This is a genomic window from Streptomyces sp. NPDC020489, from assembly GCF_044386545.1.
Classification (GTDB): domain Bacteria; phylum Actinomycetota; class Actinomycetes; order Streptomycetales; family Streptomycetaceae; genus Streptomyces.
Genome location: NZ_JBIRUZ010000003.1, coordinates 334,255 through 377,615, shown reverse-complemented (window position 1 = coordinate 377,615; position 43,361 = coordinate 334,255). Strand labels below are relative to the sequence as shown.

Below are 43,361 nucleotides of genomic sequence, written 5' to 3'. Positions count from 1 at the left end.
CGGCCCGGCAGGGCACGCCCGGCACGACAGGGCATGGCCCAGCAAGGCACAGCCCGGCACCGCCCGGCTACCTCCGGCACCGCTCGCCTCCGAGTCGCGCGTTGCCGACCGCCCGTAGCGGGGCCCGTGGGGGTCAGCCGTCCGTCTCCTCGGCCAGCCGCACCAGGTCCGCCACCGGCAGCGATCCCGCCGCCCGGTGCTCCCGGGCGAAGGTGTTGGCGAGGCGCTGGAGGAGGTCGTTCAGCGGGGTGGGGACGCCGTGCAGGCGGCCGAGGAGGGCGATCTCGCCGTTGAGGTAGTCGGCCTCGATGGTGCCGGTGCCGCGGGCGAGGGACTGCCAGGAGGAGCCGCCGCCGCGTGGGGTGCCGGCGAGGGTCAGGAGGGTGACCTTGTCGCCGCGGGCCGCGCTCTGCTCCTCGGCGCTCGCCCAGGTGATGCCGGCGGCGTCGAGCACCGCCTCGCCCTCCGCGCGCACCCGCTTCAGCAGCGCCAGCGCCTGCGCGCTCTCCACCGGTCCGGTGACCGCCTCCAGCGCGTTGCCGAGGTTGGACAGCAGCTTGGCGTACTGCCAGCGCGTCACGTCCGGTACGACCGGTGCCTCGAAGTGCGACGTCTCCAGGTCGGCGGCGACCAGCCGGGCGGTCTCGTCGGTGCCGTGCGGGTAGCGGCCGAGGTGGAGGATGCCGGTGAGCGGGCTGCCTGCCGCGCTGACGACCCCAGGTTCCACGTGGGCGCAGGGCAGCCAGACGCAGACGCCGTACACGTTCCGGAAGGCCCGCAGGGCCAGGCGCTGGCTCTCCACGCCGTTCTGGGCGCACAGCAGCGGCAGCCGCCCGGCCGCGGTTCCCCCGCCGGCGACCGGTACCGGACCCCAGGTCCGGAGGGCGGCGGCGCTGTCCTGGGTCTTCACGGCGAGGACGAGTACGTCGTCGGCGCGCAGTACGCCGAGTCCGGCGGGCCCCTCGACGACCGGCAGCCGGTGGGTCTGCTCCCCCTCCGGCACCCTGAGCCGCAGCCCGCCGTCCTGAAGGGCCGCGCGATGGGCGCCGCGCGCGACCAGGACGACCTCGTGTCCCGAGCCCGCGAGCCGCCCGCCGATCGTGCCGCCGACCGCTCCCGCTCCGATGATGATGTAGCGCATGGGACGAGCCTCGCACGCTTGACCTTGTCCCTGGGCAAAGGCTGAGACTCCCGGCCATGGACCACTACCTGAAGCAGACGGTGTTCAGCGACCCGGGCGCCCTGGACGTCGAACGGTTGCCGCACGATCCGGCCGAACTCGCCCGTCTGACCCGTGATCTGATCATCCATCGGGGTGAGGGTGAGCGGCTGGGGTACGCCGTTCCCCAGCAACGGCTGCACGAGGACGCGGAGTCGCGGTACGTCGGCGAGATCCTGCGCGTCCTCCGGGAACGCGGCGACGGACCGCTCACCGAGGCGCGGCCCCCGGAGGGCCGGTTCGTGGGCACCTGCCGGGACTTCGCCCTGCTGCACTGCTCGCTGCTGCGGGCCACGGGGACGCCCGCACGGATCCGCGGCGGCTTCGCCGACTACTTCGTGGCGGGCTTCCACGAGTGCCACTGGGTGACCGAGTACGGCCTGCCGGACGGGAGTTGGCGGCTGACGGACCCGCAGGTCCTGCACCCGTCCTACGAGCCGCCCTTCGACCCGCTCGACGTGCCCCGGGACCGGTTCCTCGTCGCGGCGGACGCCTGGCGGGCCTGCCGTGAGGGCCGGATCGACCCTCGCTGTTGCGGCTTCAGCCAGGTCGGGCACCTCAGGGGCCTGTGGTACGTGCGGGCTCGCCTCCTGCAAGACCTGGCGGCCCGCAACGGGGTGGAGCCGTTGCCCTGGGACGCCTGGGGCCGGCAGGTCATGACCGACGCGGACCTCACGGACGACGACCTCGCCCTGATGGACGCGGTCGCCGCGGGCGAGGTGGGGTACGACGATCCGCGGCTGGCGGTGCCGGACACGATCACCTCGTACACCGCCTACGCCGGCGTACGGCAGGTCACCCTGCGCCGGTCATCTCCACCAGCTTGACGACCGTGTTCCAGTTGCGGGTGGTGGCGATCAGCCCCTTGTTGACGCGCGGCTTGGCCAGCTGCTCGGCCAGCTTGGAGCGGCCGAGGCCGTCCGGCGCGTACAGGTACAGGGCACGGTCGCCGAGCCTGAACTCCTCGGGGAGGAAGGCGGCTTGGTCGATCCCGGCGAAGCGTTCGGCGTCGACCGGTGCCGAGAAGTACGTGACGTGGAGCTGCTTGCCCTCCAGCTCGGCCGCGGGGAAGGGGCAGTGGTCGGCGATCGCGGCGAGGTAGGCGTGGTCGCGGACGATCACGGAGACGGAGAAGCCGAAGCGCTCCTCGATCGCCGCGGTGAGTTCGGCGGCGAGGGACTCCGCGTCACCGTGGCCGGAGGTGAAGACGGCCTGGCCGCTCTGGAGGTAGGTGCGCACGTCGGCGTGGCCGAGTCCCTCCATCAGCGCGCGCAGCTCGGCCATCGGCACCTTCTTGGCGCCGCCCACGTTGATCCCCCGCAGCAGCGCCGCGTACGTCGTCGTCATGCGCCCACCCTAGGACGGCCGTCCCGTAGATCAACGGTTAGGTGTAAGGGTCACACTCCTCCTCAGTGAGGAGGGTCGAGGGGGTCCGAGGGGACGATCTGGTCCACCGCACTTCAGCAGGCCGGACGACGAGATGGCTTTATCCGCCCCATACCTTCGAACTGAACGGTGTGCGGCAGGGGGTCGCCACCTCACTCAAGGGGGCAACCCGTCATGGGGAACGGAGAAACACGCGTGCGGGGCTTCGCGGCCCGGGCCGGCGGTTGGAGCGCCCGGCATCGCTGGGCGGCGGTCGGCATCTGGGTGCTGTTCGTGGTCCTGGCGATGGGACTCGGTTCGGCGACGGGCCGGGTCGACGTCGACGAGAGCGAAGGTCTGAAGGGCGAGACACACACCGCCGCGACGATCATCAAGGACGCCGACATCGACGAGCCCGCCGGTGAGACGGTGCTCGTCCAGGCGAAGGGCGCCGGGCTGAAGGCCACGGACACCGAGTTCCGGGCCGCCGTGGACGCGGTCGTCAAGGCCGTCGACGCGACCGGGAAGGTCACCGACGTCCGGTCGCCGTACACCACCGACACGATCTCGAAGGACGGCCGCAGCGCGCTGGTCCAGTTCGACATGCGCGGCGACGCGGAGACCGCGGCCGAGCGGGTCGAGCCGGTGCTGAACGCGGTCGACACGGTCCAGCAGGACCACTCCTCGGTGCGGATCGAGGAGATCGGCAGCGCCAGCATGCAGAAGACGTTCGACGACGCGTTCGGGGACGACTTCAAGAAGGCCGAGTACTCGGCCGTGCCGGTGGCCCTGGGCATTCTGCTGATCGCCTTCGGCGCGCTGGTCGCGGCCCTGCTGCCGGTGGCCCTGGCGCTCACCGCGATCATGGCGACGATGGGTCTGATGGGCATCGTCAGCCATGTCATGCCGATGGGTGACGTCGCCAACTCGGTGATGCTGCTGGTCGGTCTGGCCGTCGGTGTCGACTACTGCCTGTTCTATCTGCGCCGGGAGCGCGAGGAGCGCGAGGCCGGTCGGGACGCCCAGACGGCGCTGCGGATCGCCGCCGCCACCAGTGGCCGCGCGATCGTGGTCTCCGGTGTGACGGTGTGCGTGGCGATGGCCGGCATGCTCTTCACCGGGATCGCCGACTTCGAGGCGATGGGACTCGCCTCGCTGATGGTCGTCGCCGTCGCCATGGTCGGCTCGGTCACCGTGCTGCCGGCCGTGCTGTCGCTGCTGGGCCACCGGGTGGAGAAGGGCAAGATCCCCTTCCTGCACCCGGAGAGCCGCCTGCGCCGCAACCGGGGCCGCGTCAACCGGGAGAGCCGTTTCTGGACGGCCGTGCTGGGCGGGGTGCTGAAGCGCCCCATGGTCTCGACGGTCGTGGCGGCCGGTGTGCTGCTCGCGATCGCGGCGCCCGCGCTCGGCATGAAGACCCAGAACCTCACGCTGGACCAGGAGTTCGGTGACTCGCTGCCCATCGTGCAGACCTACGAGCGGGTCAACGAGGCCTTCCCCGGCGGTTCCGATCCCGCCGAGGTGATCGTGAAGGCCGACGACATCAACGCGCCCGAGGTCACGAGCGCCCTCGCCGCCTTCAAGCAGAAGGCCATCGCCTCGGGCGCCTCGCGCGGCCCGGTGGAGATCAAGCTGCACGACGAGCAGAACCTCGCCTTCGTGTACGTGCCCCTGGTCGGCGGCTCGGACCTCGACAAGGCCGGCGAGAGCCTGGTGAAGCTGCGGGACGAGGTGCGGCCCGCCACGCTCGGCAAGGTGGACGGTCTCCAGGCGCCGATCACCGGTCAGGTCGCCGGGTCGAAGGACTTCAACGACCAGCTGACCGGCGCGGTCGTCCCGGTCTTCGCGTTCGTCGTGGTCTTCGCCTTCCTGCTGATGCTGCTGTCGTTCCGCTCGCTGACGATCGCCATCACCTCGATCGTGCTGAACCTGCTGTCGGTGGGCGCCGCCTACGGCATCCTGGTCGCCGTCTTCCAGCACGGCTGGGGCGCGTCCCTGGTGGGCGCGGAGGGGGTCGGCGCGATCATCAGCTGGCTGCCGCTGTTCCTCTTCGTGATCCTGTTCGGCCTGTCGATGGACTACCACGTGTTCGTGGTCTCCCGGATCCGTGAGGCGCGGCTGCGCGGCCGGACGACGAAGGACGCGATCCAGCACGGTGTGGTCACCACCGCCGGTGTCGTCACCAGCGCCGCGGTCATCATGGTCGCCGTGTTCGCGATCTTCGGCACGCTGTCCATGCAGTCCATGAAGCAGATGGGTGTGGGCCTCGCGGCCGCGGTGCTCATCGACGCCACGATCATCCGGGGCGTGCTCCTCCCCGCGGTCATGGCCCTGCTCGGTGAGCGCAACTGGTACCTGCCGACGTGGCTGAACCGACTGCCGGACCTCACCCATGACGAGGCGCCCGAGGCCGTCGTGCGGTCGGTGCGGGACGACGAGGGCGACCGCGTCCCTGTCTGATTCCGCCCCCTCACGCACAGGGCCCGTCGGTCACCGGGGAACCGACGGGCCCTGTGTCTCATCCAGTCGGACAGGACAGCTCAGGTCGGCTGACCACAACGGGTCGGGTCACGGGGGAAGGACCACCACATGGACAGGCGGAGTCTGTTGAAGGGCCTGGCGGCGGGGGCGGTGGCCGCTCCGGCCGCCGGGATGCTGTCGGCCGCGCCGGCGAGCGCCGCACCGGCGCAGTTCAACGTCCTGGTAGGGGACGTGAGTTCGGGGAAAATCTTCCTCTTCGACCGCAACAAGCCGTTCACCGACGCCCACATCAAGTGGTCGCTGAACCCGGCCGGTTCGGGCCACCCCATGGAGCACCGGTTCCGCGACACGGACGGTGACGGCAGGATCCTGTTGGCCGTGACGGGCACGCCCACGAGTGGCACGGCGAGCATCTACCGCCGCTCGGACAAGGCCAAGCTGTGGCAGGCGGACGTCCCGAACTACCCGCACGCCATCGAACGGGCCCGTGGCACCGGTGTGGTGGTGGTCGCGGGCCGCAGCCACGGCAGCGGCGGCGGCGCCGCGACCGGTGGCAGCCTGCATGTCTTCCGGCCGAGGAACAACCGCGTCGGCTCGCTGGTGCGAGCGGGCAGCCCGATCCCGTTCCACCAGGCGCACGGCCTGCTGTGGGACCCGAGGCTGGAGCGGATGTGGGTGACGGGCGGCAAGCGGCTGACGGCGTACCGGATCGTGACGACGGGCGGCACGGCCAAGCTGGTCGAGGACACCGACCGCAGGCTGGACGCCTTCACCCGCGCCCACGACCTCCAGCCGGACCACCAGAACCCCGGCCGCCTCCTGGTCACGGACACCTACGGGGTGTACGCCGTCGACAAGGCGACCATGCGCAAGAGCGCCCCGCTGCACAGCCGCCGACTGGTGAAGTCCTACGTGCACCACGCGTCCGGCGAGCAGATGTGGACGGGGGCGGTGCAGGGTGGCAACGCCTTCGGCACCAAGTACGTCCACTTCAACGTGAGCGGGGTCGCTCGCGCGCGCAACGGGGCGATCCTCTACAAGGCGCGTCTGGAGACCCCGGACTACCTCTGACGAGCGGGCAGTTCGGCCTCGATGAGGTCGGCGGCCCGCCTGGTGCCGCCCTCGTGGGCCATCTCGGCCTGGACGTCCTTCAGCTTCTGGGCGACCTCGGGGTCGTCCACGAGGGCGAGGGCGGTCGCGCGCAGGGTGTCGGCGGTGGCCTCCTCGGTGGGGACGTGCCGGGCGACGCCGAGCGCCTGGAGCATGTCGGCGTTGCCGAACTGGTCCACGGCCTGCGGTACGGCGATCATCGGCGTGGCGGTGGCCAGACCTTCCTGGCTGCCGCCGGCCCCGGCGTGGGTGACGAACAGGTCGGCCTGCCTGAGTATGGCCAACTGCGGTACCCAGGAGTGCACTTCGACGTTCTCGGGCAGCTCCCCCAGTTCGGCGGGGTCCACGCTGCGCCCGATCTGGAGCACCAGGTGCCAGCCGGGCAGGTCGCCGAAGGCCCGCACGCACTCCCGGTAGAAGCCCGGCTGCTTGGTGAAAGCCGACCCGAGGGACACGAGCACCACCTTCTCGGCGCCCGCGGGCCGCTGCCACTGCCCCTCCTCGCTCCGGTCGCCCTGACAGGCGCCGACGAATCGGTACGTGCTCTCGTCGACACGATCGGCGTTCGGCTGGAGCACCTTGGGGATCAGGACGATCGACCGGGCAGGCCGGCCCACGAAGTCGTCGGGGTGCTGGGTGATGCCGTTCTCCTCCAGCCAGGCGTGGAAGCGGGCGTAGTACGCCTGTCCCCGTTCGGTCTTCCTGGGTTCGGCCCACATCGGCGCGGCGACCTCCTCCTCGTAGCCCTCCCAGGCGACGAGGTTCGGGGAGAGGGAGACGGCGGGCACGCCCCAGCGGTGGGCGAGGACCCGCGCCGGGTACGAGGTGATGTCGTGGACGACGAGGTCGGGTTCGTCCCCGTCGTACGCCTCGATCAGCTGGGGCAGCGCCTGGATCGCGTCGTCGAGGAACGGTTCGACGTTGTCCAGCAGGGTGCTGCCCCAGTCCTCCGGGTCGGCGCCGGGGCCGGGCAGGGTGGAGTTCCAGAGTCGGGGTTCGGCGCCGGTGGCGGCGACCTTGTCCGCGAACACCGGCGGGATGGCGTACGTGACGCGATGGCCGCGGGCGACGAGTTCCCGGATCACCTCGAGGCTCGGGTTCACATGGCCGTGGGCGGCGATGGAGAACATGGCGATGTGCGCGGGGGTGGTCATGTCGTCGACAGTAAACGAGACGAGACGTCTCGTGCAACAGGAATACGGGAGGGCCTCGGCCCCCGATACGAGGGCCCCGGTCCTCGCCTCACCGCTGATAGCGGGCGAGCACCAGGTTGCCGTCCTCCTCCAGCCGTTCGCGCAGTTCACCGAGACCGATCGCCCCGCTGTAGTACTCCTGGAAGGCGGGGGTGGCGACCTTGTCCTTCCACTCGGGGTAGCCGCGCACGGACTGCGCGGGCGCCGAGCGCAGATGCCCGGCGAGCGCGGTGCCGGTCGCCCAGTCGTCCTTGGCCGTGCGCAGGGCCGGGTCCTTGAGCGCCTCGGTGCCGGTGGGCAGCATCCAGTCCCCGAGGGCCAGGCGGACCATGTTCTTCGGCCGGAGCAGGAAGTCCAGGAACCGGGCGGCCTCCTTCTTGTGGGGGCTGTCCTCGGCCACGGACAGGGTCTGCGGGCTGACGCCCTGGCTGAGTCCGCCGGCGCCGGCCGGGGCGGGCAGGACCTGCCAGTCGAAGCCCTCGGGCGCCTGCTGCGCGATCTGCTGACGGTAGGAGAAGCCGAGCGGGACCATCGCGTACTTGCCGCCGAAGAAGCCGGGCAGGGTGTCCGAGCCGCCGCTCCCCAGGGTGGTGGGCGAGGCGCTGCGGTCGGTGGTGGCCTGGTCGTGGATGGTGCGCGGCACGACCTCGTCGCCCTTCTCGAAGCGGATCGTCACCTTGCCGTCGCCGTCCCGGTGGAAGAGCTGTCCGCCGGCCGACAGGGAGAGGTTGAGGGTGGCCGAGACGGGCTCCTTGAGCGGCCAGGCGACACCGTACTTGCCGTCGCCGCTCAGCTCGTCGGTGATCCGGCGGAACTCCTCCCAGCTCCAGGGGTCTTCGGGGGTGGGGATGCGGACGCCGGACTCCTTCAGCCAGGTGGCGTTGGCGATGAGCACGCGCGGCTCCTGGAGGAACGGCACTCCGTACACACCGTCGCCGAAGGTGGTCGTCTCCCAACTGCGGTGCGGGATGTCGGACGTGAGCCGCTCGGGCAGCAGGTCGCTCAGGTCGGCGAGGTAGCCGCCGTACGCGAAGTCCGCCAGGTCGTCGGAGGCGTCATGGATGATGTCCGGCGCCTCACCGCCCTCGAAGGCGGTCAGGAGCTGGTCGTGGACGCTGTCCCAACTGCCCTGGACGTACTCGACCTTGATGTCCGGATGGGTCGCGTTCCACTCGTTCACCAGCTGCTTGTTCACCTCGACGGACTCCTCCTGCCAGGCGAGGGACTGGAAGCGGAGGGTGACCGTGCCGTCGTCCGCGCTGTCGCCGCCACCGCCGGTGCAGGCGGCGAGGACCAGCGTCAGACACAGGGCGAGGATCCACCGGGTGCGCATCAGCTCTTCACCGCCCCGGCCAGCATGCCGCCGGTGATCCGCCGCTGGATGATCGCGAAGACGACCAGGGACGGCAGGGTGGCCAGGAACGCGGCGGCGGCCAGTGGCCCGAGGTCGGCGACGCCCTCCGCGCCGATGAAGTGGGTGAGGACCACGGGCAGGGTCTGCTTCTCCGGCGTCTTCAGCAGGACCAGCGCGAAGAAGAACTCGTTCCACGCCGTGATGAAGGCGAACAGCGCCGTCGCCACGATGCCGGGGGCGAGCAGCGGCGCGATCACCGACACCAGCGTCCGCAGCCGGCCGGCGCCGTCGACGGCCGCCGCCTCCTCCAGTTCGGCGGGTACCGCGCGGACGTATCCGACGAGCATCCACAACGCGAACGGCAGCGCCCACACCACGTACACCAGCACCAGCCCGAACAGCGAGTTGATCAGGTGGAGGTTCTTCAGCACCAGGAACAGCGGGATGATCACCAGCACCAGCGGGAACGCCTGGCTGACCACCACCCAGCCGGTCCCCGCCCGTGCGAGCAGGGAGCGGTGCCGGGCCATGACGTAGGCCAGCGGGGTCGCGATCGTCACGGCGATCAGGGCGGCCCCGAGCGCGGCGAGCAGGGAGTTGCCCGCGGCGCGCAGCAGCGGCTGTTCGTCGAAGGCCTGCCGGAAGTTGCCGAGGGTGGGGTCCTCGGGAATCCAGGTGGGGTGCAAACTGCCCAGTTCCCGCGGCGACTTGAAGGCGGTGGAGACCAGCCAGAGGAACGGGAAGGCGAGGAAGACGAGATAGCCGAGCAGGGCGAGGTACTGCCCGACGCGGCCCGCGGTGCTGGTCCTCATGACTCCTCGCCTCCCCTGAGCCGGCCGACCAGGAAGACGGCGAGGAGCACCGAGATCAGGGCGACCATCACACATCCCATCGCCGCCGCGTACCCGAACTGCCCGTAGCGGAAGGCCTCTTCGTAGGCGAAGAGCATGGGCAGCCGGGTGCGGCCGCCGGGTCCGCCGCTGGTGAGGACGTAGACCAGGGCGAAGGAGTTGAAGTTCCAGATCAGGTTGAGCGCGATCATGGCGAGCGCGACGGGCCTGAGGGCGGGCCAGGTGACCGTCCAGAAGCGCCGCCAGGCACCGGCTCCGTCGACGGCCGCGGCCTCGTGCAGTTCCCGCGGGGTGTTCTGCAACCCGGCGAGCAGGGCGACCGTCGTGGTGGGCATGCCGGCCCAGACGCCGACGACGATCACGGCGGGCAGCGCGGTGCCCAGGCCGCTGAGCCAGTCGCGGCCGTCACCGAGGCCGAGGTCGCGCAGCGTCTCGTTGAGGACACCGGCGTCCGGGGTGTAGACGAGCCGCCACATCACACCGACGACCACCTCGGGCATGGCCCACGGGACGACCGCCAGCGCCCGGGCCAGCCAGCGCAGCCGCAGGTCCTGGTCGAGCAGCAGGGCGAGGCCGAGCGCGAGCAGGAACTGCGGCACGGTCACCCCGACGGCCCACACCAGGCCGATCCGGAACGACTCCCAGAACAACGTGTCGTGCAGCAGGTCCTGGAAGTTCAGGGTGCCGATCCACTGGGTGGCGCGGGTCCGGCCGGACTGGGAGTCCGTGAAGGCCAGGAGGATGCCGTACAGCAGCGGGCCGACGCTGAGGACCAGGATCGGGATCAGCGCGGGCAGCACCAGGAACCAGGCCCCGCGGTCCCCCGCCCGCCCGCTCCCGGCGGCGCGCGGCGCCCCTCGCGTCGACCGCTTCGTCGCGGTCACCGTCGTCACGTGATCGGCTCCTTCGCGCGGCTCGGGACCCTGCGGCCCCCGGTGGGCCTCCGTCATGGTCGTGAAGGGGTCATGGGTCGTCAAGGCACCGCGCATACGCCCCGACCTGTACGAATGCGAGACTGGCCGCTGGATGGCGGGAAGTCGACGCCGGGTGCGCGAGCGCATCGGCACATCCGGGACATCCGGCACGGGCAGGGACGAGGACACGGAGGCGGACGATGGACGAGGCACGGGCGCGGGAGGTACTGGCCGCGGCGGGGGTGCTGCCCGGGCCGGCCGACGGGGCGCGGCTGCTCGCGCTGGGCGAGAACGCCGTGTTCGCCGCCGGTGACCTCGCCGTCAAGGTGGGCCGTGACGCCGAACTGCTGGACCGGGCGCGCCGGGAGCTGGCCATCGCGGCGTGGCTCGCCGAGGCGGGCGTACCGGCGGTGCGGCCGGCCGAGCCCGAGGCGCTGCTCGTCGAGGGGCACCCGGTGACGGTGTGGCACCGGCTGCCCGATCCCGTACGACCCGCCGAGCCCCGCGATTTGGCCGAACTCCTACGGGTGGTCCACGCCCTTCCCGCGCCTCCTTTCCCGCTGCCGCCCCGAGAGCTGCTGGGCGGCGTGGAACGCTGGCTGCGACTCGCGGGCGCCGCGATCGACCCCGCCGACGCGGCGTATCTGCGCCGCCGCCGGGACGGTTTCGCGGCGGCCGCCGCCGCGCTCACCCCGCAGCTGCCGCCCGGTCCCATCCACGGCGACGCCCTCCCCCGCAACGTGCACATCGGTCCCGACGGCCCGGTCCTGGTCGATCTGGAGACCTTCTCCGCCGACCTCCGCGAACACGACCTGGTGGTCATGGCCCTGTCCCACGACCGCTACGGGCTGGAGGACGGGGCGTACGACTCCTTCACCGAGGCGTACGGCTGGGACGTGCGCGAGTGGGAGGGCTGCGCGGTGCTGCGCGGCGCCCGCGAGACGGCGAGCTGCGCCTGGGTGGCCCAGCACGCGCCGGGCAACCCGCGGGCGCTGGCCGAGTTCGAGCGGAGGGTGGCGTCGCTCAGGGACGGGGACGAGACGGTGCGGTGGTATCCGTTCTGAGGCGGATCCCCTTCGGGGGCAGCGGAGTCGGCGGGCCTTCAGGACGAGGTCGCGCCGGAGATGGCCGGTTCAGAGGGAGCGGGGGCGCCGCGTCGCTCACACCGTCTCGTCCGCCGGTTCCCTGAGCGGCCACGTCCCGTCCACCACCGCGTCGGTCTCCCCCTTGCGGCGCAGGAAGCTCTGGAAGTCCGCCGCCCAGTGCGCGTACCACTCGATCTGGCTGCGGTGCAGTTCCGCCGGGCCGAGGGCGGCGACCTTGGGGTGGCGGTCGGCTATCGCGCAGGCGAGCCGGGCCGCGGCGAGGGCGTCGGCCGAGGCGTCGTGGGCGGCGTCGAGCGCGACTCCGTACTCCGTGCAGACCGCTTCGAGGTTGCGCTTGCCGCGGCGGTAGCGGTCGACGGAGCGGTCGATCGTGTAGGGGTCGATGACCGGCGCCGGGTCGCGGCCGCCCAGCCGGTCGCGCAGCGAGGGCAGTCCGTACCGACGCAGCTCCGCGGTGAGGAGCGTGAGGTCGAAGGCCGCGTTGTAGGCGACGACCGGGACGCCCGTCTTCCAGTAGGTGGCGAGGACATCGGCGATGGCGTCGGCGACCTGGTCGGCGGGGCGGCCCTCGGTGGCCGCGCGTTCGTTGCTGATGCCGTGGACCGCCACCGCGTCCGCCGGGATCTCCACGCCCGGGTCCGCCAGCCACTCGCGGTGCCCTATGGGCTGCCCCGCCCTGACCTCGATCACGGCCCCCGTGACGATGCGCGCCTCGCGCGGATCGGTCCCGGTCGTCTCCAGGTCGAAGCCGATCAGCAGCTCCTGGTGCCAGCCCATGCGGCGGCCCCCCTTCTTGGTGGTGCTTTCCCCCAGTGGTCTCCACGATCGCATGCGCCACTGACAATCAGAGGACCGCGTGCGCCACCGGCACCACAGGACCGCGTTCCGCCGGCCTCCCGCGTCGGGTTCTTTCAGGACACCGGCCGCGAATCGGCCCAAGCCGTCTCGAACTCCTCGCGGTACGTCGGGAAAAGGCCACTCTCGTCGATCTCGCCCGGCTTGACCACTTTGTGCCCGTTGCGCAGCACCAGCACCGGAGCCTCCATGCCGCGTGAGCGCCGCAGGTACGACTGCACGACGGCGATCCCGTCGGTGCCGTCGCCGTCCACGAGGTAGGCGGTGAAGCGAGGTGTCTCGTCGTAGACCTGGATCTCGAAGGCGCCCGGGTCGCGCAGCCGGGACCGCACGCGGCGCGTGTGCAGGATGTTCATCTCCACGGCCCGGCTCAACTCGCCGCGTTTCATGCCGAGTTCGCGCTCGCGGCGTTTGACCGCGCTGGAGGCGGGGTTGAGGAACAGCAGCCGCACCCGGCAACCGGCCTCGGCGAGGCGCACCAGACGGCGTCCGGAGAAGTTCTGCACCAGGAGGTTGAGGCCGATGCCGACCGCGTCGAGCCGACGAGCGCCGCCGAAGATGTCCTCGGCCGGGAACTGGCGCAGCAGCCGCACCCGGTCGGAGTGCACGGCGACCACGTCGGCGTACCGGTCGCCGACCAGGTCCTCGACCGCGTCCACGGGCAGCCGCCGCGCGGACGGCACGTCACCGCCGGCGCCAAGTATCTCCAGCAGCCGTGCCGAGGCCCGCTCGGCCTGGCCGAGGACGGCCTCGGACAGGGCACGGTTGCGGGAGACGACGTTGCGGGTGACCTCCAGCTCGTCCAGGGCGAGTTCGACGTCCCGGCGCTCGTCGAGGTAGGGCTCGAAGCACGGCCAGTGCTGCACCATCAGCTCGCGCAGCTGCGGCAAGGTCAGGAAGCTGAGGACGTTGTCGTCGGCGGGGTCGAGCAAGTAGCCCTTGCGGCGGCTGACTTCGCGGACGGCGACCGCCCGCTGCACCCATTCCTGTCCGGCGGGGCCGGCCGCGGCGACGACCCAGTCGTCGCCGTGGACGGGTTCGTAGACGGGGCGCAGAACAGCGGCCACGACCGCGCGCAGCCGCTGTTCGACGAGGTTCAGCCAGATGTAGGCCCGCCCGGCCCGTTGGGCGCGCGTACGCACCTCGCGCCAGGCGTCGGCGTTCCAGGCCAGCTCCGGCCCGATGGAACCGGCCGCGTCCATGGGCCGTGCCAGCGACACCGTGCCGGCCGGGACGTCTGCGGAGTTCCCCTCGTGACCCTCGTCACCAGGGGGCAGCTCCAGCCCTCCCGAGCCCACCCACGCACCGCCTTCCGCTCCCCCGGGCACCCCCGGAGGTCTCACCCCACCAACGATCAAGGAAGGGTACTCCGGGAGCGGTCGGCGGTGCAGCCGGATGGACAGGGTCGTTGCTCAACTACCGCCGTTCCAGTTGCCGTTCTGCCCGGCGAGCGCGGCCGGAGTGAGCGGATTCATAGCCGTGACGTCCCGCGGGGCGATGGAGAAGCCCTGCCAGTGGACGGGCATCGGCTGCTGGTCCTCGTCCCGGGCGATGTGGTGGAAGCCGATGTTCATCCAGACCACGGGCTGGGTGAGGGCCTGTCCGTTGACGAACTTGTCGACGGAGGCGCCCGATCCGGTGGCGCAGCCCGGCTGGTTCTCGCTGGCGTACTTCTCGCACGCCTTGTACTGGGTGAAGTACACGTCGTGCTTGGTGAAGGGGCGGCCGACGTACTTGCTGGTGGGGCCGGGGACGAGCTCGTAGGAGCGCGGGTGGCCGTCCTTGTTCTTGCCCACCGAGCTCACCACGCGCCACCAGCGCATGTTCTTGAGGTCGCCCGCGAGTTCCTTGGTCACCTTGGTGCGGGTGGTCTTGGCGGTCGGGCCGTTGCCGGTGCCCGCCGGGGCGCTGACCGTCGAGTCGTACTGCTCGACGTTCGCCTTGGAGGCACCGTCGAGGGCGAAGTCCAGCTTCCAGAAGACGTTGTGGCTGTGGCTGTCCGCCTTGCCCGCGGCGCCCTTGCCGATCGGCCAGCTGCGGCCGTCACCGGCGTCGTAGTCGTAGGGCGAGAGGCTGCCGGTCGCGCCGACGTTCATGTGGACGGTGCCGTCGTCCTGGAAGCGCCACTCAGTGATGTACTCGTACCAGTCGACCTTGTTGACCGTGTAGACGAGCAGGTCCTTGCCCTGGGCCTGGTAGACCTTGTTGCCCTGCTCGTAGTTCATGAGGCGGTAGGCGTGACCACGGGACTTCGTGGTGGTGCACAGACCCTTGATGTTCGGGTCCTCGTAGTACGACGTGTTCTTGACCTTGACCGTCTTGATCGTGCCGCCGGGGCACTCCGCGGCGGTCATGTTCATCAGGCCGTCGCCGAAGTTGTACCGCGTCAGGTCGTTGTACTCGGCCCTGCCGTCGTCGTACGGCACATGGATCTGGGCGAGCCGGGCCGCGTTGAGGACCTTGATCGGCTTGGTCTCGCCGGGCGGCTGGTAGGAGATGTCCTCCAGGACGACCCCGGCCTTGCTCTCGAAGCGCCAGCACATCCGCCAGGTCGTGCCGGAGGCCAGCTTCTGCTCGATCTGGTAGGCGGCACTGCAGTCGGCGGCCGCCGCCGGGGCGGCCTTCGGCTGGGCGGTGGCCGGGCCCGCGCCGGTGGTCACGCCCGCCGCCAGGGCGGCGACGGCGAGGCCCAGTGCCGTCCGCCTGCGGGCACGGCTGTCTCTGTTCACGCGCATGAAGAGGTGACTCCCTCACAGGAGAAGCAAGTAGGAAAAGTGGACGGACCGATGCTCAGCCGCGCTGGATCTCGAGGACCTTGCGGGTGCTCAGGTCGATGACCAGGTCCCGGGTGTCGATCCATGGACCGTTCTTGACCTTCGAGGTCAGGGTCGCGCAGCGGTGCTCGCCGCAGGCGGTGAGCGCGGCGGGCCTGATGCCCGGGTCGGCCCGGAAGACCATGCTGTTCAGCTGGAGCTGGTCCGGCGAGGTGAGCGCCTTTCCGGTGGCGTCCTTGTAGTCGCCCTTCAGCCCCGCGGACAGCGGGTCGGCGAGCAGCAGTTGGGCCGCCTCGACGGTCTCGGCACGGCTCAGCGGCGGCTGTACGCCGTGGTGCTCGGCAGTCCCCTCGACCTTGCCGGTGTCCAGGTTGACGGTCCGGGTGACGAGGGTGTCGTCCTTGTAGTCGTAGTACGTCACGTCCGCGCGTCGCGGCGCGTTCGGGTCGTCCAGCTCGGCCGCCTCGGGCTCGGCGAGGTCGATGCTCAGCTGCTGCGGGCCGCGGTCCCCGTCGACGTCCTCACTGGCGTTGAACAGCTGCCGGCTGAGGGCGAGTTTCGCGACCCGGTCCATCTCGTCGTCGGTCAGCGGGTCACGGCCCGTGCCCTTCTCGCCCTCGGCGGGGGCCTCCTCGACGACGCCGGGCGCGGCGGCGGCCGAGCCCTGGGCGTCCTGCCCCTGTCCTTCCCCCTGTCCCTGCTGGGCGGCCGTCCGGCCCCCCGCGTCCGTTCCTCCCGTGTCGTCGGCCCCGGCCGTGCCCGGCAGGGTGATCCCGACCATCACGGCGGTCGAGGCCACCGCCATGGCCGCACCGGCCACCACCTTGCCCAGGTGGCGGCGCACTATTTCGCGCACGTCTTCCCCCTACTCCCCCTGGTCCACGGGAGTATGTGATTGCCCCACAGATATGTCGTGCCACGTGCGTACACGCGTGCACATAGGTCAATCAGTAAGAGGGACGTAAGTCATAGGTGGTTCCATCACTTTCGGGGAGACTCGGAGGCAAGGCGCCACGGCGGCGAGCACGAGCTGAAAGAGTCGTATCCATGCAGGTCTGGCCTGGAGAGGCATATCCACTCGGTGCCACGTACGACGGCGCCGGCACCAACTTCGCGGTCTTCACCGAGGCCGCGAACCGAGTAGAGCTGTGTCTGCTGCACGACGACGGCTCGGAGACGGCGGTGGAGCTGCGGGAGAGCGACGCTTTCGTGCGGCACGCGTATCTGCCCGGCGTGATGCCGGGCCAGCGCTACGGGTTCCGGGTGCACGGCCCGTACGCCCCCGAGCGGGGGTTGCGCTGCAATTCCGCGAAGCTGCTCCTCGACCCGTACGCGCGCGCGATCAGCGGGTCCATCCAATGGGGCGAGGAGGTCTACGGCTACCACTTCGGCGCACCCGACAAGCGCAACGACCTGGACTCCGCCCCGCACACCATGAGTTCGGTCGTGGTCAACCCCTACTTCGACTGGGGCGACGACCGGCGTCCGCGCACCGACTACCACCAGACGGTGATCTACGAGGCCCACGTCAAGGGCCTCACCATGCGTCACCCGGGCCTGCCCGAGGAGCTCCGCGGCACCTACGCCGCCCTCGCGCACCCGGCGATCATCGAGCACCTGACGGAACTGGGGGTGACCGCGTTGGAGCTGATGCCGGTCCACCAGTTCGTCAACGACCACCGTCTGGTCGACATGGGGCTCAACAACTACTGGGGCTACAACACCATCGGCTTCTTCGCCCCGCACAACGCGTACGCCTCCTGGGGCGACCGGGGCCAGCAGGTCCTGGAGTTCAAGTCGGCGGTGCGGGCGCTGCACGAGGCCGGTATCGAGGTCATCCTGGACGTGGTCTACAACCACACCGCCGAGGGCAACCACCTGGGCCCGACGCTGTCGTTCAAGGGCCTGGACAACCCGTCGTACTACCGCCTCACGGACGATCCCCGCTACTACATGGACACCACGGGCACCGGCAACTCCCTGCTGATGCGCTCCCCGCACGTCCTGCAACTGATCATGGACTCGTTGCGCTACTGGGTCACCGAGATGCATGTCGACGGCTTCCGCTTCGACCTCGCGGCGACCCTGGCGCGGCAGTTCCACGAGGTGGACCGGCTGTCGTCGTTCTTCGACCTGGTGCAGCAGGACCCGGTCGTCTCCCAGGTGAAGCTGATCGCCGAGCCGTGGGACGTCGGCGAGGGCGGCTACCAGGTGGGCAACTTCCCACCGCTGTGGACCGAGTGGAACGGCAAGTACCGGGACACCGTGCGTGACCTGTGGCGCGGCGAGCGGCAGGCGGTCGCGGAGTTCGCGTCCCGGCTGACCGGCTCCTCGGACCTGTACCAGGACGACGGGCGGCGCCCGCTGGCCTCGATCAACTTCGTCACCTGTCACGACGGCTTCACGCTGCACGACCTCGTCTCATACAACGACAAGCACAACACGGCCAACGGGGAGGAGAACCGGGACGGCGAGAGCCACAACCGGTCCTGGAACTGCGGGGCCGAGGGCGAGACCGACGACCCGGCCGTGCTGGAGCTCCGCGCCCGGCAGATGCGGAACTTCATCGCGACGCTGATGCTCTCCCAGGGCGTGCCGATGATCAGTCACGGCGACGAGTTCGCCCGCACCCAGCGTGGCAACAACAACGCCTACTGCCAGGACAGCGAGCTGGCGTGGGTGCAGTGGCCGGAGGAGGGCGAGGTCTTCGGCGATCTGCTGGCCTTCACGCGCGCGATGGTGGGGCTGCGCCGGGACCATCCGGTCTTCCGCAGGCGGCGCTTCTTCCACGGCCGGCCGGTGGAGGGCACCCGCGACGAGCTGTCGGACATCGCCTGGTTCACGCCCGAGGGCAAGGTGATGACCCAGCGGGACTGGGACCGGGTGCAGGCGTCGGCGCTGTCGGTCTTCCTCAACGGCAACGCGATCTCGGAGCCGGGCCCGCGCGGGGAGCGCATCAGCGACGACTCGTTCCTGCTGATGTTCAACGCCTCGCACCGCACGCTGGACTTCGTGGTGCCGGCCGATCACGGCCGGCAGTGGGAGATCGTGGTCGACACCGCCCGCGCGGACGGCCGACCGCCGGGCACGGGGGCGAAGGTGCAGGCCGGGGAGCGGCTGACCCTGGTGGACCGGAGCATGACGGTGTTGCAGCGCCCGGTCTAGCGACCGCGGCCGGGCACGCGCGCGGGGCGCGTGCCCGGCCCCTTCCGGGTGTACGACGTCGGCCGCGCCGTCGGTGCGACCGCGCGGGCGGGCGCCGCCGCCAGGATCGCCGTTCCCTGCGCCGGGGGCGCGACCGCCAGGATCGCCGTTCCCGCCGCCGAGGCAGGGCCGTACGCCTCGGCGCGGCGCCCGGTGCCCGCGACCGCGAGGGTCTGCGTCGGCCAGCGCGCCGGCCACCAGCGGGACCGCGCGGCCCGGGGCGTACGCCGGACGGGTTCCCAGCGCGGCGAGGCCGACCGGAGGACCGCGCTCGTGAGCAGCGGGGCGGGCACCGCGACGACCTGGCGATCCGTGCGCCCCCTGCTCCCCGTCGCTCGCTGCCGACCACGCGTGCGTGGGGCCGTGCGGGCGGTGATGACACGAAAGGCGGCGGGGCGGGTACGTAGGTCTGCATGACATCTGCGCGTCGCGACCCGGTGGTGCCGACCGCCACGTACCGGCTACAGCTCCAGCCCGACTTCCCCTTCGACGCCGCGGCGGCGGCGGTGCCGTATCTGGCGTCGCTCGGCGTCTCGCACCTGCACCTGTCCCCCGTCCTCGAGGCCGTCCCCGGCTCCGGCCACGGCTACGACGTCGTGGACCACGCGCGCGTGCGGGCCGAGCTGGGCGGTGAGGAGGGCCTGCGCGCGCTGGCCCGCACCGCCCGGGAGCACGGCCTCGGCCTGGTGGTGGACATCGTGCCGAACCACATGGCCATGGCCCCGCGCCACAACCACGCCCTGTGGGAGGTGCTGCGGGAGGGCCCCAAGTCGCCGTACGCCCGCTGGTTCGACATCGACTGGGAGGCGCAGGGCGGGCAGGTGCTGCTGCCGGTGCTCGGCGGACCGCTCGGCTCGGTCCTCGGTGAGCTGCGGGTCGACGGCGACGTCCTGCGCTACTACGACCACGTCTTCCCGCTGCGCGAGGGCACCGAGGAGCTGCCGTTGCCGCAGCTGCTGGACGCGCAGTGGTACCGCCCGGTGTGGTGGCGGCTGGCCCGTACCGAGCTCAACTACCGGCGTTTCTTCAGCATCTCGGAGCTGATCGGGGTGCGGGTGGAGGACCCGGAGGTGTTCGAGGCCACCCACGCCAAGATCCTCCAGCTGCTGCACGAGGGGGTCGTGGACGGACTGCGGATCGACCATCCCGACGGGCTCGCCGACCCCGACGGCTATCTGCGGCGGCTGCACGAGGCGACCGGCGGCCGCTGGACGGTGGTGGAGAAGATCCTCGCCGACGGGGAGCCGCTGCCGGCCGCCTGGCCGGTGGCCGGCACCACCGGGTACGACGCCCTGCGGCACGTCGACGGGGTGCTGACGGACCCGGCGGGCCTCGGTGAACTCCTCGGCCACTACCGGAGGTTCGCGGCCCCGCAGCCGGACCGCGGCGGGCACTGGGAGGCGACCGTGCGGCGGGCGGCGTACAAGGTGCTCACGCACGAGCTGGCCGCCGAGACCGAGCGGCTGACCCGGGTGGTGACCCGGCTGTGCGCCACCTCCGACGAGCCGGCGCTGCGCGACCGCGCGCCCTGGGCGCTGCGCACGGCCCTGCAGGAGCTGTTGGTCCGGATGGAGGTCTACCGGCCCTACGGCTCGGTCGACGCCGCGTCGGTCGTCACGGAGGAGGCCGCGGCCGAGGCGAGGCAGGCGTTCGTGGTGCCCGAGGAGGCCGGGGCGGTGGACGTGGTCCGCGATCTGGTGCTGGGGCGGTGGGGCGACGGGCCCGAGCAGGTGGAGTTCGCGACCAGGTTCGCGCAGACCTCCTCGGCGCTGCGGGCCAAGTCCGTGGAGGACACGGCGTTCTACCGCTATGTGCCGCTGCTGTCGGCGACCGAGGTGGGCGGGAACCCGGGAGACCCGGCGGTGTCCCCGGACGCCTTCCACGCGTACTGCGCGCGCGTGCAGCGCGACTGGCCGACGACCGGCACGGTGGTCTCGACGCACGACACCAAGCGCAGCGCCGACGTCCGCGCGGCGCTCGCTGTGCTCACCGAGTGCCCCGGGCGCTGGGCCGACGTGCTCGCCGAGGTGACCCGTGACGGCGAGGGCGTGCCGGACGCTCAGCTGGCCTGGGCAGCCTGGCAGACCGTGTTCGGGCTCGGCCCGGCGAGCCCGGAGCGGGTGCGGGAGGCGCTGTTGAAGCATGTGCGCGAGGCCGGGCTCCACACGAGCTGGACGGAGCAGGAGCCGTCGTACGAGGAGGCGGTGGCGGCGTTCGTCGCGGCGGGCCCGTGCGGGGCGCCCGGCGAGCGCGTGGCGGCGTTGCGGAGCGCGCTGGAGCCGTCGGTCCGGGCGAACGTGCTCGGCACGGCGCTGCTCCATCTGACGATGCCGGGGGCGCCGGACGTCTACCAGGGCACGGAGGCCGAGTACCGGGCGCTGGTGGACCCGGACAACCGCCGCCCGGTGCGGTTCCCGCCGGAGGAGCCCGGCGAGAAGGGCGCGCTCACCGCGGCGGCACTGCGTCTGCGCGCCCGGCGTCCGGCGGCCTTCGGCGACTCGGCGACGTACGCCCCGCTGTCCGCCGAGGGTCCGTCGGCGGCGCACTGTCTGGCGTTCGCGCGGTCCGGGGACGTCGTCACCGCCGTCACCCGGCTGTCGCTGCGGTTGGCGGAGGCGGGCGGCTGGCGCGAGACCGTGCTGCCGCTGCCGCCGGGCCGATGGAGCGATGTGCTCACCCCGGGACGGGAGTTCACCGGGCAGGTGCGCGTGGACGAGCTCTTCGCGGAGCTGCCGGTGGCACTGCTGGAACGCCTCGACGACTGAGCCGCTGCCGAACTTTTGCCGGGCGCGGGGGACTTCGCCGTGCGCCGACCCCGCCGCCCGGGCCACCGGCTCGTGACCGCGCGCGCTCCCGGAGCCCGGGACGGACGGAGGGCGCACGGCGACGGACGGCGGCGCGGGCCCGTGCGTCGCCGTGGACGGCCCTCGCCCCGGGGCGGCGGGGGCGCGCCGGGCCCCATCCGGCCCCGCCCTCCCCTGCCGGCACCCACGGTCCTCCGCGCCCGCGGTGCGTGCCTCCGGGCGCCCCCAGGAGGCTCCCCCGTCGCCTGCTTGACACTTCACCGAGGGCGTGGGGTACTGCGGATTGCCGAGCCGGTCGGACGTGTCGGGGGTGAGTCTCCTGCCGGAGCTGCGCTACCCCTCAGTGCCCGAAGTCGTCGCCACGGCAAGGGTGTTGGCCGCGCGTCGGCCCGCTCTGTGCACCCTGCGAGAGGTCGGCCGGTCCCGGGCGGGCAGGCCCCTGCACCTGCTGTCCGTGGGCCACGCCCGACGTGCCGTGCTGGTCGTGGCAGGCGCCCACTCCAACGAACCGACCGGCGGCGCGACCCTGCTCCGGGTCGCCGAACGCGTTCTGAACGAGCGGGAGTTGAGGTCGGACACCTCCTGGCACTTCCTGCTGTGCGCGGACCCCGACGGGGCGAGCCTGCATGTCACGCCGGCTCCGCGCAGCCTGTACGAGTACCACCTCGGGTTCTTCCGGCCCGCGGGCCACGAGCAGCCGGAGTGGTCGCCCGCGGTGCTGCCGCCCGACCGACTGCCCCCGGAGACCCGCGCCCTGACCGGCGTCATCGACGAGCTGCGCCCCTACCTCCAGGTGACCCTGCACGGCACCGATCTGGGCGGCAGCTGGGTGCAGTTGACGAAGGACATTCCCGGTCTCGCGGAGCCGTTCGCCACGTCGGCGGCGGAGCTGAACATCCCGGTGGAGACGGGCGCCTCGGACGCCGCGGGCTGGCCCGCGTCGGGGCCCGGTGTGCATGTGATGCCGGCACCGGGCGCGGGGGCGGCGTACCCGAGCATGCCGGACGACGCGCGCAGCAGCACCTGGTACCACGCCCACCGGTACGGCGGTCTGACCGCGATCGTGGAGGTGCCGATGTGGGCGAGCGACCTGGTCGACGACCCGGCCCCGCATCCGGCCCCGGCGGTCGCGCTGCGGCGCCTGGCGGCTCGGCTGCTGCGGGACACGGCACAGGTGGAGCGGGCGCTGCGGGACGCGACGCCGCGGCTGCCGGACGTCGACGGGCCGCTGCTGCGGGCCGCCCGGTGGAGCCTGGAGCTGGTGCCGGGGCTCGCCGCGGACTGGACGCACACCCCGCCCGCCGACGACTCGCGCGCGTACGTGGGCAGTGTGGACGCGTTCGCGCGCCGACTGCCCCTGCGGGCGGCGTCGATGCTGCTGCGGGTCCTGATGGCCCACGACGACCGGGCGGCGCCGGGTCTGGAGCGGCTCGTGGCGGCCTGGAGCGAGACGTTCGCGGACCGGTTCCGGGCCCGCTGGGTGCCCTTGGAGCACCAGATCGAGCACCAGTCCCGCACGGTGGTGGCGGCAGCGCTCCACGCGCGCGACCGGACCGCGTGAGCGGCACCGCCCCACCGGCCGCGGGTCAGCTGTCGAGCGCGAACAGCGAGCCGGTCCGGCCTGCCATCGCACAGCCGTTGGAGAAGGTCTGCGTGTAGTCGACCGGCCGCCCGTTCCACTGTCCACGCGCCTGTGCGGTCACCGGGGCGTAGATCATCGGGCAGTAGGCGGCCCGCATCGGCAGGGCGGTGATGTCACCGTTCACCCCCGCCAGTTCCGCGCAGGCCTGGGCGGCCCTGTGGTGCCCCTGGGGCGGGTCGCACAGCAGCAGCGTGCCGCGTGTGTCGCTGGAGCGGGCGTCGCCCTTGGTGACGGTGAGGAAGAGCCAGTTGCCGGCGCGGAGGTCCGGGGGCGCCGCCGCCTGTGCCTGGGTCGTACCGGCGGCGAGGAGGGCGGCCACGGCGAGCAGGGTGCCTCGTACGGCCTTCGATGCGGTGCAGTTCTTCATTCCCGGTGCATCGGCACGGCGGCCGGGGATCCCCAGCCCGACTCACTCGAACGGGAGCGCACGCGCGCGTGCCGCCGGGCCAGTTCGAACACGGTCTGCACCACGCGCGCCTGGTACTCCACCTGGCGGGCGACGGGGATCCAGCGCGCCCCGCAGTCGTCGCGGTAGCCGGCGCACCACTCGTCGATGAGCCGGTCCAGCTCGGGCAGGGCGCCGGCCGGGTCGGCCCCGGCGCCCGTGACGAGCTGGTGCAGCAGCCCCGCCGTGCGCAGGACCAGGCGCCGCCCGGACAGGCGCAGGGCGGTCAGGTGGCCGTCGCTGAGGGGCGGCATCGGACGGGTGCCGTCGGCGACGTCGGGGTCCCAGGAGTCGGCGATGCCGGGGCAGACCAGTAAATAGTCGTCGACCGGTGCGAGCAGCCGCTCCGCGTCCGGGGCGGCGGCGATGTAGGGGCGGACGCGGGTGAACAGCCGTTGCAGGCGCTGGGTGTCGTGGCGCAGGGTGCGGCTGATGGCGCGCAGCACGGCCGCCGCGTCGGAGGGCGCGGAGGCGTCGTCGACGGCCGGCACGCCCCACATGGGCGCCTCGACGATCGCGGTCACCGTGCCGTAGCGGTGGGGGTGGTACCAGGTCGACTCGACGGCGGCCTCGGTGATGGCGGCCGCGAAGTCGCCCCGGCGCGGTGGCGGGATGCGGAAGACGGCGGGGCCGAGGGCCGGCCAGTACAGGGTGTCGTACGGCCCGAGTTCGCGGGGGATGCCGAAACGCGCCGCGTGCTGGGCGACACGGCGCGCGAGGCCCGGCAGGTCGTGGGTCAGTTCGACGAAACCGCCGCCCACGTCGACGCCGTGCAGGGAGCACTGGAGGAAGGGCCGCAGTTCGTCCTGGACCTCGAGCAGGGCGCGGGTCTCGGGCAGCGCGGCGGCGTCGGCGCCGTCGGGCAGCCACTCGGGCTGTTCGAGGAAGCCGGGCCGGAAGAAGTGACGGAAGTGCCGGCCGAGGGTGTACGGGCCGTGCAGCCAGCCCTCGTTGCGGCGCAGGCCGTCGGGGTCGAGGCAGAGCAGCAGGTTCCAGGTGGCGTCGGCGCCCTCGGTGAGCGAGGGGTCGGCGAGGGCGCGCTCGGCGAGCCGCAGGACGGTGCCGCCGCCCACGGGTTCGTTGGCGTGCGGGCCGGCGACGACGAGGGCCTGGCGGGTGCCGTGGCCGACGGAGAGCAGCCACAGGGGGGTGCCCGCGCGGGACGTGCCGACCTTGCGGAGGCGGGCGTCGCGGGGGTGGCGGGCGACGAGTGCGGCCGCCCGGGCGCCCAGCTCGTCGACCGTCGGGTAGCGGAGGAGTGGCGGCAGGGCACACCTCCACGAAAGTGGTGCCGTCGATTCACCTGATGTGCATGGTGTACGCACAGTGAGTCACGACTTGTGGGGTACGTCAACACCGCCGACGAGAAAGGGATCTGAGGCCTCGACAGGACGTAAACCCCAGGCCAGAGCTAAGGTTCGGCTCACTCGGAGGAGAGCCGGAACCACATCCGCCCGAAGCCGATCTGGTCGCCCTCCCGCACGACGGCGGCGCCGATGACTCGCCGTCCGTTGACCGTGGTGCCGTTGGTCGAACCGAGGTCCCGCAGCACCCACATGCCGCCCTGCCGGCTCAGCTCCGCGTGCACCCGGGACACCGTCTCGTGGCTCAGGCGAAGGCCGTTGGCGGGGTCGCGGCCGATGCGCAGCGGGTAGCCGTTGCCCGGGTGGGGCAGCAGCAGCTTGGGCAGCCGCTCGGCCTGCCAGGCGCGGCGCAGCCGCTGGGTGAAGCCGGAGACCGCCTCCACGGAGCCGAAGACGACCCGGGAGAAGCGGCTCTCGGAGGGCAGGTCGGCGGTGAGCGCGGCGAGTTCGTCCGAGCGGCGGGCGGCGAGCGCCAGCTCCATGCGCCGGATGAACGTGTCGTGCGACAGCCGCCCCAGAGCGACGCCGTCACGGAGCACCTTCAGCGCCTGGTCGCGCTCCGCGTCGGACAGCCGCGCGGGGTACGTGTTGAACTCGAAGGACGACGTCACGTTCGTGATTGTCGGTCAGCGGGCGCCGGGTGTCCAGAAAACGTGGAGAACGGCCGCCCGCTCCCGTGAGCGACGCCACCTGCCACGACACCCGCCGCACGAGGGAGGATGCGAAAGCGGCTCGGCCTTGTTTGAAGCACCATGGACGGGCTACATCACGGTGAGCAGACGAAGGGGAACCGTCCGTGCAGTTCGAGGTGTGGGCACCGCAGTGCGACCAAGTGACGCTCCAGTGCGACGGCGCCACGCGCGCGTTGGAACGCGATCCCGAGCGGCCCGGCTGGTGGCGCGGGGAGGCGGAGGCGCGGGACGGCTCCCGGTACGGCTTCGCGCTGGACGACGGCCCCGTGCTGCCGGACCCGCGCTCACGACGGCAGCCCGACGGCCCGGACGGGCTGAGCGCGGTCGTCGACCACGGGCGGTACGCGTGGCGTGCCGAGTGGTCCGGGCGACCGCTGCCGGGCGCGGTGCTGTACGAGCTGCATGTGGGCACGTACACGCGTGAGGGCACGCTGGAGGCGGCCGCCGAGCGGCTGGAGCACCTGGTCGAACTCGGCGTCACCCACGTCGAGTTGATGCCCCTGTGCCCCTTCCCCGGCCGGCACGGCTGGGGGTACGAGGGCGTCTCGCTGTGGGCCGTGCACGAGCCGTATGGCGGCCCCGAGGGGCTGAAGCGGTTCGTGGACCGGGCGCACGAGCTCGGGCTCGGGGTGGTCCTGGACGTCGTGCACAACCATCTGGGACCCTCGGGCAACTATCTGCCCGTCTTCGGGCCGTACTTCACCGACACCCATCGCACGCCGTGGGGTTCCGCGGTGAACCTGGACGCGCCCGGGTCGGACGAGGTACGGGCGTTTCTCGTGGGCAGTGCGCTGGCCTGGCTGCGGGACTACCGGATCGACGGGCTGCGGCTGGACGCGGTGCACGCGCTGGTGGACACGCGCGCGTGCCACTTCCTGGAGGAGCTGTCGGCCGCGGTGGACGCGCTCGCGGCGGACCTCGGGCGGCCGCTGTTCCTGATCGCCGAGTCCGACCTCAACGACCCGCGCCTGGTGACGCCGCGCGCGGAGCACGGCTACGGGCTGGACGCGCAGTGGAACGACGACTTCCACCACGCCGTGCACACCGCCCTGACCGGCGAGTCCCAGGGCTACTACGCCGACTTCGGGCGCGCCCCCCTCGCCGCCCTCGCCAAGACGCTGTCGGGCGGGTACTTCCACGACGGCACGTACTCCAGCTTCCGGGGCCGGGTGCACGGGCGCCCCCTGGACCGTTCGCGGGTGGCCGCGCACCGGCTGCTCGGCTACAGCCAGACCCACGACCAGGTGGGCAACCGCGCCCAGGGCGACCGCCTCTCGGCGTCCCTCTCCCCCGGGCTGCTGGCGTGCGCGGCGACCCTGACACTGACCGCGCCCTTCACGCCGATGCTGTTCATGGGCGAGGAGTGGGCGGCGGGCACGCCCTGGCAGTTCTTCACCGACCACACCGACCCCGAGCTCGCGGAGGCCGTACGCCGGGGCAGGCGGCGTGAGTTCGCCGAGCACGGGTGGGCGGAGGAGGACGTGCCCGACCCGCAGGACCCGGCGACCCGGGACCGCTCGTGCCTGGACTGGTCCGAGCTTGACCGCGAGCCCCACGCGCGCGTGCTGGCCTGGTACCGCCGGCTCCTCGCGCTGCGCCACGAGCAGGCCGACCTCACCGACCCGGACCTCGCCGACACGAAGGTGGCGTATGACGAGCGGAGCCGCTGGCTGGCCTTCAGGCGGGGGGACGTGCGGGTGGCGGTGAATCTGGCCAAGGAGCCCGCCGCGATCCCGCTGGGGTCCCGCCAGGCCCGCGTGCTGGCCGCGTGGGAGCCGGTGGAGGCACCCGGGGCGGACGGGGTCCTCCAGGTGCCCGGGGAGTCGTGCGTGGTGCTGCTCCAGGAGTGAGCGGTGGCGGGGTGCCTCTGGCTGGGGCGGAGGCGTGTGTGGTGCTGCCTCAGGAGTGAGCGGCGGCGGGACGCCTCCGGCCGAGGCGGAGTCGTACGTGGTGCTGCCCCAGGAAGGTGCGGCGACGGGGTGCCTCCGGCCGGGGCTGGCGTGTGTGGTGCGGCCCCGGCATGAGGGGTGGCCGGGCGCGTCGGCCGAGGCGCTGCCCCGGCAGTGAGGGGTGGCCGGGCGCGTCGGCCGAGGCGGAGTCGTACGTGGCGTTGCCCCCGGGGAAGGTGCGGCGGGCGGCGCCTCCGGCCAGGGCTGGCGTGCATGGTGCGGCCCCAGCAGTGAGCGGTGGCCGGGCGCCTCCGGTCGGGGTGAGGGCTACGGCTCCCCCTCGTCCTGTCTCGGCTCCGTGACCCGCTCCAGCAGGATGGCCTCCCAGGCGTGCCGCAGCTGGGCCCGCAGCTCCGGCAGCGGGGTGGTGCCGCGGCCCTCCAGGCGTTCGGCGAGGCGGGTCAGCGCGTCGCAGCGGGCCAGCCACAGGCCGCGCAGACAGGGGCGGGCACCGTACCCGGCGAGGGTGGCCGCGCGGACGGCGGCGGGCGAGCCGACGGCGAGGGCGAGGCCCGCGATGTCCTCGGCGGGGTCTCCGAGGACCGCGTCGGACCAGCCGAGCACGCCGCGCACCCGCCCGTCAGCGCTGACGACGAGGTGGTCGCCGGTGAGGCCGTGGTGGACGAGGACGGCGGTGCCGGGCTGGGCGACGAGCTGCGCGGCGGCCGGCAGACCGAACTGGTCGAGCCGGCCCGGGTCGAACTCGTCGGCGGCACCGAGCCGTTCGGCGGCGTTCCCGGCCGCGCGGCGGCAGGCCTCCAGGGAGCGCGGGGCGACGCGCGGGACGCCGAGGGTCTCCGCCTGCCGGGCAGGCACCTCGCGCAGCCCCGTGAGCACGGCGGCGAGGTCGGCCTCGCCGACGGCGGAGACCTCGTGCTCGCGCGCGGAGCCGCCGGGGACCAGGGTGTCCAGTGTGTAGGTCAGGCCGGGCGACCACTCACCGTGGGCGACGCTGGTCGGGACGGCCACCGGGACATGGGCGCGGACGAGGTCGCGCAGCCGCAGCTCGCGGCGTTGCCGCCGGGCGGCCTCGCGGTCGGGGGCGAGGCGCAGGACGTGGCGGGCGCCGACCCACCAGGTGGCGGGCTCGGCGCCCTCGGAGACGGGCCGGACCTCGGGTCCGGAGCCGCTCGATGCGTCCTTGAGGAGGGAACGGACCAGCCGGCGGACGGTGTCCGCGGTGGGTGTCGGTGCCTGGGTCATGGTCGCGCCGTACTCACTCGGGGGTGTGCTGGGGCTGCTGTGGGCTGCTCAGTCCACTATGACCATCTCGCGGGTGGTGTCGTTGAGGCGGCGGCCGCCTGTTTCGGTGACGGTGACGATGTCCTCGATGCGCGCCCCGAAGCGACCGGGCAGATACACGCCGGGTTCCACGGAGAAGCACATACCGGGGACCAGGGGCTGCTGTTCGCCCTCGATCATGTACGGCGGCTCGTGGGTGGTGACGCCGATGCCGTGGCCGGTGCGGTGGATGAAGTACTCGCCGTATCCGGCGTCGGCGATGACCGCGCGGGCGGCCCGGTCGACCTCCTGGCAGGCGACGCCCGGCCGCACCGCCCGGAAACCCGCCTCCTGGGCCTCGCGCACCAGGTCGTGGACCCGGCGTTCCTCGTCGGTGGGTTCGCCGACGTGGACGGTGCGGGAGGTGTCGGAGCCGTAGCCGTTCTTCAGGCCGCCGAAGTCGAGGACGACCATGTCGCCGCGCTCGATGACCCGGTCGCCGACCTCATGGTGCGGATGGGCGCCGTTGGGTCCTGAGGCGACGATGGTGAAGTCGACCTGCTCGTGCCCGAAGCGGCGCAGCAGTGCGGCAAGGTCGGCGCCGACCTCGGACTCCCGGCGGCCACCGAAGGCGACGTTCCGGATCTCCTCGAACGTCGCGTCGGCGGCGGCACCCGCGGCGGCCAGGAGTTCCAGTTCCGCCGCGTCCTTGACCGCCCGCAGCATCGGCAGGGCGTCGCTGAGGGAGGCGTAGGAGGTGCCGGGCAGCGCCTTCTGGAGGCCGAGCAGGTGCATCGCCCAGGCGTTGTCGCTGATGCCGAACCGGCCGCCGGCGTCGAGGAGAGCGGCGGCGGTGGCGTAGGGGTCCTTGCCGTCGGTCCAGTCGTGCAGGGTCAGCGCGGGCGCTCCGGCGGCGTGCGCGGCGTCCGGGGCCTCCAGGGTGGGGACGACGAGGGCGGGGTCCTGGCCGGGGGCGAGGACCAGCAGGGTGAGCCGTTCGGTGATCGCGGTCGGGGCGTACCCGGTGAGCCAGACCAGGTCCGGCCCGGGCGCCACGAGGAGCCCGGCGAGTCCGGCGTCGGCGGCCGCACGGGCGGCCCGCTCCATACGGGCCCGGTAGTCGTCGGCGGTGAAGGGCGCGGGCTTGCTGCCGGTCATCCGGGCCTCCCTGGGCGGGTGAAGGGACTACGGGGAGCATCCTGCCCGGACAGCGGGGGCCGCGCGAGCCGGTTCCCGGGGTTTTCGGCGGGGACGGGGGTGCGTGCGAGGCGAGGGAGGAGGACCCGGCCACCGGGTCAGTTCTCCAGCGCCGGGCGGACACCCCGGGTCCGGGTCCGGATCGATCCCGCGCGCGTGGCGCAGCGCCTGGACGCCGAAGGCGACGAGCCGCATGGGGTCGTACGCCACTACGGAAGCCGCCAGCAGCGCGGTCAGGCCCAAGGCGGAGGGGAGGCAGGGGCGCTGGAGGACCGCACCCCAGGGGACGTACGGCTCCGGGTCGTCATGTGACCACGCCGGGGATCGCGGTCAACTGCTGGTACCCGCCGCCTTCGTGACGGACCGTCAGGGTCACCTCCCGGCCGGGGCGGGTGTTCGCGACCGCGCGGGCGAGGTCGGCGGCCGAGTCCACGCGCTCCTTCCCCACGTGCAGGAGTACGTCACCCCGCACCAGGCCCGCCGCGTACCCCGGCCCGGGTACGTGCACGCCGACGACCAGCGCGCCCGCCTTCTCGGCGTCCACGGCCTCCACACCGAGGGTCGCGGGGGCGCGGGCGGGCGAGGCGGCGGGCGGCGTGGGCGCTGGGACCGGGGCGGGGCGGGCCGGGGCGGGGGGTGCCTGTTCCGTCCGGCGCTGGAGGTCGGCGAGCCGGCTCATGCCGATCACGGTGGCGCCGACGGTGCCGAGACCCACGCCGGACAGCACCAGGACCGTCCCGACGAACAGCGCGAGCAGCAGGGTCCGCAGCCTCCGGCCGCGCCGGGGTGCCGCGTGCGGGTGCCGGGCCGCGCGGGGTGGGCCGCCGACGGGCTCCTGGCCGGGCATCGGCTTCGGACGCAACGCGGTCTGTTCCATGGCTTGCCTCCGGCGGACGGACACTGGTCGCTCCCCGGCTGGTGCTCTACCCGCACCGCGGGCGCCGGACGAGCCACGAACGAGTGAGACTGACCGGCGATCAGGAACGGGAAGCCATGGGTGTTCGGCCACCCGCTCGGCTCGGGGGCGACCGCGAGGGGCCGACCGGGAGGGCCGCGCGGGCTCGGGGTTCAGGCGGTCAGCGCGTCCGCCAGTACGGCGGTGACCGCGAGGGCCGCGCCGGCCCGAGGCTCAGACGGCCAGCGCCTCCGCCAGTACCGGCGGTGACCGCGAAGGCCACGCTGGCCCAGGGCTCAGACAGCCAGCGCCTCGGCCAGTACCGCGGTGACCTCAAGGCCGCGCAGGCCCGGGGTTCAGGCAGCCAGCGCCTCCGCCAGTACCGCGGTGACCGGCAGGGCCACGCCGGCCCGGGACTCAGCCAACCAGCGCGCCCACCAGCACCGCGGTGACCGGCAGGGCCGCGCCAGCCCGGGACTCAGACAGCCAGCGCGCCCACCAGTACCGGCGGTGACCGCGAGGGTCGCACGGACCCGGGACTCAGCCGACCAGCGCGCCCGCTAGTACCCCGTGGACTGCGAAGGCCGCAAGGGCCCAGGGTTCAAGCAGCCAGCGCCTCCGCCAGTGCCGCGGCTGCTGCCCCGGGTGACCCCGTGTGCACCAGCTCCGTCCGGTGGACCAGGCGTGGCTCCGTGAGGGGGACGGCGACTGCGCCCGGGACTCCCGTCGCCGCGGGCGCCGGCAGCAGGGTCAGGCCGCGGCCCGCGGCGGCCAGGGCGGTGAGGGTGCGCACGTCCGTGCCGTCGTAGCGCAGGGCGGGGCGGAAGCCGTGGCCGCCGTTCGCCGCGCGGAGCTGGGCGAGCGGCAGGCCGGCGTCGGGTGCGTCCAGCCAGCGGGCGTCGGCGAGGTCACCGAGGCGCAGACGGGTGCGGCGGGCGAGTGGGTGCGCGGCGGGCAGCAGGACGCAGACGGCTTCCTCGCCGGCGCCCCGGCTGGTCAGCGGTGCCACGTCGGGCAGCCGCAGCGGGTCGTTGGGGGCGGCCAGCCCGTCGACGAGGCCCAGGTCCGCCGCGCCCGTGGCGACCGCCGCCAGGACCGCCTCGCGGGCGAGGACGCGCAAGGTCACGCCCGCGACCGGGAGGGCGGCGAGGACACGGGGCGCGAGCGCGGTGGGAGAGGCGGCCAGCGTCAGACCGAGCGCGGGGGCCGCCGCCCGCCGTACGACGTCCGCGCGGGCCGCGTCCAGGCGCAGCAGCAACGGGCCCGCGTGCTCCAGGAGCCGCTCTCCGGCCGCCGTCGGCGCGACGGGACGGCGGCTCAGCAGCGGAGCGCCCAGGTCCTGTTCGAGCGCCTGGATGTGCTGGGACACCGCGGACTGGGTGTAGCCCAGTTCGCGGGCGGCCGCCGAGAAGGAGGCCAGGCGGGCGACGGTGACGTAGGTGCGCAGAAGGTGCGGGTCCATGCCGGCCAGGGTCTCATCAGTTCTGCTTATCGCGGGACCAGGAATCATCGTTGGACGCGATCCTGCGGGCGCCCGCAGGATGAGCGCATGACCCACTCCAGTGCCCCTGCCGCCCGGATCGCCCTGGTCGGCGACCGCTCCCCCAGCGTGGTGTCCCACACCCGCGTGCCCCTCCTCCTGGACGCCCTCGCCGAGCGCGACCGGCTCGTCCTCGACGCCTACTGGATCCCCTCCGAGGACGCCGAGGAGGAGGGCGCCGTCAGCGGGTTCGACGCGGTGTGGGTGCTGCCGGGCAGCCCGTACCGCAGCGAGGCGGGCGTGCTCGCGGCGATCCGCACCGCGCGCGAGACGGGTATCCCCTTCCTCGGCACGTGCGGCGGGTTCCAGCACGCGCTGCTGGAGTACGCCCGCAACGTCTGCGGCCTCACCCGCGTGGCGCACGCCGAGACCGACCCCGACGCCGAGGACCTGCTCATCGAGCCCCTGGCCTGTTCGCTCCTCGGGCACGAGGGCGTGGTCACGCTGGAGCCGGGTTCGCTGGCCCAGACCGTGATGGGCGCCGAGCGCACGGTGGAGCGCTACTTCTGCGCGTACGGCCCCTCCCGCCACCTGGACTCCCTGCGCGCCCATGGCCTGCGCTTCTCCGGACACGACGAGGACGGTCATGTGCGCCTCGCCGAACTGCCGGGCCATCCCTTCTTCCTGGCCTCGCTGTTCCAGCCCGAGCTGTCCGGCGACGGCTCGCGCCCGCACCCCATGGTCCGGGCGCTGGCGCGAGCCGCGGTGGCGCACGCGGTGGCCGACCGGGGTCAGCCGGTGTGACCCTGCCCGTGCCCGCCGTGATGCCCGGAGCCGTGGTCGAACTTCAGGGCCTCGGGGGGCAGGACGACGAAGGGCCGCATCATGCCCATGTCCTCGTGCTCCAGGAAGTGGCAGTGGTACATGAACCTGCCGTACGCCCCGTCGAACTTGCCCATGATGCGCAGCATCTGGTTGCCCGGGACCCGGTAGACGTCCTTGTACCCGAGTTCGTTGGGCGCGAGCGGGATCGTCCTGGTCGGGTCATGGGTGATCGGGGTGCGGGTGCCGCCCACCGCCGGGTCGAAGCCCGACACCACGTACGGGTCCCGTCCGAGTGCCTGGAAGTCGGCCAGGTGGATGTGCATCGGGTGCGGTATCGGAGCGAGGTTGAGGAAGCTCCACTGCTCGTGGCTGCCCTCGGCGATGGTGAAGCCCAGGCCGTCGTTGAAGGTCCGGGCCGTGCGCCGGTAGGTCTTCGTGGTGCCGTTCGGGCCGGTGACCTGGATGATCCCCTCGGCCGGGAACGCGATGCCGCTCGCGTCCTCGACCTCGGTCATCTCCCAGATCTCCGGGTGGCCGCCACCGCCCTTGGTGCCGGGCGGGGTGAGCACGATCAGCCGGTGGCCGTGCTCCATGTCGTGCGTCATCCGGCGGAAGGAGCCGGAGAGCATCTCGGGCACCTCGAAGGTGTCGGCCTCGCAGGACTCGCGGACCCGGAACTCCATGACGGCCGGGTAGCGCACGTTGCCCACCGGGTCCGGGACGCCCACCGGCTGGTTGGGGCCCTTGTTGAGCAGCCGGAGCCTGCGGCCCGCGAGGCCGCGGAAGTCGACCAGCAGGTCGAAGCGCTCCGCCGGGGCGGCGGTCAGGGTGGGCAGGGCGCCGTCGAAGTCGATCGGCACGGGGCGCGGCAGCAGCCCGCCGTCGCTGCCGATCTGGTGCACGATGCCCGGCACCGGGTTGTCGTCCTCGTCGACCAGGACCAGGTCGTAGATGCGCGCGTTGGACGCGTTCACCAGGCGGAAGCGGTACCAGCCGTCGTCCACGTCGGCGTACGGCCAGATCCGGCCGTTGACCGTGGTGTACGGGCCGAGGAACGGTGTGGTGACCGGCTTGCCCGTCTCCGGGTGCGCGGGGTTCACCACGATCGTCTTGTGCAGCAGCCTGCCGTTGAGCACGCCGTCCTCGTCGGTGTCGAGGTTGCGGTCGGCCAGCAGCAGCGGGATCTCCCGCTCCCCGAAGGGGAGATGGAGGGCGTCCTCCTCCTCGTCACGGACGAGATAGGTGCCGTACAGGCCCGCCATCACGTTCCACCGCGTGATGTTCATGGCGTGGTCGTGGTACCACCACTGCACCGCCTGATGGTCGTTCGGGTACTCGGAGAGCTGGGCGTCGCCGGAGCCCACCGCGTTGTCGGCCCAGCCGTCGTTGCCGCCGCCGGTCTGGGCGCCGTGCAGATGGGTCACCGACCAGGCGGGCAGGGCGGCGACGTTCTCGTCGGGCTTGACGCCGCCGCGGCCGGGCTCGGTGGTGGCGGGCGCGGTGCCCGCCGGGCGGACCGGCACCTCGACGGCGGTGACCGGGTACTCGCTGCCCTTCGGGATGCGGTTGGTCCAGGCGATGCGGACCCGCTGGCCGCGCCGCACCTCGATGGTGGGGCCGGGCACCATGCCCTCGTAGCCCCACATCAGGGTCGGCGGCAGCTGCGGGTGCAGCCGCACCCAGGTCGGGTGCAGGGCGATCTCCGTCTCGCGCAGCAGGTCGCCGCCGGTGGGCCGCAGAACGGGCGGGACGGGTAACGGCGCGACGTACGGCGTCAGTTCGCCTGGCGCCGCCTGCTGCTCCCCCTGGTCGCTCTCCGTGATTCGCTCAATGATGTCGGTCAAGATCGAACACCCCCGTGTGATCTGTCGTCTGTTCCCCTCATCTCAGAAGACTCGCGGCGCATCGCCGAAGTTCCCTGAATATCCCATTCCGTACGAGAAAATTCGGAAACTTCGGCGATAGGCAAGGGAACCCCGACACCCAGGGGCGGCTGTCACCTTCCGTGACGCGCGTCAGCCGACGAGGGGCAGCGCCGGCGGACGGTCGGGGCGGAAGCCGTGGGTGCGGCGGGCGAGGTGCTCGGCCTTGTAGCGGTCGACGGCGCGGTGCCAGTTCAGGATGCCCGCCATCCAGTTCTGGAGGTCCAGGACATGGCTGCGCATGATCTCGCGGGCCTCTTCCGACAGGCCGAAGTCGTCGTACACCACGGGCAGTTCATGAGCCGCGACATGCTGGAACTGTTCCATGCGCCGGGTCATCAGGTCATGGACGACATGGAGCGCGCTCGGGTAGTCCACGCCGAAGAAGTTCTGCACGACGAGGATCGCGTTGTGGATCTCGCCCTCGTACTCGATCTCCTTCTGGTAGGAGAAGACGTCGTTGACGAGCATGCCGTAGTCGATGGCGGCGTTCTCGAGCGAGCGGACCGGGCCGCTGCGGTAGACCTCCGGCGGGACGGCGGGGCCGTGGCCCATCCGGCACAGGCTCAGGGTGAGGTCGGAGCCGAAGGTGGCGCGCCGCATCTCCAGGTAGTCGACGGGGTCGGGGATGCGGTTCTGGATCTGGTTGGACAGCTCCCAGACCCAGCCCTCGGTCATCACGTTCACGGCGTCCTTCAGGGTGCGCCGCTGGTCCGGGGTCATCCCGGCGGTCGTGCGGGCCCACAGGTCGATCAGGCCGCGTTCCATGCCGCTCTGCGGCTGCGGCACCGCCTCGCCCGCCACCGGCATGCAGTCCGACAGGCGCCGGGTGACCAGCCGGGCGGTGCCGAGGTCGCGGCGGTGTCCGAAGACGAGCGGGTAGTAGTCGTCGCCGTAGGTGCCCCAGGCGAGCCACTGCGCGCTGAGGTCGAGCGCCTCGGGGGTCGCGTCCGGGTCCAGGCCGGCCGAGCACAGCGGAAGGTCGGCCGCGGCGAGGTGGTCCTCGTCCCAGACGCCCTCCTGGAGCATGCCCATGCGGTGCATCCACGCGGCGAGGCGGGGGCGGGCGGCGGGCAGGTGCGGGCAGAGGTCGACCTCGAAGGGCATGTGGAAGTCGGGCAGAAGGGACGGGCCGACCTTCTGGTACGGCACGTGCGTGTAGGCGCGCAGGCGTTCGGCGCCGGCCGCGGCGAGCAGGGCGCCGACGTCGGCGGCCGAGGTGCCGGGGCCGGTCGGGCCGTGCCAGGCAGAGGTGGTGGTGGCGCCCTCGTTCATGTAGCGGCTGGACCGCAGGTGCCATTCGTGGCCGCCGGACTGCCAGTCCTGAAGTCCCTTGGTGTAGGCGGCGATCGCGGTGACCTCGCCCGGCGTGAGTCCGTTCTCCAGGGCGAGCGCGGGCACCTCGGTGAGGGCCGTGTGCTCGAACTGGTGGAGGCGGGAGGTCAGGATGTCGTTGACGGTGTCGGCGGCCTCCTGGGTGGTGCAGCCGAAGAACGTCTCCAGCACCAGTACGCCGTTGCTGTTCTCGCCCTCGTCCTCGACCTCCCGCTGGTAGGAGAAGAGGTCGTTGCGCAGGTGGACGGCGTCGGAGAACGTCTCCATCAGCACCCGCAGCGGCCTGGACCCCGCGACGGACAACGGCACTTCGGCCGTCGCGTACTCCACGAGCCCCGCCGACCAGGGGGCGCCGCCGACCTTGCGGCGCATCTCGATGTACTCGACGGGGTTGGCGATCCGGCCCTCGTTGATGTTGGACAGTTCCCACAGGGACTCGTTGAGGAGGTGCTCGGTGGCCAGGGCGAAACGGCGGCGCCAGTCGGCCGACATGGCCGGCACGGTACGCGTCCACAGGTCGGCGAGGCCCGCCTCCACGGGGTTCTGCGGCTCGGGCATCGGGGTGGACGGGTCCATCGGCATGAACAGGGGCAGCCGGTCGAGGTAGGCCTTGCCGCCCGCGCGGTCCTGGGTGCGTTTGAAGGTCTCCAGGAAGTGGTCGTCGAAGAAGAAGACCCACACGTACCAGTCGGTGATCAGCGACAGGGCGGGGCCGTCGCAGTCGGGATGGGTGTAGGCGCAGAGCAGTCCGTAGTCGTGCGCGTCGAGGTCGGACTGCTCCCAGACCCCGGATCCCTCCAGCATGCCCATGTCGCGGGCCCACCGCGTCGAGTGCGCGCGCGCCTCGTCCAGGTGCGGGTTCAGCCGAGCGGGATGCGGCATGTAGAAGTGCGGGAGTTCGAAGGGCTGCGTCATGCGCGGGGCCCTACCCAGCGCCCTTCGGCGGCATCCGCGAGACGACACATGATCACACCATCGCGTGAATCGGGGCTGAACTCGGGAGTTCTCGACGGGCCTTGTGGCTCTGCCGGCCGGCGAGGGCGGGGTGGAGGCGGCGCGGCTCCAGGGCGGGGCGAACGTCTCCCATGTCGGTGACCCGGCGTACGACACGTCCGACTTCAACGACACCGCGCCGGGGAATCTCCGGGTGGACCACGTGCTGCCGTCCCGGGGGCTTCAGCCGCTGGACAACGGGGTGTTCTGGCCGGCCTCGGACGATCCGCCGCACCGGCTGGCCGGGGGCGGGGCGACCGTGCCGACCTCGTAACACCGGCTGGTGTGGCAGGACGTGCGCGTCGGCTGAACCGGGAGCGGGGAGCGGTGGCCGGGCCGGGGCTTGTCCGGCGGGTCACGCGCCGGTGCCTCGCACCGCCCGCCCCACCTGCGCCCTCAGTGCCACGAACTCCGGCAGCGCTCGGGTGGTGATCTGGTCCCGTTCGCCGGGCAGTTCGACCGGCAGGTCGAGGACGACACGGGAGCCGGGGCCCGGGGAGAGGACGACGACCCGGTCGCCGACGTAGACGCTCTCGTCGATGTCATGGGTGACGAACACGATGGTCGTGCCGTCGGTGCGGTGGACCTCCAGGAGCAGGTCCTCCAGGTCCTCGCGGGTCTGCGCGTCCAGGGAGCCGAAGGGCTCGTCCATCAGCAGCAGTGCGGGACGGCAGACCAGGGCGCGGGCGATGGCGACGCGCTGCTGCATGCCGCCGGAGAGCTGCCAGGGGTGGCGCCGGGCGGCGCCGTCGAGGCCGACGCGGCGCAGGATGCGCTCGGCCTCCACGCGCCGCTCGGCGCGGCCCAGGCCGCGGCGGCGCAGCGGGAGGGCGACGTTGTCCCGGACGGTGAGCCAGGGGTAGAGGGAGCGGCCGTAGTCCTGGAAGACGACCGCGAGCCGGTCGGGAACGCCGGTGACGGGGGTGCCGTCGATGATGACCCGGCCCGCGCGGGCGGGCAACAGTCCGGCGACGGTGCGCAGCAGGGTGGACTTGCCGCAGCCGGACGGGCCGACCACGCACAGGAGTTGGCCGTCGGGGACGGTGAGGGTGAGGTCGGTGAGGACCGGGTGGTCGCCGTAGTACTGGCCGACCGCGTCGAGGCGGAGCATGCGGGGGTGTCACCTGGCCCGGGGTCGTGGTTGTGGGGCGGCTGCGTCGTGGGTCATGCCCGGGTATGTCTCACCTGCTCGCCCTCCCCTTGCCGACGAGGCGCTTCTCGACCGCCAGCAGTCCGGTGTTGAGCAGGTGGCCGAGGGCGCCGAGCAGGACCAGTGCCGCCCAGACGGTGAGCAGGTCCGAGCGGGTCTGGGCGTCGGTGAGGGTGAAGCCGATGCCGTTGGCGGTGCCCGGGAGCAGTTCCGAGAAGACCATGAGGATGAGGGAGAGCGACAGGCTCAGGCGCAGGCCCGCGAAGATGCGGGGCAGCGCGGAGGGGAGGACGAGGAACCAGAGCCGCTCGACGGGGTTCAGGCGCAGGACCGCTGCGACATCGAGGCGCAGGGGGTCGATGTCGCGGGCGCCCTCGGCCGTGTTGACGATGACCGGCCACACGGCGCTGAAGGCGATCGACGCGATCTGCATCTGCGTACCGAAGTCGAGGACCACGACGAAGACCGGGACCAGCGCGGGCGGGGGGACGGCGCGCGCGAACTGCAGAACGGGGTTGCACAGGGCGTGGGCGCGCGGTGAGCGGCCGACCGCGACGCCGAGCGCGATCCCGGCGACGGCGGCGAGCCCGAAGCCGGCGCCCATCCGGCCGAGGCTGGGCAGGATGTCGGCGACGGCGGCCTCGGACAGGAACAGGTGCCGGGCCGGTCCGGAGAACCACAGGTCGTACGCGTGCTGTGCGATCCGCCCCGGCGGCGGGAAGTACACGCTGCCGTGCGCCCGCGCGGCCACCTCCCAGACGGCGACGGCGACCGCGAGGACCAGCCAGCGCAGGAGGGCGCGCCGGACTGGGGCGGCGGCGGATCGGCTCGGCTGGCGGCGGGCCGGGGCGGTACGGCGGGGGGTTGGGGTGGCGCCTCGGGGTGGTGGGGTGGCGCCTCGGAGTGGTGGGGTGGCGCCTTGGGACGGCGTGTTCGTACGCCGTGCTTGTCCGGCACGGCTCTCCTGACTCTCGCCCTTCACGCGCCTGGACCGGTCCCTGGGCGCCCGGGCGTTCACGCGCGCGTCCCGGACTTCGGTGGGCCGCCGTGCGGGCCCTCGCCGGCGAGTACGCCCTCGCCGCCGAGCGCGCCCTCGCCGCTGGGCAGGCCCTCCCTACCGTGCGCGCCCTCCCCGCTGGGTGCGCCCTCGCCTCCGTACGCGCCCTCACCTTCGGGGGCGGCGACCCCGCTGGGCAGGCCCTTCCCACCGTGCACGCCCACCCCGTTGGGTGCACCCGCACCTCCGGGGGCGCCCATCCCGCTGGTCAAGCCCTCCCCGCCGTGCACCCCCTCCCCGCTGAGCAAGCCCTTCCCGCCGGGCGCGCCCTCGCCTCCAGGGGCGCCCACCCCACTGGGCACGCCCTCCCCGGCATGCACCCCCTCCCCGCTGGGTGCGCCCCCACCTCCGCGGGCGCCCACCCCACAGGGCAGGCCCTCCCCGCCGCGCACACCCTCCCCGCTGGGTGCGCCCCCACCTCCGCGGGCGCCCACCCCGCTCGGCGCACCGGCGTTCACACGCCCACCCTCATCCCTCGCCACCCCGTCACCCCCACCCCGCGCCACCCCGGCACTCACCCGCCCGCCCCCGCCTCTCGCCACCCCGGCACTCACCCGCCCCCCCCCGCCCCTCGGCGCCCCGGTGTCCACGGGAACAGTCGGCGTTCGCCCCGTACCAGCGCCTCGTTGATGGCGAGTCCGAGGGTTCCGGCCCAGACCACGCCCGCCAGGACGTCGCGGGTGCCGTCGGTGGCGAGGCTCGCCTGCGCGATGAAGATGCCGAGGCCCTCGCCGAAGCCGGCGAGGATCTCCGTGGCGACGGCGAGGATGAGGGCGACGGCGGCGGAGATGCGGATGCCGGCGGCGATGAAGGGTGCGGTGCCGGGGAGTTCGACGCGCAGCAGCACCGACAGACGGCCGAAACCGAAGGCGCGCAGGGTGTCCTTGGTGAGGGGATCGGTCTCGCCGAGGCCGTAGACGGTGTTGAAGAGGATCGGCCATACGGAGGCGTAGGTGACGAGCGCGACCTCGGTCTCGGTGCCCGAGCCGAGCAGCAGGGAGACGAGCGGGATGAGCGCCACGGACGGCAACGGCCGCAGGAACTCCACGATCGGGCGGACCGCGGCGTCGACGACCGGCACGCTACCCAGCAGCAGTCCGAGGGGGACGGCGATCACGCAGGCCAGAGCGAGGCCCAGCGCCCAGGCACGCAGGGTCGCCGCGACCCCGTCCAGGAACGCGCCGTCGCCCGCCAACTCCGCCGCCCGGCCGAGCACTTCGGAAGCCGGAGGCAGATAGCCGCGGCGCACGATCCCGGCCCTGCTCACCGCTTCGCACACCCCGAGGGCAAGCGTGACTCCGAGCACGCCGAGCAGCGCGTCCCGCCGTCCCCTCAGCGCCCGCACGCCCGAGCCCCTCGCACACCCAACCCCCGTACGTTCGAGGCCGCTTCACCGCACCAGCAACGTCACCGGATCGATCGCCTTCTTCACCATCCCCTGCTTCTTCATGAGATCGGTGAGCCGGGCGATCTGCGTGCCGTCCATGGCCGCCGGGAAGACCGGCAGGTCGATGGCGTCCGCCTGTTTCTCGGTGACCTTGGTGTAGGTCGGCAGGATCCTGCGCACCGCGTCGGGGTCGGACCGGGCGATCTTCACCGCCGCCTTCAGGGCCCGTTGGAACGCGGTCAGCGTCTGCGCGTTCCGTGAGGCGTACTTCTCCGTGGTGATGTATCCGCTGAGCGGTATGCCCCGCACCGGCGCGGACGCGCCGTCCACGAGGACCCGGGCCCCCAACTCGTCCTGGATGGCGCTGTCGTAGGGCTCGACGGCGTGCACGGCGTCCACCTGGCCCTTGTCGAGGGCGGCGCCCATCTGCGGGAAGGGGATCTGCCGGTAGACGGGTTCACCGGGGGCGCCCTGTTCCGCCAGGATCTCGTCGAAGGTGAGCGACTGGACGTTGTTGAGGACGTTGACGGCGAGGGTGCGGCCGGTGAGGTCGGCGACGGACTTGATGTCGGAGTCCTTCGGCACCAGCACGTCCATCATCTTCGGCGCGGCCCGGATCGACTCGGCGACGATGCGGATGTCGAGGGTGCCCTTGTCGTGGGCCTGGAAGTAGGTGACGTAGTTCGCGCTCGCGACCATGTCGATCTGGCCCTTGGACAGGGGCGGCAGCGCCTGGAGGCTCTGCTGGATCTGCTGGATCCGGACGTTCAGGCCCTCCTTCTCGAACAGGCCCCGGTCGCGCGCGAGGTAGAGCATGGCGCTGTCGACCAGGGGCAGCGCGGCGACCGTGACCGTCGGCCGTTCACCGTCGGGCGACGAGGAGTCACCGTCGTCGCCGCAGGCCGTGAGCGCCAGGGTCAGGGCGACCGCGGCGGCCGCCGCCTTTCCTCTTCCCGGACACCGTGATGGACGTGATGGAGGTGACGCCATGCGCGCATGATGGCGTCCGACTTGGCATGATCACTACATACAACCCGGCCGAATCGTCAAACGCTGGAGCAATGCTCGAGGACCCCCGGTCAACCGGCCGGGATGCCCGACCGCAGCTCCGATGCCCGGCGGCACCGGGAATTCACCGACCGTCGGTCCGGGCCCAGGGTGGCCGGATCTCCCGCCTGCTCACCACCCAGGCCCCTTCCCGCCGGACCTCCCGCATGCTCACCACCTACGCCCTTCCCACCGACGTCAGTCGACCGTCCGGACCTGGATCAGCGCATACGTGCCCCCGGTCCGCCATCCCTGCCCTTCCGCGGCCACCAGGGCGGTTTCCGTCGCCGGGTCGAGCCCGGTGATCACGTCGGACTTCAGGGTGCGCAGCGCGGCCACCGGGCCGGGGAAGTAGGCGGTGACGTCGGCGAAGGGGGTGGTCGGCGGCCACCTCCGGTCGCCCACCAGGCGCCGGTAGTTGAGGTCGCCCTTGAAGACGGTGAGCGTGGCCGCGGCGAACTCCGCGCGCAGGTCGTCCGGCATGGCCTCGTACGGCAGCGGGGCGCAGGAGAAGGGGTGGGCGCGCACGGTGAGGGTGCCGTCGGCCATCGCCGTCCACAGCGCACGTCCGTGTCCGGCGGCGGCACCGGGCGCCCGGATCAGCCGGCGCACGGCGTCGACGACGTCGGCGGTCGTGGCGTCGGAGACGTAGTACGGGTACGGCTTGACGTGCAAGATCACCCGCCGGACGCGGCCCTCGGCGAGAAGGTGGGCGATCAGCAGCAGGTCGGGGACGAGTTCGCGGCCCGCGTTGTCGGCGACCAGGCAGAGGGTGTCCGCGCCGTCGAGCAGCGCCCCGAGGGCCGCGCTGTCGTCGGCGACCAGACCGGGGACGGCGGCCCGGCCCTCGGCGTCGGCGTCGGACAGGCGGAAGCCGAGGTCGGCGCGGTTTCCCCACAACGAGCCGTGCAGCAGGGCGGCTTGCCGTTCATCGGCGGGACGGTCGGCGAGGGCGTCGAGGGCGGCCAGTTCCTCGTCGGTCTCCGGGGCGTCCAGCTCGGCGAGCTTGGCCGGGCGGAAGGGGTCGATGCCCTGCCAGGGTCCGGGGGCGAAGTAGCCCACGGCGTCGAGGAGTCGGCGGTAGAACCAGCTCTCGGACCACAGCCACGGGATGTCGAACCAGGAACGGCCGGTGTACTCGGCCGCTCCCCAGGCCTCCCAGAGTTCCCGGTTCGTCGAGTCGGCCGGAAGCGGTTCCACGGCGCCGCTCGTGCAGTTCTCCAGCAGGGCGTCGAGGGCGCGGTGCTGCTGCGGGCCGTAGGGGAAGGATTCCCGTACCTGGCGGATGATCGCGGGGTGCCGGTCGGTGAGCACGCCGTGGGGGAAGGAGCCTGGTTCGTCGCCGAGGATCACGGGCGGGATGTGGGGCATGCGCGCCACCGTACCGCGCGGCGTCAGACGGTTCTGAGCTCCCGCTCCAGCTGGGTGACCAGGCTCAGATAGCGGGCGCGGCGGGGTACCGGCACCATGCCGCGGATGAGGATGTGCCACAGCTCGGCGAGCCGGCGGGGATGGCGGGTGGCGGGCTCC

Annotated in this window: 37 protein-coding genes and 1 pseudogene (1 of these 38 running past the window's edge); 11 read left to right on the top strand and 27 right to left on the bottom strand. The window is 72.6% G+C overall.

From position 1 onward, the window contains the following. Window positions 1-133: 133 nt before the first annotated feature. Window positions 134-1,141, bottom strand: a complete 1,008-nt coding sequence (locus ACH41F_RS08745; protein WP_391233914.1) for a 2-dehydropantoate 2-reductase N-terminal domain-containing protein — start codon at window positions 1,139-1,141, stop codon at window positions 134-136. 56 nt (window positions 1,142-1,197) lie between these two features. Between ACH41F_RS08745 and ACH41F_RS08740 the strand changes: the two genes are divergently transcribed. After that, window positions 1,198-2,046 carry a transglutaminase-like domain-containing protein gene (locus tag ACH41F_RS08740; RefSeq protein ID WP_398833957.1) on the top strand — a complete coding sequence of 283 codons (849 nt, stop codon included), beginning with the start codon at window positions 1,198-1,200 and terminating at the stop codon, window positions 2,044-2,046. Here the strand turns inward: ACH41F_RS08740 and ACH41F_RS08735 are convergent. Then, window positions 2,015-2,566 (bottom strand): DUF1697 domain-containing protein, encoded by a 552-nt coding sequence (locus tag ACH41F_RS08735; RefSeq protein WP_391233912.1) that lies wholly within the window; start codon window positions 2,564-2,566, stop codon window positions 2,015-2,017. The genes ACH41F_RS08740 and ACH41F_RS08735 overlap by 32 nt on opposite strands. Window positions 2,567-2,779: 213 nt before the next feature. Between ACH41F_RS08735 and ACH41F_RS08730 the strand changes: the two genes are divergently transcribed. Next, window positions 2,780-5,044, top strand: a complete 2,265-nt coding sequence (locus tag ACH41F_RS08730; protein ID WP_391233911.1) for an MMPL family transporter — start codon at window positions 2,780-2,782, stop codon at window positions 5,042-5,044. A gap of 129 nt (window positions 5,045-5,173) precedes the next feature. Then, window positions 5,174-6,136, top strand: coding sequence for a hypothetical protein (locus ACH41F_RS08725; RefSeq protein ID WP_391233910.1), 963 nt, complete (start codon window positions 5,174-5,176; stop codon window positions 6,134-6,136). Here the strand turns inward: ACH41F_RS08725 and ACH41F_RS08720 are convergent. The 4 genes and pseudogenes from ACH41F_RS08720 to ACH41F_RS08705 all read right to left on the bottom strand — a co-directional run bounded on the left by ACH41F_RS08720 (window position 6,127) and on the right by ACH41F_RS08705 (window position 10,466). Beyond that, window positions 6,127-7,369 (bottom strand): annotated as a pseudogene (locus ACH41F_RS08720) (glycosyltransferase). The gene ACH41F_RS08725 and the pseudogene ACH41F_RS08720 sit on opposite strands and share 10 nt — an antisense overlap. A gap of 48 nt (window positions 7,370-7,417) precedes the next feature. After that, entirely contained in the window at window positions 7,418-8,701 is a 1,284-nt protein-coding gene (locus tag ACH41F_RS08715; protein WP_398833954.1) for an ABC transporter substrate-binding protein, read from the bottom strand. Then, the gene (locus ACH41F_RS08710) at window positions 8,701-9,534 is read right to left on the bottom strand and encodes an ABC transporter permease subunit (protein WP_391233908.1); all 834 of its coding nucleotides are present in this window, start codon (window positions 9,532-9,534) and stop codon (window positions 8,701-8,703) included. Before ACH41F_RS08710 ends, ACH41F_RS08715 begins: the two co-directional genes overlap by 1 nt. Continuing rightward, a complete protein-coding gene (locus ACH41F_RS08705) occupies window positions 9,531-10,466 on the bottom strand; it encodes an ABC transporter permease subunit (protein WP_391233907.1) in 936 nt (311 codons plus the stop codon). Before ACH41F_RS08705 ends, ACH41F_RS08710 begins: the two co-directional genes overlap by 4 nt. Before the next feature lie 221 nt (window positions 10,467-10,687). Between ACH41F_RS08705 and ACH41F_RS08700 the strand changes: the two genes are divergently transcribed. Beyond that, window positions 10,688-11,551, top strand: coding sequence for a phosphotransferase enzyme family protein (locus tag ACH41F_RS08700; RefSeq protein WP_398833951.1), 864 nt, complete (start codon window positions 10,688-10,690; stop codon window positions 11,549-11,551). A gap of 96 nt (window positions 11,552-11,647) precedes the next feature. Here the strand turns inward: ACH41F_RS08700 and ACH41F_RS08695 are convergent, their stop codons facing one another. From ACH41F_RS08695 to ACH41F_RS08680, 4 genes are all read right to left on the bottom strand, one after another. Then, window positions 11,648-12,370: an exonuclease domain-containing protein gene (locus ACH41F_RS08695; protein ID WP_391233905.1), complete on the bottom strand. Its 723-nt coding sequence runs from the start codon at window positions 12,368-12,370 to the stop codon at window positions 11,648-11,650. A 134-nt stretch (window positions 12,371-12,504) separates the two neighbouring features. Then, window positions 12,505-13,746, bottom strand: coding sequence for an SAV2148 family HEPN domain-containing protein (locus ACH41F_RS08690; RefSeq protein ID WP_391233904.1), 1,242 nt, complete (start codon window positions 13,744-13,746; stop codon window positions 12,505-12,507). A 114-nt stretch (window positions 13,747-13,860) separates the two neighbouring features. After that, window positions 13,861-15,183 (bottom strand): copper amine oxidase, encoded by a 1,323-nt coding sequence (locus ACH41F_RS08685; RefSeq protein ID WP_398833948.1) that lies wholly within the window; start codon window positions 15,181-15,183, stop codon window positions 13,861-13,863. 55 nt (window positions 15,184-15,238) lie between these two features. Beyond that, entirely contained in the window at window positions 15,239-16,078 is an 840-nt protein-coding gene (locus tag ACH41F_RS08680) for a Tat pathway signal sequence domain protein (protein WP_398833947.1), read from the bottom strand. Between the two features lie 191 nt (window positions 16,079-16,269). Between ACH41F_RS08680 and glgX the strand changes: the two genes are divergently transcribed. After that, on the top strand, window positions 16,270-18,387 hold the full coding sequence (glgX, locus tag ACH41F_RS08675) for a glycogen debranching protein GlgX (RefSeq protein WP_398833945.1): 2,118 nt from the start codon (window positions 16,270-16,272) through the stop codon (window positions 18,385-18,387). Here glgX and ACH41F_RS08670 read toward each other — a convergent pair. Further along, the gene (locus ACH41F_RS08670) at window positions 18,384-18,719 is read right to left on the bottom strand and encodes a hypothetical protein (protein ID WP_398833943.1); all 336 of its coding nucleotides are present in this window, start codon (window positions 18,717-18,719) and stop codon (window positions 18,384-18,386) included. The genes glgX and ACH41F_RS08670 overlap by 4 nt on opposite strands. A gap of 120 nt (window positions 18,720-18,839) precedes the next feature. On the opposite strand from ACH41F_RS08670, the gene treY reads away from it, so the two are divergent. Together treY and ACH41F_RS08660 are read left to right on the top strand one after the other, a co-directional pair. Next, on the top strand, window positions 18,840-21,191 hold the full coding sequence (gene treY / locus ACH41F_RS08665; RefSeq protein WP_398833941.1) for a malto-oligosyltrehalose synthase: 2,352 nt from the start codon (window positions 18,840-18,842) through the stop codon (window positions 21,189-21,191). Between the two features lie 349 nt (window positions 21,192-21,540). Beyond that, window positions 21,541-22,791: a M14 family zinc carboxypeptidase gene (locus ACH41F_RS08660; RefSeq protein WP_398833939.1), complete on the top strand. Its 1,251-nt coding sequence runs from the start codon at window positions 21,541-21,543 to the stop codon at window positions 22,789-22,791. A 25-nt stretch (window positions 22,792-22,816) separates the two neighbouring features. Here the strand turns inward: ACH41F_RS08660 and ACH41F_RS08655 are convergent, their stop codons facing one another. The 3 genes from ACH41F_RS08655 to ACH41F_RS08645 all read right to left on the bottom strand — a co-directional run bounded on the left by ACH41F_RS08655 (window position 22,817) and on the right by ACH41F_RS08645 (window position 25,292). Beyond that, entirely contained in the window at window positions 22,817-23,239 is a 423-nt protein-coding gene (locus ACH41F_RS08655) for an SSI family serine proteinase inhibitor (RefSeq protein ID WP_391233898.1), read from the bottom strand. Beyond that, the gene (locus ACH41F_RS08650; RefSeq protein WP_391233897.1) at window positions 23,236-24,642 is read right to left on the bottom strand and encodes a M14 family zinc carboxypeptidase; all 1,407 of its coding nucleotides are present in this window, start codon (window positions 24,640-24,642) and stop codon (window positions 23,236-23,238) included. Before ACH41F_RS08650 ends, ACH41F_RS08655 begins: the two co-directional genes overlap by 4 nt. 98 nt (window positions 24,643-24,740) lie before the next feature. Beyond that, entirely contained in the window at window positions 24,741-25,292 is a 552-nt protein-coding gene (locus ACH41F_RS08645; protein ID WP_391233896.1) for an FHA domain-containing protein, read from the bottom strand. A 185-nt stretch (window positions 25,293-25,477) separates the two neighbouring features. Here ACH41F_RS08645 and treZ point away from each other — a divergent pair, with 185 nt between their 5' ends. Next, the gene (gene treZ, locus ACH41F_RS08640) at window positions 25,478-27,223 is read left to right on the top strand and encodes a malto-oligosyltrehalose trehalohydrolase (protein WP_398833936.1); all 1,746 of its coding nucleotides are present in this window, start codon (window positions 25,478-25,480) and stop codon (window positions 27,221-27,223) included. Between the two features lie 366 nt (window positions 27,224-27,589). Here the strand turns inward: treZ and ACH41F_RS08635 are convergent, their stop codons facing one another. Both ACH41F_RS08635 and ACH41F_RS08630 read right to left on the bottom strand, forming a co-directional pair. Next, window positions 27,590-28,525 carry a phosphotransferase gene (locus tag ACH41F_RS08635; protein ID WP_391233894.1) on the bottom strand — a complete coding sequence of 312 codons (936 nt, stop codon included), beginning with the start codon at window positions 28,523-28,525 and terminating at the stop codon, window positions 27,590-27,592. A gap of 48 nt (window positions 28,526-28,573) precedes the next feature. Then, window positions 28,574-29,701, bottom strand: a complete 1,128-nt coding sequence (locus ACH41F_RS08630) for a M24 family metallopeptidase (RefSeq protein ID WP_398833933.1) — start codon at window positions 29,699-29,701, stop codon at window positions 28,574-28,576. A 195-nt stretch (window positions 29,702-29,896) separates the two neighbouring features. Between ACH41F_RS08630 and ACH41F_RS08625 the strand changes: the two genes are divergently transcribed. Continuing rightward, window positions 29,897-30,052, top strand: coding sequence for a hypothetical protein (locus tag ACH41F_RS08625; protein WP_391233892.1), 156 nt, complete (start codon window positions 29,897-29,899; stop codon window positions 30,050-30,052). Here the strand turns inward: ACH41F_RS08625 and ACH41F_RS08620 are convergent. Then, on the bottom strand, window positions 30,045-30,617 hold the full coding sequence (locus tag ACH41F_RS08620; RefSeq protein WP_398833931.1) for a PDZ domain-containing protein: 573 nt from the start codon (window positions 30,615-30,617) through the stop codon (window positions 30,045-30,047). The genes ACH41F_RS08625 and ACH41F_RS08620 overlap by 8 nt on opposite strands. A gap of 619 nt (window positions 30,618-31,236) precedes the next feature. Then, window positions 31,237-32,097, bottom strand: a complete 861-nt coding sequence (locus ACH41F_RS08615) for a LysR family transcriptional regulator (protein WP_398833929.1) — start codon at window positions 32,095-32,097, stop codon at window positions 31,237-31,239. A gap of 87 nt (window positions 32,098-32,184) precedes the next feature. On the opposite strand from ACH41F_RS08615, the gene ACH41F_RS08610 reads away from it, so the two are divergent. Next, complete coding sequence (locus ACH41F_RS08610; RefSeq protein WP_398833927.1) at window positions 32,185-32,919, top strand: hypothetical protein; 735 nt, start codon at window positions 32,185-32,187, stop codon at window positions 32,917-32,919. Here ACH41F_RS08610 and phsA read toward each other — a convergent pair. Further along, window positions 32,907-34,784 (bottom strand): O-aminophenol oxidase PhsA, encoded by a 1,878-nt coding sequence (gene phsA / locus ACH41F_RS08605; protein WP_391233888.1) that lies wholly within the window; start codon window positions 34,782-34,784, stop codon window positions 32,907-32,909. The two genes, ACH41F_RS08610 and phsA, sit on opposite strands and share 13 nt — an antisense overlap. Before the next feature lie 171 nt (window positions 34,785-34,955). Beyond that, complete coding sequence (gene cyc2 / locus ACH41F_RS08600) at window positions 34,956-37,112, bottom strand: germacradienol/geosmin synthase Cyc2 (protein WP_391233887.1); 2,157 nt, start codon at window positions 37,110-37,112, stop codon at window positions 34,956-34,958. Between the two features lie 103 nt (window positions 37,113-37,215). On the opposite strand from cyc2, the gene ACH41F_RS08595 reads away from it, so the two are divergent. Beyond that, window positions 37,216-37,464 (top strand): hypothetical protein, encoded by a 249-nt coding sequence (locus ACH41F_RS08595; protein ID WP_391233886.1) that lies wholly within the window; start codon window positions 37,216-37,218, stop codon window positions 37,462-37,464. 81 nt (window positions 37,465-37,545) lie between these two features. On the opposite strand, the gene ACH41F_RS08590 is transcribed toward ACH41F_RS08595, so the two are convergent. The 7 genes from ACH41F_RS08590 to ACH41F_RS08560 all read right to left on the bottom strand — a co-directional run. Beyond that, window positions 37,546-38,301 carry an ATP-binding cassette domain-containing protein gene (locus tag ACH41F_RS08590; RefSeq protein WP_391233885.1) on the bottom strand — a complete coding sequence of 252 codons (756 nt, stop codon included), beginning with the start codon at window positions 38,299-38,301 and terminating at the stop codon, window positions 37,546-37,548. Window positions 38,302-38,371: 70 nt separating this feature from the next. Further along, window positions 38,372-39,133: an ABC transporter permease subunit gene (locus ACH41F_RS08585; RefSeq protein ID WP_391234006.1), complete on the bottom strand. Its 762-nt coding sequence runs from the start codon at window positions 39,131-39,133 to the stop codon at window positions 38,372-38,374. Window positions 39,134-39,354: 221 nt separating this feature from the next. Continuing rightward, window positions 39,355-39,555: a hypothetical protein gene (locus ACH41F_RS08580; RefSeq protein WP_391233884.1), complete on the bottom strand. Its 201-nt coding sequence runs from the start codon at window positions 39,553-39,555 to the stop codon at window positions 39,355-39,357. A gap of 392 nt (window positions 39,556-39,947) precedes the next feature. Further along, the gene (locus tag ACH41F_RS08575; protein WP_398833923.1) at window positions 39,948-40,742 is read right to left on the bottom strand and encodes an ABC transporter permease; all 795 of its coding nucleotides are present in this window, start codon (window positions 40,740-40,742) and stop codon (window positions 39,948-39,950) included. A gap of 45 nt (window positions 40,743-40,787) precedes the next feature. After that, window positions 40,788-41,774, bottom strand: a complete 987-nt coding sequence (locus tag ACH41F_RS08570) for an ABC transporter substrate-binding protein (protein WP_391233882.1) — start codon at window positions 41,772-41,774, stop codon at window positions 40,788-40,790. A 255-nt stretch (window positions 41,775-42,029) separates the two neighbouring features. After that, a complete protein-coding gene (locus tag ACH41F_RS08565) occupies window positions 42,030-43,202 on the bottom strand; it encodes an ARMT1-like domain-containing protein (protein WP_391233881.1) in 1,173 nt (390 codons plus the stop codon). 23 nt (window positions 43,203-43,225) lie between these two features. Further along, a protein-coding gene (locus tag ACH41F_RS08560; protein WP_391233880.1) for a ScbR family autoregulator-binding transcription factor crosses the window boundary here: on the bottom strand, window positions 43,226-43,361 show its 3' portion. 512 nt of this gene lie beyond the right edge of the window; only the last 136 of its 648 coding nucleotides appear in the window; the start codon falls outside the window, past its right edge; the stop codon is at window positions 43,226-43,228.

Bases quoted from the DNA above. Each gene is read 5' to 3' on its own strand.
- ACH41F_RS08745 (WP_391233914.1), bottom strand. From the start codon at position 1,141: ATGCGCTACATCATCATCGGAGCGGGAGCGGTCGGCGGCACGATCGGC.
- ACH41F_RS08740 (WP_398833957.1), top strand. From the start codon at position 1,198: ATGGACCACTACCTGAAGCAGACGGTGTTCAGCGACCCGGGCGCCCTG.
- ACH41F_RS08735 (WP_391233912.1), bottom strand. From the start codon at position 2,566: ATGACGACGACGTACGCGGCGCTGCTGCGGGGGATCAACGTGGGCGGC.
- ACH41F_RS08730 (WP_391233911.1), top strand. From the start codon at position 2,780: ATGGGGAACGGAGAAACACGCGTGCGGGGCTTCGCGGCCCGGGCCGGC.
- ACH41F_RS08725 (WP_391233910.1), top strand. From the start codon at position 5,174: ATGGACAGGCGGAGTCTGTTGAAGGGCCTGGCGGCGGGGGCGGTGGCC.
- ACH41F_RS08715 (WP_398833954.1), bottom strand. From the start codon at position 8,701: ATGCGCACCCGGTGGATCCTCGCCCTGTGTCTGACGCTGGTCCTCGCC.
- ACH41F_RS08710 (WP_391233908.1), bottom strand. From the start codon at position 9,534: ATGAGGACCAGCACCGCGGGCCGCGTCGGGCAGTACCTCGCCCTGCTC.
- ACH41F_RS08700 (WP_398833951.1), top strand. From the start codon at position 10,688: ATGGACGAGGCACGGGCGCGGGAGGTACTGGCCGCGGCGGGGGTGCTG.
- ACH41F_RS08695 (WP_391233905.1), bottom strand. From the start codon at position 12,370: ATGGGCTGGCACCAGGAGCTGCTGATCGGCTTCGACCTGGAGACGACC.
- ACH41F_RS08685 (WP_398833948.1), bottom strand. From the start codon at position 15,183: ATGCGCGTGAACAGAGACAGCCGTGCCCGCAGGCGGACGGCACTGGGC.
- glgX (WP_398833945.1), top strand. From the start codon at position 16,270: ATGCAGGTCTGGCCTGGAGAGGCATATCCACTCGGTGCCACGTACGAC.
- treY (WP_398833941.1), top strand. From the start codon at position 18,840: ATGACATCTGCGCGTCGCGACCCGGTGGTGCCGACCGCCACGTACCGG.
- ACH41F_RS08655 (WP_391233898.1), bottom strand. From the start codon at position 23,239: ATGAAGAACTGCACCGCATCGAAGGCCGTACGAGGCACCCTGCTCGCC.
- ACH41F_RS08635 (WP_391233894.1), bottom strand. From the start codon at position 28,525: ATGACCCAGGCACCGACACCCACCGCGGACACCGTCCGCCGGCTGGTC.
- ACH41F_RS08630 (WP_398833933.1), bottom strand. From the start codon at position 29,701: ATGACCGGCAGCAAGCCCGCGCCCTTCACCGCCGACGACTACCGGGCC.
- ACH41F_RS08620 (WP_398833931.1), bottom strand. From the start codon at position 30,617: ATGGAACAGACCGCGTTGCGTCCGAAGCCGATGCCCGGCCAGGAGCCC.
- ACH41F_RS08615 (WP_398833929.1), bottom strand. From the start codon at position 32,097: ATGGACCCGCACCTTCTGCGCACCTACGTCACCGTCGCCCGCCTGGCC.
- ACH41F_RS08610 (WP_398833927.1), top strand. From the start codon at position 32,185: ATGACCCACTCCAGTGCCCCTGCCGCCCGGATCGCCCTGGTCGGCGAC.
- cyc2 (WP_391233887.1), bottom strand. From the start codon at position 37,112: ATGACGCAGCCCTTCGAACTCCCGCACTTCTACATGCCGCATCCCGCT.
- ACH41F_RS08590 (WP_391233885.1), bottom strand. From the start codon at position 38,301: ATGCTCCGCCTCGACGCGGTCGGCCAGTACTACGGCGACCACCCGGTC.
- ACH41F_RS08570 (WP_391233882.1), bottom strand. From the start codon at position 41,774: ATGGCGTCACCTCCATCACGTCCATCACGGTGTCCGGGAAGAGGAAAG.
- ACH41F_RS08565 (WP_391233881.1), bottom strand. From the start codon at position 43,202: ATGCCCCACATCCCGCCCGTGATCCTCGGCGACGAACCAGGCTCCTTC.